Origin of the sequence: Rubricoccus marinus (genome assembly GCF_002257665.1) — a bacterium.
In the GTDB taxonomy this organism is placed as follows: domain Bacteria; phylum Bacteroidota; class Rhodothermia; order Rhodothermales; family Rubricoccaceae; genus Rubricoccus; species Rubricoccus marinus.
Genome location: NZ_MQWB01000001.1, coordinates 1,546,890 through 1,602,948, shown reverse-complemented (window position 1 = coordinate 1,602,948; position 56,059 = coordinate 1,546,890). Strand labels below are relative to the sequence as shown.

The 56,059-nt window shown below is 67.9% G+C and carries 50 protein-coding genes and 2 tRNA genes (2 of these 52 only partly in view); 31 read left to right on the top strand and 21 right to left on the bottom strand.

Annotation, left to right across the window (positions count from 1 at the left end):
* Window positions 1-148, top strand: the 3' portion of a protein-coding gene (purF, locus tag BSZ36_RS06645) for an amidophosphoribosyltransferase (RefSeq protein ID WP_094547178.1). The gene continues 1,385 nt to the left of window position 1, outside the view; 148 of the gene's 1,533 nt are visible here — the last part of the coding sequence; the start codon falls outside the window, past its left edge; the stop codon is at window positions 146-148.
* Window positions 149-217: 69 nt separating this feature from the next.
* On the top strand, window positions 218-751 hold the full coding sequence (locus BSZ36_RS06640) for a hypothetical protein (protein WP_094547176.1): 534 nt from the start codon (window positions 218-220) through the stop codon (window positions 749-751).
* Window positions 752-858: 107 nt separating this feature from the next.
* Here the strand turns inward: BSZ36_RS06640 and BSZ36_RS06635 are convergent, their stop codons facing one another.
* The 5 genes from BSZ36_RS06635 to BSZ36_RS06615 form a co-directional block, all read right to left on the bottom strand.
* Window positions 859-1,644, bottom strand: coding sequence for an HAD family hydrolase (locus BSZ36_RS06635; RefSeq protein WP_094547174.1), 786 nt, complete (start codon window positions 1,642-1,644; stop codon window positions 859-861).
* Between the two features lie 152 nt (window positions 1,645-1,796).
* On the bottom strand, window positions 1,797-2,807 hold the full coding sequence (locus BSZ36_RS06630) for an OmpA family protein (protein ID WP_094547172.1): 1,011 nt from the start codon (window positions 2,805-2,807) through the stop codon (window positions 1,797-1,799).
* Window positions 2,808-2,819: 12 nt separating this feature from the next.
* Window positions 2,820-3,206 (bottom strand): DUF4398 domain-containing protein, encoded by a 387-nt coding sequence (locus tag BSZ36_RS06625; protein WP_094547170.1) that lies wholly within the window; start codon window positions 3,204-3,206, stop codon window positions 2,820-2,822.
* A 675-nt stretch (window positions 3,207-3,881) separates the two neighbouring features.
* Window positions 3,882-4,553: a hypothetical protein gene (locus tag BSZ36_RS06620; protein WP_094547168.1), complete on the bottom strand. Its 672-nt coding sequence runs from the start codon at window positions 4,551-4,553 to the stop codon at window positions 3,882-3,884.
* The gene (locus tag BSZ36_RS06615; RefSeq protein WP_094547166.1) at window positions 4,553-5,104 is read right to left on the bottom strand and encodes a phage holin family protein; all 552 of its coding nucleotides are present in this window, start codon (window positions 5,102-5,104) and stop codon (window positions 4,553-4,555) included. The genes BSZ36_RS06620 and BSZ36_RS06615 overlap by 1 nt, the downstream gene beginning before the upstream one ends.
* A 117-nt stretch (window positions 5,105-5,221) precedes the next feature.
* Here BSZ36_RS06615 and BSZ36_RS06610 point away from each other — a divergent pair, with 117 nt between their 5' ends.
* The gene (locus BSZ36_RS06610) at window positions 5,222-5,488 is read left to right on the top strand and encodes a NifU N-terminal domain-containing protein (RefSeq protein WP_094547164.1); all 267 of its coding nucleotides are present in this window, start codon (window positions 5,222-5,224) and stop codon (window positions 5,486-5,488) included.
* Here BSZ36_RS06610 and BSZ36_RS06605 read toward each other — a convergent pair.
* Window positions 5,485-5,994 (bottom strand): MOSC domain-containing protein, encoded by a 510-nt coding sequence (locus tag BSZ36_RS06605; RefSeq protein WP_218827592.1) that lies wholly within the window; start codon window positions 5,992-5,994, stop codon window positions 5,485-5,487. The two genes, BSZ36_RS06610 and BSZ36_RS06605, sit on opposite strands and share 4 nt — an antisense overlap.
* Between BSZ36_RS06605 and BSZ36_RS06600 the strand changes: the two genes are divergently transcribed.
* Entirely contained in the window at window positions 5,993-6,697 is a 705-nt protein-coding gene (locus BSZ36_RS06600) for an NAD(P)H-binding protein (protein WP_094547159.1), read from the top strand. The two genes, BSZ36_RS06605 and BSZ36_RS06600, sit on opposite strands and share 2 nt — an antisense overlap.
* A gap of 23 nt (window positions 6,698-6,720) precedes the next feature.
* Window positions 6,721-6,873 (top strand): hypothetical protein, encoded by a 153-nt coding sequence (locus BSZ36_RS19315; RefSeq protein WP_179271058.1) that lies wholly within the window; start codon window positions 6,721-6,723, stop codon window positions 6,871-6,873.
* A gap of 63 nt (window positions 6,874-6,936) precedes the next feature.
* Here the strand turns inward: BSZ36_RS19315 and BSZ36_RS06595 are convergent, their stop codons facing one another.
* On the bottom strand, window positions 6,937-9,951 hold the full coding sequence (locus BSZ36_RS06595; RefSeq protein WP_094547157.1) for a M16 family metallopeptidase: 3,015 nt from the start codon (window positions 9,949-9,951) through the stop codon (window positions 6,937-6,939).
* 160 nt (window positions 9,952-10,111) lie between these two features.
* Here BSZ36_RS06595 and BSZ36_RS06590 point away from each other — a divergent pair, with 160 nt between their 5' ends.
* The 7 genes from BSZ36_RS06590 (at window position 10,112) to BSZ36_RS06560 (ending at window position 16,895) form a co-directional block, all read left to right on the top strand.
* On the top strand, window positions 10,112-11,353 hold the full coding sequence (locus tag BSZ36_RS06590) for a bifunctional alpha/beta hydrolase/OsmC family protein (protein WP_094547155.1): 1,242 nt from the start codon (window positions 10,112-10,114) through the stop codon (window positions 11,351-11,353).
* Window positions 11,354-11,415: 62 nt separating this feature from the next.
* Entirely contained in the window at window positions 11,416-12,807 is a 1,392-nt protein-coding gene (gene egtB, locus BSZ36_RS06585) for an ergothioneine biosynthesis protein EgtB (RefSeq protein ID WP_094547153.1), read from the top strand.
* Window positions 12,808-12,810: 3 nt separating this feature from the next.
* A complete protein-coding gene (gene egtD / locus BSZ36_RS06580; RefSeq protein ID WP_094547151.1) occupies window positions 12,811-13,782 on the top strand; it encodes an L-histidine N(alpha)-methyltransferase in 972 nt (323 codons plus the stop codon).
* A gap of 86 nt (window positions 13,783-13,868) precedes the next feature.
* A complete protein-coding gene (locus tag BSZ36_RS06575; protein WP_094547149.1) occupies window positions 13,869-15,107 on the top strand; it encodes a cysteine desulfurase in 1,239 nt (412 codons plus the stop codon).
* Window positions 15,108-15,118: 11 nt separating this feature from the next.
* The gene (locus BSZ36_RS06570) at window positions 15,119-15,547 is read left to right on the top strand and encodes a SufE family protein (protein WP_094547147.1); all 429 of its coding nucleotides are present in this window, start codon (window positions 15,119-15,121) and stop codon (window positions 15,545-15,547) included.
* A gap of 91 nt (window positions 15,548-15,638) precedes the next feature.
* On the top strand, window positions 15,639-15,941 hold the full coding sequence (locus BSZ36_RS06565) for an FtsB family cell division protein (protein WP_094547145.1): 303 nt from the start codon (window positions 15,639-15,641) through the stop codon (window positions 15,939-15,941).
* A gap of 48 nt (window positions 15,942-15,989) precedes the next feature.
* Complete coding sequence (locus BSZ36_RS06560) at window positions 15,990-16,895, top strand: ion transporter (RefSeq protein WP_094547143.1); 906 nt, start codon at window positions 15,990-15,992, stop codon at window positions 16,893-16,895.
* Window positions 16,896-16,913: 18 nt separating this feature from the next.
* On the opposite strand, the gene BSZ36_RS06555 is transcribed toward BSZ36_RS06560, so the two are convergent.
* Complete coding sequence (locus BSZ36_RS06555) at window positions 16,914-19,298, bottom strand: GWxTD domain-containing protein (protein WP_094547141.1); 2,385 nt, start codon at window positions 19,296-19,298, stop codon at window positions 16,914-16,916.
* Window positions 19,299-19,539: 241 nt separating this feature from the next.
* Window positions 19,540-20,331 (bottom strand): RDD family protein, encoded by a 792-nt coding sequence (locus BSZ36_RS06550; RefSeq protein ID WP_094547139.1) that lies wholly within the window; start codon window positions 20,329-20,331, stop codon window positions 19,540-19,542.
* Between the two features lie 50 nt (window positions 20,332-20,381).
* Here BSZ36_RS06550 and BSZ36_RS06545 point away from each other — a divergent pair, with 50 nt between their 5' ends.
* The 8 genes from BSZ36_RS06545 to BSZ36_RS06510 all read left to right on the top strand — a co-directional run bounded on the left by BSZ36_RS06545 (window position 20,382) and on the right by BSZ36_RS06510 (window position 30,800).
* Window positions 20,382-21,365 (top strand): stage II sporulation protein M, encoded by a 984-nt coding sequence (locus BSZ36_RS06545; RefSeq protein ID WP_094547137.1) that lies wholly within the window; start codon window positions 20,382-20,384, stop codon window positions 21,363-21,365.
* Window positions 21,358-22,425 carry a hypothetical protein gene (locus BSZ36_RS06540; protein WP_094547135.1) on the top strand — a complete coding sequence of 356 codons (1,068 nt, stop codon included), beginning with the start codon at window positions 21,358-21,360 and terminating at the stop codon, window positions 22,423-22,425. The genes BSZ36_RS06545 and BSZ36_RS06540 overlap by 8 nt, the downstream gene beginning before the upstream one ends.
* Entirely contained in the window at window positions 22,422-23,351 is a 930-nt protein-coding gene (locus BSZ36_RS06535; protein ID WP_143536789.1) for a DUF4129 domain-containing protein, read from the top strand. The genes BSZ36_RS06540 and BSZ36_RS06535 overlap by 4 nt, the downstream gene beginning before the upstream one ends.
* Window positions 23,348-24,673: a DUF4350 domain-containing protein gene (locus tag BSZ36_RS06530; RefSeq protein ID WP_094547132.1), complete on the top strand. Its 1,326-nt coding sequence runs from the start codon at window positions 23,348-23,350 to the stop codon at window positions 24,671-24,673. The genes BSZ36_RS06535 and BSZ36_RS06530 overlap by 4 nt, the downstream gene beginning before the upstream one ends.
* Window positions 24,674-24,699: 26 nt before the next feature.
* Window positions 24,700-25,764, top strand: a complete 1,065-nt coding sequence (locus BSZ36_RS06525) for an AAA family ATPase (RefSeq protein ID WP_218827591.1) — start codon at window positions 24,700-24,702, stop codon at window positions 25,762-25,764.
* Window positions 25,765-25,937: 173 nt separating this feature from the next.
* Window positions 25,938-27,305 (top strand): DUF58 domain-containing protein, encoded by a 1,368-nt coding sequence (locus BSZ36_RS06520; protein WP_094547131.1) that lies wholly within the window; start codon window positions 25,938-25,940, stop codon window positions 27,303-27,305.
* 394 nt (window positions 27,306-27,699) lie between these two features.
* Complete coding sequence (locus BSZ36_RS06515; RefSeq protein WP_094547130.1) at window positions 27,700-30,108, top strand: M4 family metallopeptidase; 2,409 nt, start codon at window positions 27,700-27,702, stop codon at window positions 30,106-30,108.
* Window positions 30,109-30,326: 218 nt separating this feature from the next.
* Window positions 30,327-30,800: a hypothetical protein gene (locus BSZ36_RS06510; protein WP_094547129.1), complete on the top strand. Its 474-nt coding sequence runs from the start codon at window positions 30,327-30,329 to the stop codon at window positions 30,798-30,800.
* 158 nt (window positions 30,801-30,958) lie between these two features.
* Here the strand turns inward: BSZ36_RS06510 and BSZ36_RS06505 are convergent.
* Window positions 30,959-31,031, bottom strand: a tRNA-Thr gene (locus BSZ36_RS06505).
* 161 nt (window positions 31,032-31,192) lie between these two features.
* On the opposite strand from BSZ36_RS06505, the gene BSZ36_RS06500 reads away from it, so the two are divergent.
* Window positions 31,193-32,746, top strand: coding sequence for a carboxypeptidase M32 (locus BSZ36_RS06500; protein WP_094547128.1), 1,554 nt, complete (start codon window positions 31,193-31,195; stop codon window positions 32,744-32,746).
* A gap of 72 nt (window positions 32,747-32,818) precedes the next feature.
* On the opposite strand, the gene BSZ36_RS06495 is transcribed toward BSZ36_RS06500, so the two are convergent.
* The 3 genes from BSZ36_RS06495 to BSZ36_RS06485 form a co-directional block, all read right to left on the bottom strand.
* A complete protein-coding gene (locus BSZ36_RS06495; RefSeq protein WP_094547127.1) occupies window positions 32,819-33,397 on the bottom strand; it encodes an esterase/lipase family protein in 579 nt (192 codons plus the stop codon).
* A gap of 64 nt (window positions 33,398-33,461) precedes the next feature.
* Window positions 33,462-33,737, bottom strand: a complete 276-nt coding sequence (locus BSZ36_RS06490) for a hypothetical protein (protein WP_094547126.1) — start codon at window positions 33,735-33,737, stop codon at window positions 33,462-33,464.
* A gap of 51 nt (window positions 33,738-33,788) precedes the next feature.
* On the bottom strand, window positions 33,789-34,868 hold the full coding sequence (locus tag BSZ36_RS06485) for a M42 family metallopeptidase (RefSeq protein WP_094547125.1): 1,080 nt from the start codon (window positions 34,866-34,868) through the stop codon (window positions 33,789-33,791).
* Between the two features lie 176 nt (window positions 34,869-35,044).
* Between BSZ36_RS06485 and BSZ36_RS06480 the strand changes: the two genes are divergently transcribed.
* Genes BSZ36_RS06480 through zapE form a run of 3 tightly spaced genes read left to right on the top strand, consistent with a single transcriptional unit; the run spans window position 35,045 to window position 39,493 of the window.
* Window positions 35,045-37,504, top strand: a complete 2,460-nt coding sequence (locus BSZ36_RS06480; protein ID WP_094547124.1) for a PIG-L family deacetylase — start codon at window positions 35,045-35,047, stop codon at window positions 37,502-37,504.
* A complete protein-coding gene (locus BSZ36_RS06475; RefSeq protein WP_094547123.1) occupies window positions 37,494-38,450 on the top strand; it encodes a DMT family transporter in 957 nt (318 codons plus the stop codon). Before BSZ36_RS06480 ends, BSZ36_RS06475 begins: the two co-directional genes overlap by 11 nt.
* Window positions 38,447-39,493, top strand: a complete 1,047-nt coding sequence (gene zapE, locus BSZ36_RS06470) for an AFG1/ZapE family ATPase (protein WP_094547122.1) — start codon at window positions 38,447-38,449, stop codon at window positions 39,491-39,493. Before BSZ36_RS06475 ends, zapE begins: the two co-directional genes overlap by 4 nt.
* Before the next feature lie 18 nt (window positions 39,494-39,511).
* Here the strand turns inward: zapE and BSZ36_RS06465 are convergent, their stop codons facing one another.
* Window positions 39,512-42,418, bottom strand: coding sequence for a T9SS type A sorting domain-containing protein (locus BSZ36_RS06465; protein WP_094547121.1), 2,907 nt, complete (start codon window positions 42,416-42,418; stop codon window positions 39,512-39,514).
* A gap of 238 nt (window positions 42,419-42,656) precedes the next feature.
* On the opposite strand from BSZ36_RS06465, the gene BSZ36_RS06460 reads away from it, so the two are divergent.
* From BSZ36_RS06460 to BSZ36_RS06440, 5 genes are all read left to right on the top strand, one after another.
* On the top strand, window positions 42,657-43,607 hold the full coding sequence (locus BSZ36_RS06460; RefSeq protein WP_094547120.1) for a ring-cleaving dioxygenase: 951 nt from the start codon (window positions 42,657-42,659) through the stop codon (window positions 43,605-43,607).
* The gene (locus tag BSZ36_RS06455; RefSeq protein ID WP_094547119.1) at window positions 43,607-43,999 is read left to right on the top strand and encodes a copper-binding protein; all 393 of its coding nucleotides are present in this window, start codon (window positions 43,607-43,609) and stop codon (window positions 43,997-43,999) included. Before BSZ36_RS06460 ends, BSZ36_RS06455 begins: the two co-directional genes overlap by 1 nt.
* Window positions 43,999-44,655, top strand: a complete 657-nt coding sequence (locus BSZ36_RS06450) for an alpha/beta hydrolase (protein ID WP_094547118.1) — start codon at window positions 43,999-44,001, stop codon at window positions 44,653-44,655. Before BSZ36_RS06455 ends, BSZ36_RS06450 begins: the two co-directional genes overlap by 1 nt.
* Window positions 44,656-44,699: 44 nt before the next feature.
* Window positions 44,700-45,398, top strand: coding sequence for a hypothetical protein (locus tag BSZ36_RS06445; protein WP_094547117.1), 699 nt, complete (start codon window positions 44,700-44,702; stop codon window positions 45,396-45,398).
* Between the two features lie 106 nt (window positions 45,399-45,504).
* Complete coding sequence (locus BSZ36_RS06440; RefSeq protein ID WP_094547116.1) at window positions 45,505-46,215, top strand: nucleotidyltransferase domain-containing protein; 711 nt, start codon at window positions 45,505-45,507, stop codon at window positions 46,213-46,215.
* On the opposite strand, the gene BSZ36_RS06435 is transcribed toward BSZ36_RS06440, so the two are convergent.
* The 7 genes from BSZ36_RS06435 to hutU form a co-directional block, all read right to left on the bottom strand.
* On the bottom strand, window positions 46,212-47,459 hold the full coding sequence (locus BSZ36_RS06435) for a patatin-like phospholipase family protein (protein WP_094547115.1): 1,248 nt from the start codon (window positions 47,457-47,459) through the stop codon (window positions 46,212-46,214). The two genes, BSZ36_RS06440 and BSZ36_RS06435, sit on opposite strands and share 4 nt — an antisense overlap.
* Window positions 47,460-47,591: 132 nt before the next feature.
* On the bottom strand, window positions 47,592-48,641 hold the full coding sequence (locus BSZ36_RS06430) for a TerC family protein (RefSeq protein WP_094547114.1): 1,050 nt from the start codon (window positions 48,639-48,641) through the stop codon (window positions 47,592-47,594).
* Between the two features lie 19 nt (window positions 48,642-48,660).
* Window positions 48,661-49,158, bottom strand: coding sequence for an HhH-GDP family DNA glycosylase (locus tag BSZ36_RS06425; protein ID WP_094547113.1), 498 nt, complete (start codon window positions 49,156-49,158; stop codon window positions 48,661-48,663).
* Window positions 49,159-49,362: 204 nt separating this feature from the next.
* Window positions 49,363-50,931, bottom strand: a complete 1,569-nt coding sequence (cysS, locus tag BSZ36_RS06420) for a cysteine--tRNA ligase (protein WP_094547112.1) — start codon at window positions 50,929-50,931, stop codon at window positions 49,363-49,365.
* A 121-nt stretch (window positions 50,932-51,052) separates the two neighbouring features.
* Window positions 51,053-52,579 carry a histidine ammonia-lyase gene (gene hutH, locus BSZ36_RS06415; RefSeq protein ID WP_094547111.1) on the bottom strand — a complete coding sequence of 509 codons (1,527 nt, stop codon included), beginning with the start codon at window positions 52,577-52,579 and terminating at the stop codon, window positions 51,053-51,055.
* Complete coding sequence (locus BSZ36_RS06410; protein ID WP_094547110.1) at window positions 52,576-53,175, bottom strand: hypothetical protein; 600 nt, start codon at window positions 53,173-53,175, stop codon at window positions 52,576-52,578. The genes hutH and BSZ36_RS06410 overlap by 4 nt, the downstream gene beginning before the upstream one ends.
* A 9-nt stretch (window positions 53,176-53,184) precedes the next feature.
* Window positions 53,185-54,852 carry a urocanate hydratase gene (gene hutU, locus BSZ36_RS06405; RefSeq protein WP_094547109.1) on the bottom strand — a complete coding sequence of 556 codons (1,668 nt, stop codon included), beginning with the start codon at window positions 54,850-54,852 and terminating at the stop codon, window positions 53,185-53,187.
* Window positions 54,853-55,000: 148 nt separating this feature from the next.
* On the opposite strand from hutU, the gene BSZ36_RS06400 reads away from it, so the two are divergent.
* Both BSZ36_RS06400 and BSZ36_RS06395 read left to right on the top strand, forming a co-directional pair.
* Window positions 55,001-55,074, top strand: a tRNA-Met gene (locus tag BSZ36_RS06400).
* An 87-nt stretch (window positions 55,075-55,161) separates the two neighbouring features.
* A protein-coding gene (locus BSZ36_RS06395) for a glycosyltransferase family 4 protein (protein ID WP_143536788.1) crosses the window boundary here: on the top strand, window positions 55,162-56,059 show its 5' portion. The gene runs 296 nt beyond the window's last position; only the first 898 of its 1,194 coding nucleotides appear in the window; the start codon lies at window positions 55,162-55,164; its stop codon lies off the right edge, out of view.

The window sequence follows — 56,059 nt, the reverse complement described above, 5'->3', positions numbered from 1 at the left end:
TTCGCTGGGCTACCTCACCGTGGACGGCATGATGGATGCTGTGGAAACCGCGCACGAGAGCCGAGACCGCTACTGCCACGCCTGCTTCTCTGGCGAATACCCCGTCCCCGTGGAAACGGGCGTTGTCAAAGAAGAGAACGATTGGTAGCGCCAGAGGCCTCTGGCGTGGCGTTCACACCCCCGCTCCCGCTCGGTTTCCTCTCCCCTCGCCCTCTCCATGCGCGCCCTCTTCCTCTGCCTCCCCCTCCTGTTCCTCGCCGCGTGCGACTCAACGACGGAGGCGCCTGAACTCGATCGGACCGCGCTCCAGATTCGCATCAACAACCCCGGCGTGGATCGCCTTGAGCAGCGCTTTACTCGCAGCGAAACAGTTGCAACGGTCGGCGTTTTCCCCGAGGCTTGTGGCGGCGCCACGGTCTTGACCTTCGTGGGGCGGAATGCGGAGGGACAGGCGCTGCGTCTGGAAGCGACGGTGGACACGGACGGCGCGCTCGAAGTGCCGTTCACGACCGACATCGCCAGCGAGGATCTCGAAAGCGAGGTGACCTTTACCGGCCCGCTTCCAGGGACGACCGAGACGGCCAACGGCTTCCGCTTCAACGTGTCCCGCGGCGTGCTCTCGCTGATTGAGTCGACGTCCAGCCGGTCCTTTGGCGCGATCCAAGTGTCCGGCGGGGCCAACGGGTTCGACATGGACGCCACGGCGGCATTCGACGTGGTCCCTACAGCCCTCTCCTGCGACAACGCATAGACGCGCCTGCAAGGGACGCGCTACGGGAGAGGTCTCGGAATCACCGGCGTACGCCTCGCGAACAGGGCGAGGCGCCTAGAGCCTCTGGCGACGGGATCGCGCGCCGTCTAGCTGCCGTCCTTGTGCGGCACGGCGGACTCGCCCTCCAGAGGGTCGTCCGCAGGCAACAGCACGCTTAGCACGTCCGAGGTCGTCTCGCAGATCAGCGATGCGCCAGAGGCCCTGAGTTCGGCTTCCGTGCCGAAGCCGCAGAGAACGCCGATCGCCTGCGCGCCGGCGGCGGTCGCAGCCTCCATGTCGACCGTCGTGTCCCCGATGACGAGTACGTCCTCTGGCGGGACGACCATCGCCTCGGCCGCGTACAGGATCGGGTCTGGGTATGGCTTCATGCGCGGCGTGGTTTGGGCAGTTACGACGGCCCGAAACAGGCGGCGCACCTCGTAGTGCTCCAGAAAGAAGTCCACGCGCTCCTGATGGCCGGTAGAGACCGTGCACATTGGGTAGTGCGTCGCCAGGGTGTGGAGCATCTCCTTCACGCCCGGCACCATGCTGTGCGGGACGTGGTCGGCAGCCTCCGCGTTGCGGCTCGTGCTCGCGCTCTCCCTCTGGCGGCGGATGTCCCGCAGTCGGCTTTTTGCGTCCGCGACGGCGCCCTTGATCCGCGAGAACTCGTCGTCCAAGCCCAGTTTGTCTAGCAGTCCATACGCCGTGTTGACCGGCGTCTCGGCGCTCATGACGACGCGGCGCGCGAGTTGTTCCGCCCGGCGGCCGGAGACGCCCGGGACCGCGTCCAACGCCTGAGCAAGCTGCTGCACGAGGTGATCGTCGGTATCGGCAAGCGTGCCGTCGACGTCGAACACGAGGGCGCGGACGCGCGTGAGATCCAGGGCCATGGAGAGAGGTGCGGTACGAGAAACGGGCCGTGGTGTAGATCCACGGCCCGTTCGGGTTCCGCTACGCCAGAGGCTTGTGAGGCCTCTGGCGCGCGACGTCTAACAGGGCCCGGCCTCTCGCGCGAGAGGCCGGAGAGGGACGGCGCCAGAGGCTACTGCGTGCGCTCGGGGATGCGTCCGTCGTCGCCCGAGATGATCACCTCGACGCGCCGGTTGAGCTGACGCCCAGCCGGGTTGTCGTTGGTGGCCCGGGGGAACGCTTCGCCGTACCCACGCGTGGCGACGCGGTTGGCAGCGATGCCGCGCTCCACGAGCGCCCGCTGGACCGCGTCGGCGCGGCGCTGCGAGAGCGCGAGGTTCGTGTCGTCGCTGCCGGAGCTGTCCGTGAAGCCTTCGATCAGGACGCGGCGCTGCGGGTACTCGTTGAGAAACTGCACGAGCTGTTCGACGGCGCGGTAGCTGCCGGGCTTGAGCTCGGCTTTGCCCACGTCGAAGAGCACGTCACCGAGTGTGAGCACGAGGCCGCGCTCGGTCTGGGCGGCTTCAAGCTCGGAGATCCGCGAGGCGAGCTCCTGAGCCCGCGCGAGAGCCGCGGCAGCCTCCTGGCGTGCGCGCTCGGCATCGCGCTGCGCGGCTTCGGCGGCGGCGCGCTCCTCAGCAGCCCTGCGATTTGCGTCCTCGGCAGCAGAACGCTGCTCGGCCGCTTGGCGCTGCGCCTCCTCGGCACGGCGGCGCTCGGCTTCGGCGGCGGCGCGTTCCGTGGCTGCCTCCCGCTGCGCGGCCTCGGCACGCCGACGTGCCGCGTCGGCCTCAGCGGTGCGGACCTCCAGCTGCACCGTACGGCGCTCAGCCTCGGCGGCAGCGATCTCCGCTTCGGCAGCCACGCGCTCGGTTTGGAGAACGGCCGTTTTTACGAGTTGGCTCGCGAGAAAGGCGTGGTGGTCCACAAGCGCGGGCTCCTCTTTGTCGAGCCGGAGCGCTTCGGCGGTGGAGATCTGCGCTTCGGCCTCGTCGAGGTAATCCGCAGCGGCGGCGGTCACGGCCGGCTGCGCGGCGGCGGCGGCGTACATGTCCCGCGCCTCATCGAGCGCAGGGTTGGCGGGCGGCGGCCCGGAGCAGGCCGCAAGCGCCAGCGCCAGAGCCAGTAGGGAGAGTCGAGTCATGTGTGGGGTGGGCTACTCGGCCTGGAGGCGGCGGATTTCTTCGCGGAGGAGTTGGATCGTGGCTCGGAGCTCAGTCGCAGCGGCCTTTGCCTTGGTGGTCTGAGCCGAGACCTCGGCGAGTTCGGCGGTCACGTCGGCCTCTCGCGCGAGGCGCAGGGACAGCTCGGTGTTGCCGGCTGTCAGGGCGGACTCAGCGCGATCCAACCGGGTCCGTGCCACGTCCAGAGGGTCCTTGGCGAACTGGTCGGCGCCGTTGCGCTCAGCATCTCGGACGGACTCGCGCGCGGTACGCAGCCCGGCTTCGGCGTCTTGGGTGCGGACGGTTGCGCGGTCGGAGCCGCCGCAACCGGAGAGAAGCACGGCGATCCCGAGGACGGCCGCGCGACGGAGGAAGGGCATAGAGGTGGAGAGCGAGTGGGCCGCCAAGCTACGGGCGCGCTCTCGCGATGGGAAACGGCGGCATCTAGCGCCGATCTACGACGGTTCAGCCGAGCCTCTGGCGCCAGAGGGTCCTGATGATTCCTCCTTCCGCTAGGCTACCGCCAGAGGCCTCTGGCGAGGTCGTTGCGGCAACGTGGGAGGACTTCTTACACGGTCCTCAACGCACCAGTCGCGAGCTGCAGGCGTGTCGAGCAATCGCCTGTGCCTCTGGCGTCGAGTCCTCGTGTGGCGCCAGAGGCGCACGGTCTAGCAGAAACCCAGACGGGAGGCATAGCCAACCGGTGCGGCACCAGTGCAAAGGCCCCGACTTGATGAAGACTGACAATATCCGTGTCACAGGGCATGCCGTCTTGCCCTTATAGACCGCTTTAGGTACCTTCTGGGCACGGTTCCCACCACAAGGGATTTTTCACACTCGACCTCGGGCCCACCACCCGCGAGATCATGCATCGTCTCATTCCCGTTATGGCGGCCGCTGCGGCCCTCGTTGGCCTCGGCGTTTTCGCAGTCTTTCAGATCTAAGTCAGAGTGAGGGCCTGCCCTCTTCTCAAGCTTGCTTCGCGCGGCCTGTCGGACTCCCGGCAGGCCGCGCGATGTGTTTGGTACCTTTGGCGAAGAGCCCGGGGCCAGAGGCTAGCCGTCGGACGCCTCATCGGCGAGCGCTTCGAATACCTCCTCGTGGTTCGTAAACCGCTTCGTAAGAAGGTCCAAGCCCGTTTTGACGCCGATGCCGACGGCGGTCTTCATCGCCACGTCGAAGGCTTGCTTTTTCGCGCCCGGCTGGCCGGCCAACGTGGTCTCGTCCTCGCGCGGGACGAACACGACGGGCCTCTTGCGGACCTCGGCCTGGAGCGCCTCGTCCGCGCTCGCGCCTCTGGCGACGCGAAGCGCCGCCGCGTCCAACAGGGCCGCGACGTGATACTGCACCACGTCCGTGCGCTCGTCGCGGCTCGGCAGGCGTTTGGAGCGACGGCGGAGCCCCCATAGGAGACCCAACGTAGCGCCAGAGGCGATCGCGAGGGCGAGCGCCGCCAGGGGCCTCTCGCGGAAGCGGTCGCTGAGCGGGCGCCCATCGATGTTCACGTCGTCCGCCACGTGGGCGACCTCGTGTTTGATGGCCTGGATGCGGAACTTCATGTCCCGCTGCGTGGCGTTCAGCCGCGCTCGGATGTCCTCGGCGCTGAGCGAGGAGAGGTCCACACCGTCGCCGAGTTCGACGTGCGCCGAAGGCAGCGGCAGGAGTTCTTCGGAGGTGGGGATTGCGGGTCCGGGGCTTGGACCGGACGTGTTCTGGAGATCTGCCATTAGACGACGGACTGACGAGCCTTGAGGCGCTCGGTGTCCTGTACCTGTTCGCGAGTGATGTTGCGCTCGTCCTGCTGCTTGCGCTTGGCTTCAACCACCTTTGCCTGCGCCTCTTTCACCTTCCGCATTCCCATCCATGCCAGTACACCCGCAACCGCGAGGAGCACAAGGGTCGTGATGAGGAAGCCGAGCCAAACGCTGTCGAGAAGGGCGCCGATTCCAAACGCAATTGTGAGGAGCACGAACAGAGCCCCGACAAGCGCGAGCACGACCGCGGGCACGAAGAACTTCGCGGCGTCGGCGTAATGCTGAAGCCGCTCGACGATGCCGATCACGCCTTCGACCTTGCGCTGCACGAGGGCGATCCGGAGCTCTACGTACTCGCGCAGGTCTGCCGAAAGCGCCGCAACGTGGTCGCCGATGCGCTCAATCTTGGTCTGGTGCGGTGCGAGTTGGTGCGACTCCGGGACGGGCGTAGCCGCAGGATCCAGGACGGGCGGAATCGTGCGGCGGGCGGGGAGGTTGCGGCCGCGAGGCGGAGCGGTCGGCATTAGCGGTGAGGGGAGCGTGCAGAGAGGGGACGGACACCAACGGCGCACAGGCCGTCGGGTTCGCGGAACTTCGGGAATCGCGGAGTCCTACACCACCTTCCTCTCTCATTGCGCCCCATGACGATCAACGCACGCCCGACGCCGAACCCTAACAGCCTCAAGTTCGAGGTCAGTGGTGCCACCCTTACCGAGGAGCGTCAACTCGCCTTTCACTCGTTGCGTGAGGCCGCGAGCGACGAGTTGGGGCACCTCCTGTTCGCCCTCCGCGGCGTCGAAAGTCTGTTGATCACGCCGCAATGGGTTACGGTGACCAAACAGGCCGCCGCCGATTGGGACCTGCTCTCTGAGGGTGTGGAACAGGTACTCAAGGAGCACCTGGGCTAAGGCAGCGCGAACCGCTCGGCCTCTGGCGCCAGAGGCACCACCGTGTCGCCCTCGCGGATCTCTCCGCTGCTGAGAACGCGCGCGCGCAGACCGCCGCGCCGCACGAGGGCGTCGAAGATGCGGTCCTGCCCCGTCACGCGGATGAGGTACTTGCACGGGGCGCAGATCCTCAGCCCCTCCATCTGCACCGGCCCGACGCTGAACCGTTGTTTGAGCAGAGAACCCAGGTCTATGCCCTCGGTCACGAGGTTGCGCCGATGCTCGCCTTCCCCGACGGCCACGCCGAACGCGCCAGCGGCCTCGTCCAGCGCCTCTTGCGCGATAAGGGTCACCTCGCGGACTGGCCCCGGCCACCGGCTAAACGAACCGACGCCCGCCCAGTAGCGGTCGCCCTCCAGCCCTCGGCCCGCGACGGCGCGCACACGCTCAACGCGGCGCACGGGAGCCCCGGCCTCTGGCGCGATGTAGATGGATCTGACGTGCCCGCTCATTCCCCAGTTTAGCATGCCCGACCGCACCGCCTCCGGCCGCTCTCTCCTGCTCCTCGGCGCCAGCGGCCTCGTCGGCGGCCACGTGCTCCGCCACGCGGCGCACGACCCGGCGTGGGGCCGCGTCGTCACGCTGGGCCGGCGCCCGATGCCTCTGGCGTCCGGGACGCACGAGCACCACGTCGTGGACTTCCGCGATCTGGACGCGCACGCCGACCTCTTCGGCTGCGACGCCGTCGCGTGCTGCCTCGGCACGACGATCAAGACGGCGGGCTCGCAAGAGGCCTTTCGGTTCGTGGACTACGACCTGCCTCTGGCGGCGGCGCGGCTCGCGCACACCAGAGGCGCCCGCGCCTATGGGCTCGTGAGCGCGTACGGCGCCGATGCCGACTCGCGGATCTTCTACAACCGCACCAAGGGCGAGGCCGAGGACGCGGTCCGCGCGGTTGGCTTCGAGCACGTCGTTCTGATGCGGCCGTCCCTGCTCACCGGCGACCGCGACGAAGACCGGACCGGCGAGAAGATCGGCGAGGCGTTGCTGAGGGTCTTCAACCCCGTTCTGATTGGCCCGTTGCGCCCGCTTCGCCCCACGCCCGCCGAGGACGTAGCCGTGGTGCTCACCGCGACTCTTGCGTCGGCTACGGCCTCTGGCGTCGAAATCGTGGAGCCCGTGGAGATCCGCGCACGCGCGACGGAACTGCAAAGCGCCAGCAACGCGTAAGCCCCTCCCCTTTTCCCACTCCGATGCCCGACTACGACCTCCCTTCCCCTCAGGACGCCTCCGCCGACCAACCCGTCACCGAGGTCGATCAGGAAACCCCGCCCACCATCCACGGCCGCGCCGACGACGATACGGACGTGCGCGACGATGACGGCGACACGGACCTGCCGGAGTAGCGCCGGGCAAAGAGGACGCCTCTGGCGCCAGAGGCCAGGGCGTCCATGCGTGGGCGCGTTGCCTTACTCGAAGACCGGCCGCTCGAACACGTTCTCGACCGGGATTACGGTCACGTCGCCCGGCGCGAGGTCGAGATCGTACACCTCGATGATGGCGTCCTCGGCCAGCACCTCGGGCGATTTTTCCGAAGCGTACGTCATCGGGCTCGGCGTGCCGAGAATGAGTTCGTCATGGAGCCGGCCCGCGTTGGGCGCGATCATGACCACATCCATCCGGTCCGGCGTGATGTGCTCGCGGATGGCGCGATTCACGTCGGCCAGCGTGAGCGCCGCGAGTTCGGAACGGTACCACGTCACGTAGTCCATCAACCCGTAGTAGGTCTGGTCCTGCGTGTACCCCAGACGGCGGCCTTGCGTGCTCACGAGGAGCGCGACGTACTTGGACAGGAAGGCTCGGGTGTTCTCGAAGTCCTCTTGGCTCAGGCCGTCCGCCACCAGCTTGTCGAGTTCGTACTTCGCGATGCGGAGCGCGAAGTGCGCCTGCTCCGGCGGGACGGGGCGGATCCAGACCTGGAAGATCTGTGAGCTTCGCGCGAGGCCAGCAGGCGGCATCGTGGAGAACATGCCACCGGGGTAGTACTCGATGTAGGCGTAGTCCCCGTAGTTCATCCCTCGGACCTCGCGGATGCGCTGAAACAGGTGCGCCGAGGAGTTCCGGTGCTCGCCCAGCCACGACCGCACAAGGTCCAGCGCGACAAAGTCAGGATGCTCGCGCGTCACTCCAATGGGGTGGCCCATCGAGATCGCAACGGCGCGCGCGTCGGGCTTCTCGACGAGCGTCACGGCGAGGCCGCCAGAGGCCTCTGGCGCGTCGGGTACGGCCGCCCTCGCGGCGCCAGAGGCGGGAAGCATGGCGAGGTTCGCGCGGATCTGTGAGAGGTCCGCGTCCGAGATGTCGCCCGCCACGCCGAGCGTGAGGCGGTCCAACGTGTAGTGCTCGCGGTAGAAGCGGCGCACGTCATCCAGGGTGAGCGCGTCGACGGCTTCGGCGTGGCCCGCGTTGAGGTGACCGTAGGGGTGCCCGGCGTAGAGACGTTCGTAGAGCACCTCTTTGCCCAGTTCCTCGTCGTTCCCGGCGCGGAGGCCGGTGCGGATCGCGTTGAGTGTCTGCGTCTTGACGCGCGAGAAGTCCTCCTGGCGGAAGCCCGGCTCCAGAATCATACGGCCGACCACGTCCCAGTACGCCTCCAGGTTGTCGCGGTGGACCGTCCCGGCGAGCGTCGTCACCTCCTTATCCACCTGTGCGCCGATCCCAGCTGCGAGCGGAAACAGGGCTTGCTGGATCTCGGAATAGTACCGCGTACGGCTCCCGGCGTCGGTGATCATCTGCGCGGTAATCGCGGCAAGCCCTTCCTTCCCCTCGGGATCGTCCGCGGCGCCAGAGGCGAACTGGAGGCGGAGCGAGACGAGCGGACTGGGGCTCGGCTGGGGCAGCACGCGGACGGCCTCGGGGTCGCCGGGCGCCAGAGGCACCCGCGGGCTGTCCCCACTCATGTCGCTCGCCATCGGCGGCCGGTTGCCGCGCTGCGTGCCCTCGTACGCCCGTCGTGCCTCGGCCACGTGCGTGTCCACGCTGCCCGCCGCCATCGCCTGGGGCGAGAGCGCGCCCTGCGCGAGCGTGACGACGACCATGTTGCGGTCGGTAAACGTGCGGGCGGCCACCTCGCGGACGGCCTCTGGCGTGATAGAGGCGTAGGTGCGGTAGATCTCGTTGAGCGTCTGCGGATCGCGCGTGACCGAGAGGACCGGCACGATGGCGTCTGCGATGGCCTTGGTGTTGTCCAGCCCCGCGGCGAAGCCGTAGGTAAGAGCGCTCTTGAGGTCCGCGAGCTTCGCAGCCTCTGGCGGCTGGACCGTGAGGCGCGCGAGTTCCTTCTGGATCTCGTCGCGCACGTAGGCGGCGTCGGCGGGATCGGTCACGCGGGCGAGAACCGTGAGCAGGCCGGGATCGCGGGAATCCGGGAACGAGGCGGCGAGCACGTCGGCCACTTGTTCCTCCACCACGAGGCGCTGGTAGAGCGGGCTGCTCGGGCCGAAGCCGAGGCTGGAGATCACATCGAGCGCCTGCATGTCGCCAGAGGCCGCGTTGTCGTCCGTCGGGTAGGCGGCCGGGCCGCGGAAGGCGACCGTCACCCACGGCGGCGTCGGGCCGGCCCAGTCCACGTGCTCGTAGAGCGGTCCCGCCAGAGGCCGCTCCGTCGGCACGTTGGGCGGCGTGTAGCCGCGCTCCCAGGCGCCGAAATGCTTCTCGATCAGCGCAAACGTGGCCTCTGGCGCTACGTCACCGGCGATGAGCACGACGGCGTTCTCGGGGCGGTAGAAGCGGTCGAAAAAGGACTGCGCGTAGTCGTAGGCCTCAGGCATCGCCTCGATGTCTTCGAGGAAGCCCATCGTGGTGTGGCGGTACGTGTGGTCCCGGTACGCCGCCTTGCGCTGCACCTCGAACAGCTTCTGGATGGGGTTGGCGACGTTCTTGTTGTACTCCCCCAAGACCGCCAGCGCCTCGGTCCGGAAGTCAGCTTCGGAGTACGAGAGGTTTTGGAAGCGGTCGGCCTCCATCGCGAGCATCTGGTCTAAATCCTCGGCCAGGAGCGTCGTGTGGTAGACCGTGCGGTCGTCGGACGTGTACGCGTTCTGATCACCGCCCATCTGCTTGAGCGCCGTCTGGTACGCGTCGGCGCTCATCGTCTCCGTGCCCCTGAACATCATGTGCTCGAAAAAGTGCGCGAAGCCGGAGCGGCCGGGCTCCACTTCGTCTCGCGAGCCCGTCCCCATCACGATCTGAACGGAGACGATATCGGGCAGCCCGGTCGGGACAACGACGGCGCGCAGGCCGTTGGGGAAGTCCCGAACGGCCGCCTCGAACGGGTAGATGTCGGCGCCAGAGGCCTCGGCAGGGCGTTCCACCGGCGCGTTCGCCTCTGGCGGAGCCCCTTCGGGTCCGCCGGCGGTGTGGGAGCCTCCGCTGCACGCGGCGAGGGTGAGGGCGGTGGCAAAAACGGCGAGGCGGTGGAGCATCGAGAGGGACGGATCGGGAAGGACAGGAACGCCGGGCGCGCGAAACTAGCGCGGCATCGCGCGCGCCTTCGCGAGGGAAACGCGCCTCTGGCGCCAGAGGCCGCGCGAACGCATCGCGGGCTCGCCCGTCTTCTAGAACGACCGCACGCCCCACACGACAATGCCCCGCCAGGAACGCTTCGAGATTGAGAACGCCGACGGCCACGCCCTCGCGGCGCGCCTCCTGCTCCCCGACGGCGAGGTGCGAGCCACGGCGCTGTTCGCGCACTGCTTTACGTGCTCCAAAGACCTCCACGCCGTCCGGCGCGTCTCCCAGGGCCTGACCGCGCACGGCTACGCCGTCCTCTCGTTCGACTTTACCGGACTGGGAGAGAGCGAGGGGGACTTCGCAGACACGTCGTTCTCCTCCACCGTTGCGGACCTCGTGCACGCGGCGCGCCACCTCGGCGCCAGAGGCCTGCCGCCGTCGCTGCTCGTGGGCCACTCGCTGGGCGGGGCCGCCGTCCTGGCCGCCGCTGGCGCGCTTCCCAAGGTCCGGGCCGTCGCGACGATCGGCGCGCCGTGCGACCCCGGGCACATCCGGCACCTGTTCGTAGACCGCGAGGCCGACATCGCCGCCAGAGGCGAGGCGGAGGTCTCCATCGGCGGGCGCCCCTTCTGCATCCGACAGCAGTTCCTGGACGACCTCGCGAGTCACCAGACCATGCGCGAGAGGATCGCCGCGTTAGGCCGCCCCCTCCTCGTGCTCCACAGCCCGATGGATCAAACCGTCGGCATCGAGCAGGCGCGGCACATCTTTGGAGCGGCTCGGCATCCCAAAAGCTTTGTCGCGCTCGACGGCGCCGACCACCTCCTCACCCGGCGCGAGGACGCTGCGTTCGTCGCCGACGTGCTCGCGGCGTGGGCCGCGCGGTACCTCGGGATCGCCTCTGGCGAGCGCCCAACGCTTGATCAGCCGCCTAGAGCGTACGCCGATCCCACCGTGCGCGCGCACCTCGGCGCCAGCGGCTTCCGCACCGTGATGAGAGCCAGAGGCTTCAAATTCGCCGCCGACGAGCCCACAAGCATCGGCGGGACCGAGACCGCGCCGACACCCTACGACTACCTCGGCGCCGCGCTCGCCGCCTGCACCGCGATGACGCTGCGCATGTACGCCGGGCGCAAGGGGCTGCCGATGGACTCGGTGGACGTGACCGTGACGCACGCGAAGGTCCACGCCGAGGACTGCGCCAACTGCGAGGCCTCTGGCGTCAAGCTGGACCGCCTCACGCGAACCATCACCATCCATGGCGATCTCACGGGCGCCCAGCGCCAGAGGCTGCTGGAAATTGCCGACCGCTGCCCGGTGCACCGGACGCTCGAAAGCGAGATCGACGTCGTCACCATTGGGGAAACGCCCTAGGCACAGGGTGGAATCACGCGCGGGAGGCGCGCGTAATCCGCACGCCCCTCCCTTCGTCCCCTATGCCTGCCACCCTTCTCGAGACGCCAGAGGCTGTCGTCTGCTCCTCCCTCTCGGCACGCTTTGCCGCTGTCCGCGCCCAGACCGAGCACCTCTGCGATCCTCTGGCAACGGAGGACTACGTGGTGCAGGCGATGGAGGACGTCTCGCCGACGAAGTGGCACTTGGCGCACACGACGTGGTTCTGGGAGACCTTCGTGCTCGCGGAGTACGCCGAGGGATATGAGTTGCACGACGCGCGCTACCCGTTCCTCTTCAACTCCTACTACGTGCAGGCCGGCGAGCGCCACTGCCGCGCCCAGCGTGGCTACCTCTCGCGCCCGACCGTCCAGGAGGTGTTCGCCTACCGCCACGCGGTGACGGAAGCGATGCAGGACTTCCTCGCGGGCTTCGACGAACGCCAGAGGCCGGACGTCGCCGACGTGATCGAGATCGGTCTGCACCACGAGCAGCAACACCAGGAGCTGATGCTGACCGACCTCAAGTACGTGTTCTCGGTCAACCCACTCCGTCCCGTCTACCGCTCCCGTCCACCGGAGGAGTCAGCAGACCCCGGGCCTCTGGCGTGGGTGGAGCAAGCCCCGGGCGTGACGCCCATCGGCTTCGAGGCGCCAGAGGCGGAGACGACGCGCGAGCGGTTCCACTTCGACAACGAGGCGCCGCGCCACCGTGTCTACTTGGAGCCCTTTGCCCTTGCAGACCGGCTGGTGACCGCAGGCGAGATGATGTACTTCGTCGAGGACGGCGGCTACGCGCGCCCCGAGTTCTGGCTGAGCGAGGGCTGGGCAACGGCGCAGGAAGAAGGCTGGACCTGCCCGTTCTACTGGGAGCCGCCTGGCGTCAACAGCGGGACGTGGGAGCATTTCACGCTCGCCGGGATGCGCCCCATCGACCCGCACGAGCCGGTCACCCACGTCTCCTTTTACGAAGCCGACGCGTTCGCGCGCTGGGCCGATCTCAGCGGGTTCGCCTCTGGCGCGCGCCTCGCGAGCGAGGCCGAGTGGGAAGCGGCGTCGCGGACCGTCTGGAACGGCACCACGGCCGACGGCACGGCGCCCGGCTCGTACGTAGACAGGGGCCGCCTCCACCCCGCTCCCGCGCCAGAAGCCGGGTGGGTGGCTGGCGGCGACGGAGCGCCGGCGGCGCCCGCGCTCCGCCAGATGTTCGGTGAGGTGTGGCAGTGGACCGAGAGCGCCTACCGCCCCTTCCCAGGCTACCGTGCCGCCCCCGGTGCGCTTGGCGAGTACAACGGCAAGTTCATGTCCAACAAGATGGTGCTCCGCGGCGGCAGCGTCGCCACGCCTCAGTCCCACATCCGGCCCACATACCGCAACTTCTTCCCCCTTGACGCCACGTGGCAGTTCACCGGCATCCGGCTGGCGAAGAGCCTGTAACCGATGCCCGATTCCGCCCTCGCCTCTGGCGCCACAACCGCGGCAGACGCCTTCCGTCGCGACGTCCTCTCCGGCCTGCGAAAGAGCCAGAAAACGCTCCCTAGCAAGTACCTCTACGACGCCAGAGGCTCAGAACTCTTCGACCAGATTACCCGGCTGGACGTGTACTACCCGACCGAGACCGAGCGTGCGATCCTGCGCGAGCACATCGGTGAGATCGCGGCCGCCATCGGGGATCGACCGATCGTGGTGGAGTACGGGAGTGGGTCGAGCGACAAAACGCGGATTTTGCTGGAAGAGCTCCAGCACGAGATCGCGGCGTACGTGCCGATCGACATCTCACCTTCTGCGTTAGGCGACGCGGCGGAGCGTTTGCGCCAGAGGTATCCCGCGATGGAGGTGCTGCCGGTCGCGGCGGACTACACGAGGCCTCTGGCGTTGCCGGAGTTGCCCCCGCACGACCACATCGTGGTGTTCTTTCCCGGCTCCACGATCGGTAACTTCGAGGCCGACGAGGCACGAGCGTTTTTCGCGCAAGCGGCGCGCGTCGCGGGCTCTGGCCGAGGCACTGGAGGGCTCCTGATCGGCGCCGATCAGCGCAAGCCGCTCGACGTGCTGATCCCCGCATACGACGACCCTGAGGGCGTCACCGCCGCGTTCAACCTCAACCTCCTCACGCGCATCAACCGCGAGCTAGACGCTGACTTCGACCTTGGCCTCTGGCGCCACGAGGCACGCTGGAACGAGAACGAGAGCCGGATCGAGATGCACCTCGTAAGCCAAGCCGATCAGCGCGCGACGGTTGCGGGCGAGGCCTTCGCATTCGCCTCTGGCGAGACGATCCACACCGAGATCTCCACCAAATACGGTCCTGAGGGCCTTGCCGACCTCGCCGCCGACGCGGGCTGGACGCGGCAGGACCGGTGGACCGACGCCCGCTCTTGGTTCGCGGTCGAGCGCTACACGCTGGGCTGAGCACCCGCCTGGATCTACGCCTGGATTTCGCCGTCGCCCCGGGCCTCTGGCGAGAATCGCCGCGCGCGGAGGTGCGTACTTGGGGCATGACCGCACACACAGCACCCTTCGACGTCGATCGCGTCCGCGCCGACTTCCCGATCCTGACCCGAGAGGTCCACGGCAAGCCCCTCGTCTACCTCGACAACGCCGCGACCACCCAGAAGCCCCGGGCTGTCTTGGACCGCCTCGCGCGCTACTACAGCCACGAAAACGCCAACGTCCACCGCGGCGTCCACTTTCTGAGCGCCGACGGAACCGAGCACTACGAAGAGGCCCGCCGCTCTGTGCAACGCTTTGTCGGCGCCGAGCATGCGCGCGAGGTCGTGTTCACGCGCGGCACGACCGAGAGCATCAACCTCGTGGCCCACGGGTTCGCCAGAGGCGGATTCCTGGCCTCTGGCGACGAGATTCTGGTCTCCGCCCTGGAGCACCATGCGAACGTGGTCCCGTGGCAGATGGCCGCCGAGGTGACCGGCGCGACGCTCCGCGTGATTCCGATGACCGACCGGGGCGATCTGGACCTCACGGACCTCGACAGCCTGATCAACGAGCGGACGCGCATCGTGGCCGTTACGCACACCTCCAACGCGCTCGGGACGGTCACGCCTCTGGCGAAGATCATCGCCGCAGCACGCGCGATGGATGTGCCCGTGCTCGTAGACGGCGCGCAGGCCACGCCCCACGCGGCGGTAGACGTGCAAGCACTCGGCGCCGACTTCTTCGTGTTCTCCAGCCACAAGACCTACGGCCCGACTGGGATCGGCGTGCTTTGGGGCCGCGAGGCGTGGCTGGACAAGCTGCCCCCCTACCAGGGCGGCGGCGACATGATCGAGAACGTCACGTTCGAGAAGACGACCTATACAGGGTTGCCGGGCAAGTTCGAAGCCGGGACGCCGCACGTGGCGGGGGGCATTGGCCTGGGCGCCGCCGTGGAGTACCTGATGGACCTCGGGATGGAGAACGTCGCTGCGCATGAAGCCGACCTCGTCTCTTACGCCGAGGCGCAGCTCGGCGCCGTGGAAGGTCTCACGTTCGTGGGCACGCCAGAGGCGCGTGCCAGCGCCATCTCCTTCCTGCTCGACGGCATCCACCCGTACGATGCTGGGACCGTTCTGGACCGGCTCGGCATCGCCGTTCGCACCGGGCAGCATTGCGCGCAGCCGGTCATGGACCGCCTGGGCGTGCCCGGGACCGTCCGCGCCTCGTTCGGCCTGTACAACACCCGCGCCGAGGTCGACGTGCTGATCGACGGCCTCTCGCGCGTCCGCACTCTGTTCGGCTAGCCTCTGGCGTTATGACTTCCCCCGCAGACACGCTCGACAGCCGCCAACGCGCCATCGCTGAGGAGTTCGCGTTCCTCACCGATTGGATGCTGCGCTACGAGCACCTCATCGAGCACGCCAAGACGATGCCGCCGCTGGCGCCAGAGGCCCGGACGGACGACCGCCTCGTGCGGGGTTGCCAGTCCAAGGTGTGGCTCCACACGTGGCAGGAGGACGCCTCTGGCGAAACGCGTTTCCGCGTCGAGGCCGACTCCGAGGCGCAGATCGTTCGCGGCCTCGCGTCGCTTCTCGTCCGAGCCCTGGACGGGCTCCCGCCGGATGTCGTCTCCGACGCCGATCTGTGGTTCCTGAAAGAGACCGGCTTGGCGGAACACTTGTCTCCCAACCGCGCAAACGGTTTGGACGCGATGGTGCGCCAGATTCGCGAGGCCGCAGCCTAGCCCTGCAGCGGCGCCCCTCGCGGCGCCAGAGGCCAGGGGTTGCCTTTCGCGGTGATTGTGGTGCACCTTGCGGCGTTCCGCCTCCCCGTCCATGTCCATCCGCGAACGCCTGACCGGCACCACGACTCGCCGCCGTGTCCTCCTCGTAGGCGCGATCGCGCTGGGTCTGTGGGTCGCGTTTCTCGACAGCCACAGTCTGGTTCGTCGCGCGCTCTACGCGCGCGACCTCGGACGCATCGAGGCAGAGAACGAGTCGCTGCGGCAGGAGAACGCCGAACTCCAAGCCGCCATCGACGCGGACCTGGACGACGCGACGGTCGAAAAGGTGGCGCGCGAGCAGTACGGCATGCGGCGCCCCGGCGAAACAGTCTACCGCGTCGTCACCACGGAGTAGCCTCTGGCGCCGACGTGAGCCGGCCCGCCAGAGGCGGTAGGTTCGGGCATGGCTGATCCCGCTCCTGCTTCAGGCCGCCTGCGCGCGCGGCTGTATTCCATCGTCTTCCACGCGGACGACCCCTTGGGCAAGGCGTTCGACGTGGCGCTGATTTTCGCCATCGTGGCGAGCGTGGTGGTGGTGATGCTGGAAAGCGTCGCGTCGGTCCAGGCACGGATTGCTGGGGGCCTCCGCATCGCGGAATGGGTGTTCACGATCCTGTTCACGATCGAGTACCTCCTCCGCCTCCGGCTGGTCGAGCGCAAGCGGGACTACGCGCTCAGCTTTTTCGGCATCGTGGACCTCCTATCGGTCCTGCCCACATACATCAGTCTGTTCGTCGCGGGCGCTCAGGCGTTGCTCGTGGTACGGATCCTGCGCGTGCTCCGCATCTTCCGAGTGCTCAAGCTGGCGCACTACGTCAACGAGGCGGAATCGCTGGGGCGCGCCCTCGCCGCGAGCAAGCGGAAGATCCTCGTGTTCATCTTTGTCGTCCTGACCATCGTCACGGTCATGGGATCGATGATGTACGTCATCGAGGGTGGCGAGAACGGGTTTACGTCCATCCCGCAAAGCGTGTACTGGGCCGTCGTCACGCTTTCTACCGTCGGCTTCGGCGACATCTACCCGGTGACGCCGCTCGGGAAGGCGCTGGCGTCGGTCATCATCATGATGGGCTACGGCATCATCGCCGTCCCGACCGGCATCGTCACCGTAGAACTCAACCGGGAGCGCGAGCACGAAGAGGCCGCGAGACGCCACGAGGAGTGCCCCCGGTGTGGCCTGGGCGAGCACGACGCCGACGCCCGCTTCTGCAAGCGGTGCGGCACGAGCATCATGCGCGCGACGCCAGAGGCCTCTGGCGAGACCGCGCCGGAGTCGGGCGCAAGAGTTGCCGCGCCCTCCTCGGCCTAGCCTCTGGCGCCAGAGGCGCTACTCCAGCAGGAGGTCCACCTCGCGCTCGGTGCGCTGCCCGGAGACGCGGTCTTCGATGCGGAGCGTGAGCGTGTAAACGCCCGGATCCTGACCCGTCGCGTCGAGCAAGACGTATTGCCGGGCCTCCTCGCTCGTCCCCTGCGCCGGGAACGAGGTGGAAACGCCTCTGGCGCGACCGCCAAAGATCCGCTTCGCGAGGCGTGCGAGCCCGCGCGACCGGTCCTTCGGGATAAGCTGCGCCTCCACGTCGTAGCCGCTCTGGCCGTTGTCCAACCCCAGGCCGTAGACCTCGAAATACACCGCGATGGGATCGCCAACGGTGTACACGCCCCATGGCGCGGGCTGGATGGCGAAGTCCCCGCGCTGGACGCGGCCAGGCCCCGCCGTCGCCCCCTCCTCCACCTGAATGGCGAGGAGCAGACTGGAGAGCATCAGATCGGTGCCGGTGAAGTCCGGGACCTCCACGGCCTCGCGGTGCACACCGGCGACGGTCCCGTTGGCGGTTTCGAACTCGACCGAGACCTCGTAGTCGCCGGGGGGCGCCGTGACCTGCTCGCTCCCCACCCAGAGGCGGACCTCTTTGTACGGCACCACCTGATCCGTCCGAAGCCCATAGAGCGTTTTGCGGCGCTCGGCCAGAAGCACGTTGTCCGTCCCCACGAGGAAGGCGCCCGTCTTGATCGTCGCCGGAATGGTGCCGTCGCGGCCCGTGGCCTCTGGCGCCAGAGGCACGCCGAAGTGGACGTACACCTCGGCCTCGCGTCCGCTGGAGCGGAAGGCGCTGACGAGGGCGGGGATGTAGACCTCGCGGCCCGGCACCTCGAAGTCGTAGCGCTCGGGGTTCGTGCGGAACGCGCTGCGGGCTCGGAGCACGTAGTCCATCCGGTCAATGCCGCGAACGTTGAGCCCGAACAGGTCGGCGGGCGGCGAGTAGAGCGCGTACTCACCGTTGCGGTTGGGGTCCTCGAAGACGAACTGCTGATCGCCGTAGTCCCAGATGTTGAAGCGGTTGGCGAGGCCGAACATCTCCGGCGCGTTGAAGGACTCGTTGCGATCGGCGTACCGCTCCAGCACGACGCCGATGTCGCCCTCGACGATCAGGTCCTCTTTCGGAACGCCGTAGCGGACGTGGATCTGCCCGCGCTCGGTTTGCCAGCCCGGGAGGTTGAGGTCGTTGGAACGGTACAGCAGGTCCGCGGTGGTCAGGCGCGCGTAGTGCTCCAGCCGGCGCTCGTTAAAGGGGTTCAGGAAGCGCGGATCGCGAGAGCTCCAGAACCGGGCGGCGTAGACCTCTGGCGAGGCGCGGTATTCCTTTTCCTGGTCCGGCGAGAGCACGTACGTGAGATCCTCGAACACGGCGCGCTCCTCGGCGCTCATCTTTTCCAGCGCGTTCTTGAACGACGCCGCAGCGGCCTCCCACTCCCCGACACGGTGGTTCATGAGCCCGAGGTAGAGCCACATGTTGGGGTCGTCCGGGAAGTGGACGAACATCTCCGCCAGAGGCGCCCCGGCAAGCGTCCAGTCGCCGGAGAGCGCCGCGAGGCGCATCACGTCGTCGTAGAGCGAGCGACGGCGGGGGTCGCTTTTGAGCGACGCGCGGATGTGGACGAGGGCGAGTTCACGCGCCTGATCGGCGCGTTCGGTATAGCTGCCGGAGCCGAGGTTGCGGATCAGGCCCAGGTTGAACTGATTGCCGCGTGCGGCGGCGAAGTCGCCGGCTGCCGCCTCGCGGGTGGCGAGGTTGGTGCCGTCCATGACGTCCATTTCGGCAAACGCGGGATCGTCGAACTCGGCATCTCCCAGTCCGCCAGCCCCAGTGTCTCCGTCTAACTCGGGCTTGTCCGCCAACCTCTCGTCCTCGGCGCTCGTAAACGCGCCCACGGGATCGAAGCCGGCCCCGCTTGTCCAGATGGCGTTCCTGTACCGGTAGTACTCCGCGATGTGGAGCGTGGCGAGCTCCTCATGCGCAAAAGCGTTTGTGGAGTCCATTTCCAGCAAGCGCTCCGCGATCTGCCGTCTCTCGCGCGCTCGCAGGAGCTCGATAAAGAAGCCCCCGGACTCATCCCGGAGCGCTTCGAGCTCGGCGGTGAGGTACTCCGGGTTGCCAGGTGCGAGCGAGACCGCGCGGGCGACTGCCCGGCGCGAGCGCTTGATGTCCTGCTCTGGCGACCTGGCGCGGAGCGCGAGGCCCAGCCGGTAGTACGCCTCCGCGTCAGCCTCTGGCGAGTCCGTGGCCTGCTCCAGCAAGCGGATGGCCTCCGCCACGCGGCCGTCCTGGAACGCGGCCATCCCGCGCTGCACGAGGTCAGCGACCGACGAACTCTGAGCGTGCGCCAGAGGCGCGAGCGCGCACATCAGCGCGAGGAGAAACAACCGTCTCATTGTGGCAAGGAGAATCACTCGGAAATGGCCTCTGGCGACAGAAGCGGACAGCGTCAGAGTAGGGCACGACCGAGCGCCCTGTCGGGGCCAAACGGATGGACCGAACCCTCGGGCGCCTCAATGGGCGGAGAGCGCCGCGAACGGACCGCGAGCCCGTGCACGCCAGAGGCTCCAGGCGATAGAACGAGACCCTCGGCTCCGCAAGAAAAAACAGGGCCGTACCGCGGTCGTCGCCAGAGGCTCAGGCGTGTTGCCCGAAGCGGTCCAGGCGCGCCACGTGGTCGCGGACAATCGTGCGCAAAAACGCCTCAGGCGCGAGCCGTGTCGGCTCCAGGTCCAGGCGCCGCTCTACGGCGCGCTGCGCGCGCTCTGCTAGGGCCTGCGCGCGGCGGTCCCCTTTGGAGATCTGCAGCCGCGCGATCACCGCGCGAACGGTTCGGATCTCGGCGTCGCTCAGGTTTTCAGCCTCGGGGAAGACCGGCTCGTAGTCGTCCGGCACCATCGGGTAGAGCACGTTGATCCACTCCAGACGGCGCCTCTGGCGCACGACGGTCGTGCCCGCGGCGAGGTCCCCAAGACGCTGCGAGCGCTTGGTCAGGGCCACGCTGACAACAGCGACCACGCCGCTCGTCACGGTGACATCTACCAAGCGAAGAAGCCACCGCAAGAGGTATTGCGCGAGCGTCGGCTGTGCGCCGTCCAGTCGCGCGACGCGCGTGCTCATCACCATTTTGCCGACCGTGCGGCCCTCGAAGAGGACCTCCATGACGAGGTGGTACAGGAACGGCGGCAGCCACACCACGAGTAGCAGGAGCGCGAACGAGTCGGCGCCCATGTTGCCCAGCATCCACAGCGTCATCAGCATCCACGCGATCCCGATCACGATGTCGATAACCGTCGCCATGATGCGCTGCCCCACGCTGGCGGGCTCCAGCGCCAGAGGCACGTTCTGGGCAGTGCGGATCTCGAACGACAGGTCCACGGCAGGATCGGGAGTGGCGAAGACCGATGATACCGGTTCTGCACGCGGCATGTCCCCGTGCGATCTTGCGCGCAATCCGCCCCCGATGTCACCTACGAATCGTGAGAGAAGCCGTCTTCGTCCGACGACACGCCGACGACTGGAAACGGTTCGAGGACGGCCTGGCCTCTGGCGCCGCGCCCGACCCCGACGCGCTGACCGACGCCTACATCCGCGTCGGCGACGACCTCGCGTTTGCCAAGACGTTCTACCCGGGCTCTCCGACCGCGGCGTACCTCAACGACCTCTCGGCCGACATCCACGCGCGGGTGTACCGCAACCGCCGCGAGGAACGTGGCCGGTTCAAGCACTTCTGGGCGCGCGAGGTGCCGCTGGCGATGTACCAGGCTCGCCGCGCGATGACCGTGGCGCTCCTGCTGTTCCTGGGCGCGTGCGCCGTCGGGTTCATCTCCGCCTCTGGCGACGGCGAGTTCGCGCGGCTCATCATGGGCGACGGCTACGTCAACATGACGGAGGCCAACATCGAGAGCGGCGATCCTTTCGCGGTCTACAAAGACATGCGGCAGGACAACATGTCGGCATACATCGTGCAGAACAACATCCTCGTGTCGTTCCTCGCCTTCGTCGGCTTTATGCCGATGTTCGGAATCCCCGCGGGGTCGCTGGGGTCGGCGTGGGCGATGATTGGCAACGGGATCATGGTGGGCGCCTTCTACCACCTGTTCGCGAGCAACGGGCTCTCGCTGGAGTTCTTCCGCGTCGTGTTCATCCACGGCCTGCCGGAGCTCTCGGCCATCGCGATCGCGGGCGGCGCGGGGCTCACGATGTGGAACGCACTCCTCTTCCCCGGTACGTATCCGCGCCTGGAAGCCTTCGCCAGAGGCGCGCGGCGAGGCCTCAAAATCATCCTCGCGCTCGTCCCCGTGTTTCTCTACGCGGGCCTGCTCGAAGGCTTCGTGACGCGTTTGACCGACATGCCGGCCGTGCTGAGCTGGCTCATCATCGGGGCCTCTGGCGCCGCGATGCTGTGGTACTTCGTCCTCCTCCCTTGGCGCGTGGGCCGCGCCGTTTCTGATCATGCTTGAGATGTTTCCTGACCGCGGTCCCATCCGCTTCAACAAGCTTCGGGACGCGGGCAGCGTCATCAACGCGACCGTCGTGTTTCTCCGCCAGAACGCGCGCGAGTTGTTCGTCGGCTACATCGCGCTGGTGGCACCGTTCGCCATCATCGCCGGAATCGCGACGGCGCTGTACTTCCGCCGGTTCGGGGCGCTCATATCGGACCCCACGGCCCTGGAGAACGACCCGCTCCTGGTTCTTGACCTGTTCGGGCCGTCGTACTTCGTGCTCCTCCTGGGAAGTGTCCTCGCGTTCGGGGTCGGGCAGGCGGCGGTCTCCGCCTACGTCCGGCTGTACCGTGAGGGTGAAGTCGGCAACATCTCCGTCTCGTACCTCTGGGACGAGTCCAAAGGGCTGATCCTGCCCGTGATTGGGATGTACGTGCTGTACATGCTCATCGCGCTCTTAAGCGGAATCGTCGCGATCATCCCGTGCCTGGGCGCGCTGGTTTGGTTCGGGTTCCTGGTCTGGTCCATGCCGTACGCCCACGTGGTGTTCGCGTCCCGCATGACGGAGTCGTCCAGCATCGTAGAGGCGTATCAGCGCGCCCGCTATCTCGTCAAAGGCTCGTGGGGATTCGCGTTCGGCTCGCTGTTCCTCTCCTGGGTTCTCACCGCTGTCGCCATCATGGCGATCGCCATCCCGGTCTCGGTGATCCTCTCGTTGGTCTTCACCAACAGCGTCAGCGCGTCCGCGGACCCAACCGCGGCGCTATACGCTGCGGCCTACACCAACGTGCCGATCCAGATCGTCAGCATGGTGGCCTACATCATCCCCGCATTGGCGGCGTTTTTCGTGCACGGCCGGTTGGTCGAGGAGGTCGACGGCGCTGGCCTTGAGGACGAACTGGACATTTTTGATGCGGGCATCGAAGCCGCACCGAACTCCTCGTGGAACCGCCCCGAGCCCGGCAGGGGCGCACCTGACGCCCCTTCCGGCGACGAGACGATTGTCGATCCGGACGAGACGCTCCCTCCCGACGACGGCAACACCGGCGGCTTCCGCGGCGGGCGGTTCGGCTCGTGACCCCAGCGCGCGTCCCTCGGCTCCCGGCCGCTCGCCTCTGGCGCGGTCCGGGCGGGATCTCCGCCAGAGGCCTCTGGCGGGCGAGCGTGGTGGTGTGCGCACTTCTGGCGTCACCCGGGGCTCTCGCGCAGGAGGACGCACCGCCGCCTCCACCCGCACCGCCTCCCCCTCCTCCTGGGGCCGTCTACGAAGACCTCCCGATCTACGACGCCCCCGACTACCAGAGCGGGGACGAACCGGAGATCCTGGTCCCGACGGACTCGTTGGCCCCGAGAGAGGCGCCGTCCGATGTGCTCGCGCGCTACCGAAACGACCCGGCGTTTCAGTACGACTCGCCAGAGGCCGAGGGCCCATCGCTGTGGGACCGCCTGAAACGCTGGTTCGGCGAAAACGTCTTGGCTCCCATTCTCCAAGGGGCGACGAGCAGAGGCGGCTCGACCCTGCTGCTCTTGGCCGCCATTCTCGGGCTCGCGTGGGTGGTGACGCGCCTCTTGCGGGCCGACGTGGGGCCGCTGTTCGGACGCAAGGACCTCGACGCCTCTGGCGCCGAAGCCGGGCCGCTCATGGACGTGGACGACATCCTCGAGGTGAACGTCTCCTCGCTACTCGCCGATGCCCTCGCCAGAGGCGATCTGCGTGAGGCCGTCCGCTTCCGCTACGTCCTCGCGCTGCAGTCGCTCGCCGAGACGGGCGCCATCTCGTGGCGGCGCGACACCACCAACCGCGAGTACGTGCAGCAAGCGCGAGAGGCGGGCGGCGCCGCGCTCGCCGGTCCGTTCGCAGACGCCACACGCGCCTTCGATTACGTCTGGTACGGCGAACGCCCGGTCAACCGCGCGCGCTACAACACCCTGGAGCCGCTCTTCGAGCGCGTGGATCGCGCGGCGCGCGCGCCCCGCCAGAGGCCAGCCCCCGAAGCGGTATGAAGGGACGCGCACTTCTCTGGCTGGTCCTCTGCGGCGGCGGGCTCCTCGCCCTCGTCATCCTCACGGCGCCGACCCAACTAGACACGCGCATCCGCCTGGAGCGCGAGGGCAGCGCCCCGTTCGACGCCGAGGTGTTTTACGCCTCGCTGCCGGAATGGCTGGGCACGACCGTCACGCCCGTAGACGAGCCTCCTTTCGAGTTCCTCGCCGACACCACGCGGGCGGGCACGACATACATGTTCGTCTCGCGTGCCTTCGCGCCCGACCCGGACGAGGCCTCGCGGCTTCTGGCGTACGTCGCCAGAGGCAACACCGTCTTCGTCTCGGCGCACGTGCTCGGCGGCGCGATGTTCGACTCGCTCGGCACCGCGGACTCTTCGCGCGGCGAGCTGCGCGGGGTCCGCACCGAGTGGGAGGACGACCTCCCCTGGTTGCAGCGCAACGACCTCTCGGTCGACGACAGCCTGGACCTCTGGGCCTCTGGCGTGGACGGCACCTATGGCTTCCCGTTCACCGTCAACCGCGCGACGCTCTACGGCCTGGACTCCTCGCGCACGGAACTCCTGGGGACGCAGCACGACAGCGACAACATCGAGGAAGACCCCAACTACGTCCGCATCCGGCACGGCCGTGGAACCGTGCTCGTACACTCGGCGCCGCTGGCGCTGACCAACGCCGCCCTTACCGGCGAGGGCGATGGCGAGGCGTACATCGCGGGGCTTCTGGCGGCGCTCCCGTCGCAGCCGGTGTTCTGGGACGACTACACCAAGCCGTACCGCGCGCAGGCGCAGACGCCGCTGCGGTTCGTGCTGCAAACACCCGCGCTCGCGTGGGCCTACTGGCTGGGCCTACTGCTCATCATTCTGCTCATCCTCTTCAGAGGCCGGCGCTGGCAGCGCGCCATCCCGACCGTGAAGCCGCCGCCCAACGCGCAGCGCGAGTTTGCCCGGACCGTCGGGCGGCTGCACTTCACGCACGGCGATTCTCGCGCGCTGTTCAAGCGCAAGAGGCGCGTCTTTCTCGACCGGCTCCGCACCCGCTTGCGAATGTCCGCCCCGGACCTCTCCGCCGACGCGGCTCGCCGAGCGTCCCGCCGCGCTGGTGTGCCCGAAGAGGAAGGCCTGGCGCTGTTTGCCGTGCTCCGCCGCCTTGGCAAGCAGAGCGCGCCCCACGGCGCCGACCTCGTCGACCTCGACGCACGGCTCGACCGCTTTTTCCGCCACCTCGACGCGCCCGCGCGAACGTCCGCCTCTGGCGAAGACACGCGCGAGCCTTCGGGTGACGGGGCCGCCGCGCCCGCTCTCGCGCCAGAGGCCCGCTAGCTTCCCACCCCTTCCCCTCCGACTTCGTGGACACCCCCGATCCCGACGCGCCGCTGGCGCCCACCGACCCGACCACCGCCGAAACCAGCGGCACCGCCAAGGCGCCAGAGGCCTCTGGCGACGACTTGTTCGCGGCGACAACCGAACTGGAGCCCGTCGCCGAGGCCGTGGAGGCGCTGCGGCATGAGATCGGGCAGCTCGTCGTCGGGCAGGTCGGGATGGTGGACGAGCTGATCGCGTGCATGCTCGCGGGAGGGCACGCGCTGATCGAGGGCGTGCCGGGCGTCGCCAAAACGCTCACGGCCAAGTTGCTCGCCAAGGCCACAGGCCTCGACTACTCCCGCGTGCAGTTCACGCCCGACCTGATGCCGGCCGATGTGCTGGGCACGAGCGTGTTTCGCCCGCGCGAGGGTGACTTCGAGTTCCACCCCGGCCCCATCTTCGCCCAAGTCGTCCTCATCGACGAGATCAACCGCGCGCCTGCCAAGACGCAAGCGGCGCTGTTCGAGGTCATGGAAGAGCGGCAGGCCACGATCGACGGGACGACGTACGCGATGCACGCCCCGTTCATGGTCCTCGCGACGCAGAACCCCGTCGAGCACGAGGGCACCTACAACCTGCCCGAGGCCCAACTCGACCGCTTCCTCTTCAAGGTCGTGGTTGGCTACCCGAGCCTGGAAGAGGAGGTGCGGATGCTGACTCAGTTCCAGGCCCACGGCGGGCGCGTCGACCTCGACCGTGTGCATTCCGTCTTGGACGCCGACGCGATCCAGCGCGCGCAAGAGGCCGTCCGCCTCGTCCGCGCCGAGCCGCCGGTGCTCCGCTACGCCGCCGAGATTGTGGGCGCCACGCGCTCTCACCCGGCACTCATGCTCGGCGGCAGCCCACGCGCGACTCTCGCCTTGATCCAAGGCGCCAAAGCCGTCGCCGCGATGTCCGGCCGCGACTTCGCCACGCCGGACGACATCAAGTCCATCGTGGCTCCGGCCATGCGCCACCGCATCATCCTCACACCCGAGCGCGAGATCGAAGGGGTCCGTGCCGAGGACGTGCTTCGCCGCATCGTCGAGGACGTGGAGGTGCCCCGGTGAGCGGCTACGACCGGCGCCGACGCGCGCGCAACCAGCCGAATCCTCGCCAGAGGCCCTCGCGCCAACGGGAACCGCGCCCGAGGCCGGACGGCGGCCCACGCCCCGCCTCTGGCGCGAGAGCGAGATCCGCCAGGCCTACACCTACGCCGCGCGCCCCTCGCAAGCCGTTCCCCTTGGGGCCGTTCCGCGACCTGTTTCTACCCGCTCGATTTTTCCAGGTCGGGACGGCGCTCGTCGTCGTGTTCGTGGTCGCGTTTTTCTGGCCGCCTCTGCTGTGGGCTGCGAAAGCGATGGCGTTCGCGCTGGCCGTGTTGCTCCTCGCGGACGCGCTTTTGCTTTGGGGTACGCGCAAAGGCGGACTCGTCGCCACGCGTGCGGTCGAAGACAAGCTTTCGATGGGCGACGAGAACGAGGTCGCCCTCAATGTGGAAAACCGCTACGGCACACCCATTTCAGCCCGCATCATTGACGAGGCGCCCGTTCAGTTTCAGAAGCGGGACACCGGAGACCTCCTGCCTCTGGCGGCGCGCGGCGCTGAAGGCGCTCGCCAGAGGCGCACGTACTCCCTCCGCCCGACCGAGCGCGGCGTCTACGGGTTCGGCCACCTCAACCTGTTCGCGGCCACGCCCATCGGGCTCATCAACCGCCGCTTCCGGGCCGTTCCGCCCCAGGAAGTCAAGGTGTACCCGTCCATCATCCAGATGCGGAAGTATGCCTTCCTGGCCGAGAGCAACCGGCTGGAAGAGGCGGGCTTGAAGCGCGTCCGGCGCCTGGGCCAGACGATGGAGTTCGACCAAGTGCGCACCTACGTTCCGGGCGATGACCGCCGCACGATCAACTGGAAAGCCACCGCCCGGCGCGGGATGGCCTCTGGCGGAGGCCCATCGCTTCTCGTTAACCAGTACGAGGAGGAGCGGGCGCAGCCCGTCGTCGCCGCGCTCGACATGGGCCGCGCTATGCGCTCGCCCTTTGAAGGCATCACGCTTCTGGATCACGCTGTCAACACGAGCCTCGTGCTGCTCAATACGGCCCTTATCAAAGCTGACAAGGCCGGGCTCGTCACGTTCGATCACGAGGTCCGCACCGTTGTCGCGCCCGACCGCGGGCGTGGGCAGCTCTCGCGCGTGCTGGAGTCGCTCTACCGCCAGAGGCCGTCCTACCGGGACCCTTCCTACGAGGCGTTCTACGCCGCCGTCCGCAGCCGGCTGAAGCGGCGGTCGCTCATCTTGCTGTTCACCAACTTCGATACGCGGGCCGGACTGGAGCGGCAGTTGCCGTACTTGGCCCGCATCGCGAGAAAGCACCGGCTCGTCGTCGTGCTCTTCGAGAACAGCGGCATCCGCGAACTACTGGAGACGCCCGCCGAGCGACTGGAGGACGTGTACGTCAAGACCACGGCGGAAACGCTCGCGATGGAGAAGCGAGAAATCGCCCGGACCCTGGAGCGCCGCGGCATCGGCTCCATCCTGACCTCGCCCGAGCACCTGACCGTGGACGCCGTGAACCGGTACATCGCGCTCAAGGCCCGCGGGTCGTTCTGACTCCGACTCGCCAGAGGCCTCTTGCGCACGTCCGGCGCGGTGGAATCACGGGCCGTCTTGCTTCTGAATCCTGCCGTTTAGAAGCCGGATATGTCCGGTTTACTCCTACACGGACCGACGGCTCGGGATTTATTTTCACGCTTCACCATCTCTGCACAATAGCATGTGCAAGCGTTTCCATCGGCCATTAGGGACGCCAGAGGTCACATGATGGAAACATGAGGGAGGGCAACGGGCGGTGCCCCGGTCTGTGAATCCATCATGCAGGTTGCAGGGAGGAACATCGAAGGGTAAATCAGGACAGCCACTCGCCGAGCGTGGGAGCTTGGACGGCGCCGTCCCACAGGCGCCATCCGCGAGCGGCCCCTGACCACCACCATCAGCTCCCCCCTCCATGCCCATTGAGCATGTCGGACGCTGGACCCGCCGCGCCTTTTATGGCGCCGCCCTCGGTCTGCTCGCGTCTCCCTCCTTCGCCCAGGACAAAGCCCCCCTCGAAGGCGCCGCCTTCAGCCGCTCGGACGTCGAGCGGATCGAATGGAGCGACGCCTCTGGCGTCCCCACCTACCTCGCCGGCCGCCTCGGCACGGTGACAGCCAAAACCAACGCCCCCGCTTCTTTTTTCGCCGCTAATGAAGGCCTGTTCCGCGTCGAGCCCGACGACATCGTGACCACCTCGGTCGAGACCGACGACCTCGGCCTGACGCACGTCCGCGTGCAGCAGACCGTGGACGGCGTGCCCGTCTTCGGCGGCGACGCGGCCCTGCACCTCTCGCGAGGCGGCGAGGTCTACGCTTACGGCGGCACGCTCCACCCCGACGCGGACCTCGTCGCGACGCGGCCTGCCCTCGGCGCCAGCGGCGCGCTTGCGAGCGCCCGTGCCGTGCTCGGCCCAGTGACCGAGCGGAAATCGGCCTCTGGCGCCGACGAGTTCGGCCACGAGCCGATGGACTGGACGCCCAAGGCCGACCTCGTCGTGTACCCCCACGATGGCACTTACCTGCTCGCCTACCGCGTGCAGCTCTTCGTGGACGCCCCGACGCCTGCCAACTGGAACGTCTTCGTGGACGCCCAGACCGGCCAGGTGATCGACCGCTACAACACCATCCACACCTTCGACGCGCCCGCAGCACCGATGGTGTTCGCATCTGTCGCGCCAGAGGTCGGATCGGGGACCAGCACCTTCGGCGGAAGCCGGACGATCCCGACGTACTCGTCTGGAGGCACCTACTACCTCTACGACACCACGCGCGGCCCGTCTTACATCCGCACGATGACGGGCAACAACGGGACCAGCCTCCCGGGCTCGTACATCACGGACACGGACAACAACTTCACCGACACGGCTGCCCGTGCGGGCGTTGATGCCCACTACGGTGCCGTTACCGTCTACGACTACTACCAGAACACGCACGGCCGCAACTCCTACAACGGAGCCGGGGCCAACATCACGAGCACGGTCCACCACCGCGTGAACTACAACAACGCGTTCTGGAACGGTCAGCAGATGGTGTACGGTGACGGGGACGGCTCGCAGTTCCAGGCGCTCGTCGACCTGGACATCGTGGCTCACGAACTCACGCACGCCGTCACGGGCGCGACCGCCGGCCTCATCTACCAGAACGAGAGCGGTGCCCTCAACGAGGCCGTTTCCGACATCATGGCCGTCATGGTGGACCGCGACGATTGGCGCTTGGGTGAGCTGAGCTACACGCCGGGCGTCTCCGGAGACGCACTCCGCAACCTCGCCAACCCGCCAGAGGGCAACCAGCCCGACAACTACGCGGACCGCTACACCGGCAGCCAGGACAACGGAGGTGTGCACATCAACTCCGGGATCCCGAACAAGGCCGCTTACCTCATGGCCGCTGGCGGCACGTTCCGCGGCGTCACCGTTGCGAGCATCGGCCGCGCCAAGACGGAGAAGATCTGGTACCGCGCCCTCACGCAGTACTTCACGTCCTCCACCAACCTCGCGGGCGCCCGTCAGGGCACGCTTTCCGCTACGGCCGACCTCTACGGGTCCGGCGGCGCGGAGTACGCGGCTGTGCAGAACGCGTGGGCGGCTGTCGGTATCGGTTCCGGCGCCTCTGGCGGCGGCGGCACGCCTCCCAGCGGGGGCACGCCGGAGTGGCGCTACGAGACGATCACCGTCGAGAGCGCGCACAACTACGCCAACAACACCAACACGACCAACGTGTACTCCAAGCCTGGCGCGAGCCGCGTGGCGGCGTACTTCGAGCGCTTCGAGCTGGAGAACAACTACGACTTCGTGTACATGAAGAACGGCTCCAACCAGACCACGGCGACCTACACGGGCACCAAGTCTGCGTTCTGGGCCATCGTGGACGACTCCGAGTTGAAGATCAACTTCGTCTCGGACTACTCCGTGACGGGTTACGGCTGGCGGGTGACGCGCTTCGCGTACTTCGCGGATCGGCCGCTTCTCGTGGCGGACGGTGAGGAAGGCATCCCGATGGCGGAAGCGCCTCAGGGTCTGGCCTCGGACGTGATCACCGGCGTCAGCGCGAAGGCCGCGCTGGTAACCGGCCTGGAAGTCCCTCGTCCGAACCCCGCCTCTGGCGCGAGCAGCGTCGTCTTCTCTCTAGAGGAGGCCGGCGAGGCGCGCGTGGCGCTGTACGACGTGCTCGGCCGCGAGGTCGCCGTCCTGCACGACGGCCAGACCGAGGCCGGCGAGCATGACGTCGCGTTCGACGCCCGGAGCGTGCCAGCGGGCTCGTACATCATTGTGATGCAGACAGGTGCGCAGCGCCTGACCCAACGCCTGACCGTGGTGAGGTAGAACCTCGGTTCCAAACGGGCGTTGACGAAACGCCCCCAGAGGCACGCGGCCGCCGCCGGGATTCGTCCCGGGGCGGCCGCAATCGTTAGGGACCCACGCGGGGGACGGCCTCTGGCGCAAGAGTCTCTTGGAAAGGGATCGCGCCAGAGGCGTGTGACTCGGAGCGGCTCTCGCGCGTCTCAGGACCGTGCCTTCCCCGGCCCGCACATTCTACTCCTATGACCCGCTCTGCCCTCCTCCCATTCGGCCTCGCTGCCCTCGTCGCGCTTAGCGGCTGCAGCGACATCCTTTCTCAGCGCCTCCCGGACACCCGCCGCGCCCAGAACCGCAAGGTGGAGCGCCGCTCCGACAACCGCGCCTGGAACCGGCTCGACCGCGACGCCCGCGCCTACGCTCAACTCCTCGACCGGCAACTCCGCCTCAGCGACAACGACGAGCGCCAGATCCGGCGCATCCTCGAAGAGCGCGGCGATCGCCTCCGCCGCGACCGTCGCAACACGTACCCGTTCCCCCGCCGCATGCGCACCGACCGGTACGCGGACCGCACCGTGGAGCGCTTCTGGCGCGACGCTGACAAGCGGATTGAGCGCGTCCTGAGTCGCAGTCAGGTCCGCGAGTACCGCGTGCTCACCGGCCGGGCCTCTGGCAACAACGGGCGCCGCGAGCAACGCCGAGGCCGCAAGCGGAACTAGCTCCGTAAACGGCGCGCGTTCGCTCTAATCGCCCGAAGCGCCTCCCTGAATCAGTCGCCGTGGCGAACGAATATCGAAGAGCCCCGGCGCAAGAGGCCCGGGGTTCAACCTCGCGACCGCACAAAAAACGCCCCTCGCGAAAACACGAGGGGCGTGGGAGCCATTGACCGGACTTGAACCGGTGACCTGCTCATTACGAATGAGCTGCTCTACCAACTGAGCTACAATGGCGCGTCCTCCGGGGAGGGTCCGCCAAACTACGGCGCACGGCGAGCCTCCATCAAGACGTGCGCGGCCCTCCACACCGTCTTCGCCTCTGGCGAGGCCGGAGTGCCGCCAGAGGCTTGGACACTGGCGGTACGTTCCGCTCTCTTGACCACAGCCCACCGCGCATGGACGCCCTCCGCTCCCACCTCGCCACCATCCAGGACCTCCGCCACACCGCCGCCGTGCTGGAGTGGGATCAGGAAACGCACATGCCCGAAGGCAGCGCCGAGGGCCGCACGCACCAGATCTCGACCGTCCGGCGCCTCGCGCACGAGCTGTTCGCCTCTGGCGAGACTGCGCAGCTATTGGATTCCGCCAACGCCCGCGGTGAGTTGGACGAAGCACTCATCCTCGTGACGCGCCGCGACTTGGCACGCGCCACGCGCCTGCCCGCGGACCTCGTGGCCGAGATGGCCGAGGCCACGAGCCGAGCCAAAGGCGTTTGGGCCGAGGCGCGCGTCCAGAGCGACTGGAGCCACTTCGCGCCCCACCTCCAGCGCATCCTGGACCTCAGCATCCAGAAGGCGGACCTCTTGCGCCCCGTCCTCCAAGAGGAACGCGGCCCGGACTACACGCCTGAACCTGCCGACGCCCGCTACGACGCCCTCTTAGACGAGTACGAGCACGGCGCCTCGACCGCCGACGTCGCCGAGGTCTTCCGAGCGCTGCGCGCCGAACTCGTGCCCCTTGTGGAGCACGCCGCCTCGCGGCCGCCCGTCCATGACGAGCCACTGTACCGCTACGTCCCCGAAGGCGTGCAGTGGGAGCTCGGCCTCGAAGTCGCGCAGCAGTTCGGCTACGATTTCGCCAGAGGCCGCCAGGACCTCTCCGCGCACCCTTTCACGACCTCGTTCGGCATCGACGACGTGCGCATCACGACGCGCGTCGATCCCAACTTCTTTCCCACGGCGCTCTACGGTACGCTCCACGAGGCCGGACACGCGCTCTACGAGCAGGGCATCGACCCCGCGCTCGCGCGGACGCCTCTGGCGGACGGCACCTCGTTGGGCATCCACGAGAGCCAAAGCCGGCTGTGGGAAAACCAGGTGGGCCGCAGCCGTCCGTTCTGGCGCCGCCACTTCGCGGACTTCCAGGACCGCATCGGCACGTGGATGGACCTCACGGCGGACGACCTTTGGCGCGCCACCAACCGCGTGCAACCCAGCCTGATCCGCGTCGAGGCCGACGAGATCACCTACCACCTGCACGTCCTCTTGAGGTTCACGTTGGAGCGCGAGATGATCGCGGGGCGCCTCGACGTGGCCGACGTGCCGGAAGCGTGGAACACGGGCATGCAGTCGCTGCTCGGCGTGACGCCGGAAACCGCGGGCGACGGCTGCCTTCAGGACATCCACTGGTCGCTCGGCGCGATCGGCTACTTCCCGACCTACACCCTCGGCACGCTGATCAGCGCCCAGCTCTGGGACGCGATGGCGCAGGACCTCGGCGATATGGAGGCCATCATCGCCTCTGGCGAGTACGGCGCCATCCTCGGCTGGCTGCGCGAGCACGTGCACCGCTTTGGGCGCGCCCGCTCCGGCGCACAGATCCTCCGCGACGCCACGGGCTCCGACCTCGACCCCGGCCCGTGGCTGGACTACGCCCGGAAAAAGGTCCACGCCGTCTACGGCGTCGATGGGGACAGCTGGGCCTCCTCGCTAGACGCGATGGACGGCTAGACGTTCGGCTTTCTCACAGTGAGGCGTGTGCATGCCCCCCATCATGGGCCCCGCCTCTGGCGCCAGAGGCCGCTACTCGCGGAGTAGTTCTGTGACGCGGTCCAGCACGCGCTGATCGTAAAGCATCAGGCGGTGCGCCTTGACCGGAATCGACTCGCTCGTCCCGACGGGCAGCGCGCCCGAGGCGCCCGGCACGACCGTCAGGTCGAACGGCGTCCAGAGCGAGACGGGGTCCACGTGCTCAAGGACCTCGACGTCCTCTTCTAAGTCCGTCAGCAGCTCGCTTCCGGGGCGCATCTGGCGCGTGGCCTCTTGCGGCATCATGCGCGCGAGGTGGCTGCCCGCGTGCGGAGACGCGAGCGTGATCAGCCGCCGCACGTGGTCTGCGCCACCGTGACGCTGCACGTACAGGCGCGAGACCAGTCCCCCCATCGAGAAACCGACGAGGTCCACCTCGCCAGAGGCCCCGGCGTGCCGGTCGACCTCTCGCGCGAGGTGCTGCGCGAAATCGTGCAGCGAGCACGTTGCCAGGCGCGGCGTGAGACGGATCGAGTGCGTCTCGAAGCCTGCGTCGCGGAGGTGCCGCGCCATGCGGTGAAAGCTGGCCGGGCCGTCGAGAAAGCCGGGAACGAGGAGAACGGGACGGTGCATGGGCGGCCTACGATGCGCCCAGGCGGAGGTTCGCCTAGGAGGCCTCTGGCGCCTAGCCGTGCGACTACTCCCAGCCGCGCGAGAGGCTCTCGGCGTACGCCTCCCAGAGCTTGTGCGGCTCGGTGGCGCTCATCTGCACCGCGCCGCACTCACCGCAAACCGACACCTCGGCGTCCACGGTCACGGGGCGCTTCATCAGCTTCGCCTCCGGGTTCCGGTTCACGCCGACCTGCACGCCGATGCCGCCGTAGCCCTTCGCGATGAGAAACGCGTTGGGGATCATCGCATCGGCGCCGCACGCGCGGCAGACGGGCGTGATGGAAGGGTCTGTTTCAGGCATCGATGTGGGGACGGGGCCTCTAGCGCCAGAGGCGGACGGGGCCGCGGGTGGTCAGAGGATCTCGGTGCGGAACGTGTCCGAGGTACGGATGCTCTGCGCGAAAGCGGTGAGCAGGCGAACGGTGTGCTCCACGTCCGAAACCGCGACGGTCTCGACGGTGGAGTGCATGTAGCGCATCGGGATGGAGACGAGCGCGCTGGGCACGCCGCGACGCGAAGTAAAAATCACGTCTGTGTCCGTCCCGGAGTAGCGTGAGGACGACTCGTGCTGCAGCGGGATGCCTTCTTGCTCCGCGACCTCCATCAGCCGCGCGACGACTTCCGGGTGGTTCACCGTCCCGTGCGTCACGGTCGGCCCACCGCCCAGCTTGACCTCGCCGTGCTTTGCCTTCTCGATGCCGGGCGAGTCTGTCGCGTGCGTCACATCTAGCACGACGGCCATATCGGGGTCGATGCGGTAGGCTGCCATCTTGGCCCCGTTGCCGCCGATCTCCTCTTGCACCGCGTTCAGCGCCACAACCGTCGCGCTGTGCTTCGCGCCAGAGGCGAGCGCGTCCAGCACTTGTGTGAGTACGTAGCCGCCCAGCCGGTTGTCCAGCGCGCGACCCATGATGAGGTCGTCGCCGAGCATGGACGGGCCATCGGGGTAGACGGCCGGGTGTCCCACGCGGATGCCTAGTGCGGCCACGCCCTCGCGGTCCTTTGCGCCCACGTCCACGAACAGTTCCTCCAGCTTGGGCGCCTTCTCGTCGTCCTTCCGGTCGCGGAGGTGGATCGCCGTGTTGCCGATAATGGCTGGGACAGGACCGTTCTCGCCCAGAACCATCAGCCGGCGGCCTCTGGCGATGGCCTGATCGCTACCGCCGATTCGGTCGACGCGGAGAAAGCCGTCCTCGGTGATGTACTTCACCGCGAAGCCGATCTCGTCGGCGTGTGCTTCGAGGAGGAGCGTTGGAGCCTTTTTGCTTTTGCCGTCGCGCACGGCCCACGCGCTCCCGTAGGCGTCGCTTTCCACGCGGTCGGCGTCGCCAGAGGCGCGGGCGGCCCAGAGGCGCTGGCCGGGGGCCTCCCACCCCGTCGGGCTGGGCGTGCTGAGGAGATCGAAGAGAAACTGGCGGTCGGCGTCGGTCATGCTGACGTGCGGAGTGCGGAGTGCGGAGTGCGGAGTGCGGAAAGGTGCCCCGAGCCTCTGGCGGGGGCAAGCGAAGACGGCGCCAGAGGCCGCGCGGTTCGCCCCCACCCGGACCGCTCGCCAGCGGGACCGCCGCGCGCCGGTCCGGGTACCTTTCAGAAACACCTCCTCCCCACGTGATCCGACTCGTCCTGCCTCTGGCGCTCGCCAGCGGCCTCATCCTCGCCGCCTGCTCCGCTTCCCCCAGCGTGACGGCGCCGCGCCCCACGCTCCAGACCGGCCCTCCTGAGCCCGAGGCCCCAGCCGGGCGACCGCTCGTGGTGATGAACCTCGCGGCACACCCCGACGACGAGGACGGCCTCACGATGGCGTACTACCGTGGTCACCGCGACGCCATGGTGTACTCGGTGATCTACACGCGGGGTGAGGGCGGGCAGAACGAAGCGGGGCCTGAGCTTTACGAACGCTTGGGCGCGATCCGCACGCGGGAGACCGAGGCCGCAGCGCGCGTGCTGGGCACGCAGGTGTACTTCCTCAACCACTACGACTTCGGCTACTCCAAGCACGCTCGCGAGTCGTTCGCAGAGTGGAGTGTGCCTCGGACGAGCTTCTGGGACAAGCGCCCGGACGATCTCAGCTCCGACGCCGGACGAGACAGTGTGACGGCAGGCCTCGTCCGCCTATACCGCCTACTCAAGCCCGACGTCGTCTTTACCAACCACGACACGGTTACCGTTGGCGACGACCGCCAGCACGGGCAGCACCAGGCCGTCGGCATCTCGGGGTACGACGCCTTCGCGCTTGCCGCCGACCCGAGCTATCACCCGGAGCAACTCGACGAACCCGGCGTGGACCTCTGGCAACCCAAGCGCCTCTTCCTCCGTCGCGGTGGGTTCGCCTCTGGCGCGCCAGAGGCCTACGACGTGGCCGTGCCGGTCTCCAGCACGTGCGAGCCGACGGCCTACCGGCCGGAGGAGTCCTGCGCCGAGCGCGCCGTGGCGGGCGCCTCGCTGCACGTCTCGCAGGGCTTCGACGTGTTCGCGCCCCGCTTCTACCGCGACACGACGTATTTCCAACTCCTGCGCTCGGCGCCAGAGGCCCCGGCGCTCGCCTCTGGCGCGACGGACCTCGCCGCGGAGCTCGTCCGCCCGCAGCTGACGGAGGCGAACGCACCCGAGGGCTCCGTTCTCCGCTACCTCGCGGAGGCCGCGCCCGTGCTCGACGAACCGGGAGAACTCTCCGGCCCCATTGCACCGATGCCGGAGATCTTCCCGCCCAGCGGCGAAGCCATCCGGCACCTCGCAGAAAGCGGTCGGGTGGAGCGCATCCCGTACGCGCTTTCCGACGACACCGTCGTCCCCGGGCAGGAGGTCACGATCACGTGGGACTCGCGGGCGGACAACCCGATGGCGTTTTTCCTCGACGACGTTCCCATCGCGACGGCCAACATGAGGGACGGACGCGTGACGTTCACCGTCCCGGATGCCGCCCCGCTCACCATCCCGGTGCATCGCGGGATGTACCGCGAGAGCTTCCACGTGTACCCCCTCGTGGCGGCCATCCTGGACAGCAACAAAGTGGTGACGGCGAACCTCCTGCCTCTGGCGGTCGCGCCGCCCGTCGTCGCGGAGCTACCGGCCGAGCCGGTGGCCCTCCGCGACGGCGAGAACCGCGTCCCGCTCTCCCTCACCGTCTACGACCCGACTGCGACGAGCGTGACGCTGGACGCCCGCGTATGGTGGGACGGCCGCATCCGCCTGCCCATGGCGACGGCCGCCGCTGGCGACGACCAGACCGTCCCGGCGTCCACGCCAGTGGCCGCGCTGAGCTTCGAGATGGAGGACCAGCCCCCGGGCCCCTACGAGATCGAGCTTCTGGCGCAGACCGACCCCGGCAGCCTCAGCCCGCTCCCGTTCGTGGACGGCATGCCGGCCGCCATCCTGCCCGACGTGTCGGTCGCCCCCGGCCTCCGCGTCGGCTTCGTGCGCTCCTACGACGGCACGATGGGCACAGCAATGACCACGATGGGCGCCAGCGTCACCGACCTGGACTCGCTCGCCCTCGCCAGAGGTGACTTCGAAGGCCTCGACACGATCGTGATCGACATCCGGGCGTACTTGGAGCGCGAGGACCTGCGCCAGCACAACGACAAGCTCCTGGCGTGGGTCGCCAGAGGCGGGCACCTCGTCGTCGGCTACCAGAAGCTGTTCGAGTGGAATAGCGGCCGCACGCACCCGCTTCAGGCCGACGAGACCAACCCGGACTTCGCGCCCTTCCCGCTGGAACTCGGCCGCGAGCGCATCACGATGGAGAACGTGCCCGTGACCGTCACGATGCCCGAGCACCCGCTGTTCACCGCGCCACACGCGATCACGGCCACGGACTGGGAGGGCTGGGTGCAGGAGCGCGGCCTCTACTTCCCCACCGACGATGCGGACGAACGCTACGTGCGGCCTCTGGCGATGGCGGACGCGGGCGAGGCCCCGCTCACGACGGGCATCTTGCTCGCGAACGTGGGCGAGGGCACGTACCTCTACTCCCCGCTCGTGTGGTACCGCCAGCTCGCGGCGCTGAACCCAGGCGCGTGGCGGCTTTTCGCCAACCTCGTCTCGCTCCCGCTCACGGATGGGCGCTAGGTCGCCAGAGGCCCCGGGTGAGTCGAGACGGGCGCTGTTCGCCGTCGCCCTGGCCGCTGTGCTGTGGGGCGGCACGTTCGTACTGGGCAAGGTCGCGCTGGAGGAGATCACGCCGACCTGGCTGATCGCCTGGCGGTTCGCGCTCGGCGCGGGCGCGCTGCTACCGTTTGTGCGGTGGCGCCGGGTGCGGCTCGGACGCGAGGAAATCCTCATGACGCTCGCCGGCGGCGCCATCGCGGCGCTCGTGGTGTTCCTGCTCCAGTTCGAGGGCCTCGCGCGGACGACGGCGAGCAGCGCGGCTCTTCTGGTGGCCGTGCTCCCGCCGCTGCTCGCGATCGCGGCGCTGGTCGTGGACCGGGAGATCCCGAGCCGGACAACGTGGGTCGCGATCGGCCTCTCAGTCGTGGGCGTGTTGCTTCTCGTGGGCCGCTCCGGTCCTGGCCGGACGCTCCTGGGCGACGCGCTGTGCCTGTCCTCGATGGTCGGAGCGGTCGCGTGGACGCTGCTCTCGCGCCGGCTCGCGCGGCGCATCGGCGCATTAGCCGCCACGGCGCTCCAGTTCACCGTCGGCGTGCCCCTGCTCGTCGGGCTCGGCCTCTGGCGCGGGGGCGCGGCGGTCCCGGTCTCGCCAGAGGCCTGGGGCGCCGTCCTCGTGCTCGGGACGGCCTGCACGGCGCTGACCTTCTGGTTGTTCAACTGGGGCGTGCTCCGGGTCCAAGCGGCCCGCGCGGGCGTGCTGTCCAACATCGAGCCCGCCGTGGGCGCACTGCTCGGGGTGACATTACTCGGCGAAACGCTCGGGCCTCTGGCCTCTCTCGGCGGCGCGCTACTGATCGCCGCCGCCGTCCTGGCCTCCCGCGCCGACACCTCTGGCGCGGTCGCGACTCCCGACATCGCGTCCGCCGTGCCTCTAACCGCTCTTGACGTGCGTCCGCTCCGCAAATGAACCTGCCACCCGATACCCAGAGCGCGGACCTCGCGCCACCGGCCCGCTTTGACGAGGCGCGCTTTCGGCTGTACCGGCCGCAGACCGAGAAGCAGGCCGACGCGCTTGAGAAAGCGCGCACGTTCGTGCGACTCGCACGTATCCGCTACGCCCGACCCGGCTGGTTTGGGCTCGCCCCCAAGCGGAAGACCGGCCTCCGCGGCGGGCTCTACCTCGTCGGTCCGGTGGGGACGGGCAAGACGCATCTCTTGGCGTCGATCTACCACGCGCTCACCACGCCCGAAACGCCCGGCGCCGAGCCCATCGCGTGCGCGTTTACGCACTCCTCCGACCTCTTCCGCTCCACGCTCACGCCAGAGGCCTACGCCGAGCGCGTCGCGTCTGGCGCGAAAGTGCTCTGCGTGGACGAGATCGAGTTGGACGATCCCGCGCAGGAGGTCCGCCTGATCGGCGTGCTCCGAGCGCTCCGCGAACGGCGCGTGACCCTCGCCGCGACTTCCAACGCCGACCCAGACGCACTGATTGAGGGCGCGCAGTTCGGCAACGAGCGCCTCGCGCGGTTCATCCGCGAGGAGTTCGAGCGCCAGTACCACGTCGTCCTCGTCCCCGGCGAGGACTTCCGCCAGCGGCTCGCCAAGCCCGGCCGCGCCTGGGTGGGGCCTCTGGCGGCGGCGCAGCGTGCCATGCGCGAGGCGTTTGAGGCGGCGTCGGAGCCCAAGCGCTGGCTCGCTTTCCCAGACCTCCTCGCGCTCACGGCGAGCACCGAGCGCCAGAGGCTCGCCGACGATCTCGCCTCTGGCGACGCGCTCTTTTTGGACGGCGTGGCGATCTCCAGCACGGACGACGCGCTCCGCCTCCTGCGCGTCATGGACGACCTCTACGGACGCCCGGACCCGCCGACGCTGTACTTCACGAGTCAGACCGAGCCGGCCTCGTGGTTCGACCCGCGCGAGCATGCGGGCCTCGCCAGAGGCATCGCGGAGAAATTCCACCGCACGGTCTCGCGAATGACGGGACTCGCAGAGGTAGAGAGAGTCAGTTGAGCCTCTGGCGGCAGAGGCTCAACGCACAACCGTAATGCGTTGCGACGCTCTCTCTTCACCTGCCTGAACGCGCACCACATGGACGCCAGAAGCGAGCGTGCGGGCATCAAGCGGCAAGCGGTGCGTTCCCGCTGCGAGTTCTTGAGTTGACGCGAGGAGGCGTCGGCCTAGCGCGTCGAAAACCTCCACCGTCACGGCCTCTGGCGCGGTGAGCACGATCTGAACCGATGCCTCAGAGCCGACCGGGTTTGGTCCAACGCGCAGATCCAAACCGTTCCCAAGAGCAGCCGATTCGTTGGACACGACGACGTCTTCTAGGCTGTAGAAGTACAGACGGTCAGACTCCGGGGCGTCGTTGTCATCGTCGCCCTGCACCAGAATCGCGTCCATGATGCCGTCGCCGTTGAAGTCGCCAACCGCCGAGTGCTGCGCGGAGGTCGTGTTGTTGTTGTTGACGCCTAGCGAGCGTGAAGGGTTGGGACCCACAAGCCGCGCGGAAGGCTCGAACGTTCCACCCAGCACGACGAAAGCATCACGCTGTTCGCTGTAGGCGCGCCCATCGCCTCCTCCTATCAGAATCTCAGCGTCGCCGTCGTTGTCCAAGTCAGGCAGAGCGGTAATCTCACCGTAGAAAAGGAAGGAGCTTCCATTTGCGCCAACGATTCCGACCTCGCCCAACACATCGGACCTCACGTCTAACTCTGCATCAAAACTTGGGCCCCCATAGTACACGTCTAGGGTTGGAGATGAGCCAGACCCAAGCGCATTGGCTGTTATGATGTCGGAGGCGCCGTCTCCATTCACATCCGCATGACTCAGGCTAATTCCTGGATTGAAGCCGGGAGCAGGGGTAAGCCGAAGAACTGACCGCTCGTCTGCGAATCCGCCTACGGCCCCAAAGACGACGTTGCATCTCTCATTTTGAAGCTGACACACGACAGCGTCGGCGAAGCCATCTTGGTCTACGTCGCCGGGAACGTCAAGTCGGAACGGGATCGCTGAGGGAGAAAGCTCGAACACATCCGTCCGATCTTCCGGCAAGGGGGTGTCCGAGCTCGGCAGCGCCTCTCCCCCCAGGAGCACCATCAGCTTGCCACTGCCTCCGAAGAACAGATCATCGACACCGTCTCCGTTCGCGTCACCGACTGCCGCTGTGACGATCCCTGCCCCCCTCCCCTGGCCTTCGCACGTGGGTTGCTCGAGAGACGTACAGAGATAGCTCCAATCCGGCTCGCTGCCGAGCGATGCACCGCCAAGCCAGATGGCAATCCCCCCCAAGTATTGCTGATCCCGAAAGGCGTGAGGGTAAGCCACGGCGATGTCACGCTCGCCGTCCCCATCGACGTCTCCGGCAACGACTCGCTCGGGTTCCAGTGGCACAGCAGCGGGTCCATCCGTCGAAAACCGTGAGTCCAGGCGCAACGTCGTCGTAGCAGTGCTTGGGAACGGATTCCCGCCCATGAACACCTCCACGCGGGGATCTGTCCTGTACGATGTCGCACGGTGCACGACGGCGAAATCGTCAACTCCGTCGCCGTTGACGTCTCCTAAGCCTGCAGCGTACCGGACGTCGGAGGCTGGTATACCGTCACCCTCGAGATACGCGATCGATGAGGAGAGAGACGATCCGTCCGAGCTTATGGTCACGCGTCCAAAGCCCGCCAGACTCTCCTCCCTACGTAGTTCAGCATCGAGTACGATATCGTCTCTCCCATCACCGTCTACGTCCCCCACGGGTGTAGAGAACGACTGGAGGTACGACCGAACCACGTACGGCTCAGGGACACCGGGAGGAAACACAGGATCTACCGACGCAAAGCGAGCCGACCTGTTTTCGACGTCGAAACGAAGCGGACCGAAGCCGATCGCGGAAATGTCAGCACCGCCTCCATTTTCAATTGCACCGTCTTCCACTCCATCACCGTCAACGTCTCCCGCCGGGTAATAGCCCGGAGCTTCGTAAGGCAGGGGATCGAAGCTGCCGCTCTCCTGGAGATACAAGGCCGGCTGATAGAGACCGGGGCTGAAATCTCTAACGACTAGCAAATCGATATCGCCGTCAGCGTCAGCGTCCGTAGGGAAGACGAGGTAATTGGTGAAGATCGGGCGCGGCACCTCTAGAAGAGTACGTACCGTTGCAACACCATCTGGGCCGAGCGAGGCGGCTCGCACCACAAGAGGGTCTTGTGCTGTTACAGGTGAGAGGCGCCGCTCATAGAAGATGACATCATCACGGTCATCGCCGTCGATGTCTGCCAGCGATACACTTCTGCGATCGTACCTGCCCTCACCACCGAGTGGCACCTTTTTTACGTTGCCGACACCTAGAACGACAGTCAGTGTGTCTCTAGAACCGAACTGGACGGTCGCGAGGTCAGCAAGTCCGTCGCCGTCCATGTCTCCGAACCCTGCCGTCCGCACGGAACTCGTAAGCGCGTCAAGGACAACCGGCTTTCCGTTGTCCGTGAGCAATCGGCCCTCAACGTATCCATCCGGCGACCCTCGGTATATCCTTGACGGCTCCCCTCTTTGAGGCACTGAGAACGCGTCGGAGAAACCATCTCCCGTCACGTCGCCGACGGGCTGGAGGCGTACTGAGACAACCTGACCTGGTGTGTAATCCGCAGCAGGCCCGAAGTAGACCACCGTTTGATCAATGCGGTCGCTTAGATCAGCCGTGCTTGCGTCGGGTACGTCTGTGGCAGTGTAGACCACGTCCGCCCGACCATCACCGTTAATGTCCCCGGCCGCCAGACGCGTTCCGGTCGGATAAAAGCGGATGAGATCAAATCCTGGAGGCAGGTCGCCGCTGGCGAGGCGGAGCGTCTCTGATGGCAACACCTCAGGCAGTGCGGGCTGAGCATTGGCTGCACCCGTAGCGAGTGCGAGCAGGAGAGTGGCGGCCAGACGGATCCGGGAGGTCATGTGTAGTGCGTATACGTGCCTTGCAAGATATCGCGGCAAATCGAGCGACCTCACACGCGGATCAACTGCGTAAGGAACAACTGCCTAGTACGAGATGGCAGCTGCATGAAGCCTCTGGCGCCAGAGGCTTCACGAACGTCGCCCACGATCCAGTTTCGAAGTCCGCCAGGAGGCCTTTGCGCTCGCATTTGGAACGTGGCCAGTGCGTCTCGGTCCAAGCGCGAAACGCACGCCACCTATGTCCTCTCCTGTTACCGGCCTCCACCACGTCACGGCCATCTCCGGCCCCGCGCAGCAGAACGTGGACGTGTACGCCGGCCTTCTCGGCCTGCGCCTCGTCAAGCGGACCGTCAACTTCGACGACCCCGGCACCTACCACCTGTATTACGCCGACGGCGAAGCGCGGCCGGGCTCGTTCCTGACGTTTTTTCCCTGGGGCGAGGGCGCGATGCCCGGCCGCATCGGCGCGCCTCAGGCCGTCGCGACCGCCTACGCCGCGCCCATCGGCGCGTCGGAGATGTGGCTGGACCGCCTCGCGAGCCACGGGCCTCTGGCGGGCGTGGACTTCGACGCGCCCGAGGAGCGCTTTGGAGAGACGGTCCTCACGCTCCGCGCCCCAGACGGCCTCGCCGTCGAGATCATCGAGGCAGCCGACGCCTCTGGCGGCTGGGAGGCCGGGCGCATCCCGCCAGAGGCCGCGCTCGGCGCCTTCCACTCGGTCACGCTCCGCACCGCGCGCCCCGAGGCCACCATGCGCGTGCTGACCGACGCGCTGGGCTACGAGGCCCACGGCGAGGAGGAAGGCCGCGTGCGGCTCGTCAACCCGCAGGCTGACCGCGCGCGGTGTATCGACGTGATGCGCCAGCCCGGCGAGGCCGGCCGCATGGGCGCCGGGACCGTCCACCACATCGCGTTCCGCGTTCCGGACGACGACGCCGAGCTCGAAGCACGGGAGCTCCTGCTCCAACTCGGCCTGCAGCCCACGCCGCCCATCGACCGGCAGTACTTCCATTCGGTGTACTGCCGCGAACCCGGCGGCGTCCTCTTCGAGATCGCGACCGACCCGCCCGGCTTCGCAACTGACGAGCCCGCCGACGCGCTGGGCCAGCGCCTTATGCTGCCGCCGCAGTACGAGCCGCAACGCGAGGCCATCGAGGCCCGCCTCCCCCCTCTCCACGTCCCCTCCTGATGCGCCTCCACCTCTTCCTGCTCCTCGCCTCTGGCGTCTTTGTCGCGGCCTGTGCGGACGATGCCGCCTCTGGCTCCACCGCGCCAGAGGCGACCGTAGCCGATGCCTCTGGCGAGTCGTGGACCGCCCGCGGCGTGTTCCTCGGCTCGCGCTTCGAAGGCCAGGCCGCGACGATCGAGCACGAAGCCATCCCGGACTTTATGGACGCGATGCGCATGGACTTCCTCCTCGCCTCGCCAGAGGCCGTCGAGGCCTTGGAAGTGGGAGACAAGGTCTCATTCCGGCTGGACTACGACGGCAACCGCGTCATCGCCAGCGGTTTCGAGACCCTGCCCGACTCCACTACGCTCGTGCTTGCCGCTGGCGCCACGCCCCCAGACTCCACCGACTGATGCCGCACGAACACGCCCCCATCCGTACCGCCGGCGCCGATCTCGCGGACGCCAGAGGCGCCGTGATCCTCCTCCACGGACGCGGGGCCGGTGCCGCAGACATCCTCGCCCTCGGCCGAGAGGTCGCGCCCGACGCGCTGGCGCTCCTCGCGCCCGACGCCGACGGCGCGACGTGGTACCCCCACTCGTTCCTGGCGCCTCTGGCGTCGAACCAGCCATACTTGGACGGCGCGCTGGCGACGGTCGAACGCGCGGTGGCGCTGGCCGAGGCCTCTGGCGTGCCGCGCGAGCGGATCGCGCTGGCGGGGTTTAGCCAGGGCGCCTGCCTCTCGCTAGAGGCCGCGGCCCGACTTGGAGGCCGGTGGGGCGCCATCGCCGCCCTATCGGGCGGCCTGATCGGCACCGGCGAGGACTCGGACGGGAAGCCGCCGGCGGACAAGCGCTTCGACTACGACGCGGACCTCGCGGGAACGCCCGTGTTTCTCGGCTGCTCCGACGTGGACCCGCACATCCCGCTCTCGCGCGTCCGGCGCAGCGCCCTCGTGTTCGAAGACCTCGGCGCGAGCGTGGACGAGCGGATCTACAAGAACATGGGCCACGTCGTCAACCGCGACGAGTTGGACGCGGTCCGCGCGCTGCTGCAGCCCCTGGCTTAGCGCCAGACGTGGGCGTATATCGTGGGCCCCATCTCAGTCCTACGATGGCGAAAACGCACTCCCGTCGCGAGAGGCGCCGCGCCGACCGCTTCACGCCCGTCCGCCTCTGCCCGCGATGCGGCGTCGAGTACCTCGCTCACGTCGACACGTGCTCGGACTGCCACATCGCGCTTTTCGACCCGGCCGCGGACGCGGGGCCTCTGGCGCCAGAGGCAGAGATGTGTATGGTCTTCGAAACCACCGACCCGCCCCACGCGCAGTTCGTGGCCGCCTGCCTTCAGAGGGCCGGGATTCCGTTCGAGCGCAAAGAGTCTGTTCTGATCTCTGAGCGGCTGATCTCCTTTCTCGTCGAGGAAGCGCGAGCGCCAGAGGCCTTCCGAATCGGTGGCGTTGTAGGGGACGATGGGGATCGCACGCCAGAGGCCGTGGTGAGCATGGCGCAAGCCCTCCCGCTTCGCCCTCTAACTGAGGACCTTCTGGAGGACCTCGACGGGCTTGAAGTCTTCGACGAGGACCACGAGGCGCCGCCTCTTGCGCCAGCCGAAAGCGCCCACGCTTTGTTGACGCACCTCGGCGCCGGAGTGCTCTGGTTTCTCGCGCTGTTGTCCTTCACGTTTACCCAGGACCGACACGTCCTGTGGTGGGCTGCCGTTGTGGCGTGCGTTGTCGCCGCACTGGCACTACACGCCCGGGGGCGTGTGATGACCCATCGGTGGCAGGCGGAGAACCGCACAGGCCTGTAGCCTGCGGCGCAAGAGGCGAGCGCGATCACCCTAAGCCCCAGGCGGTTCGCTGCGAATCAGGCCTCGCGCGTCGCTATCCTCGCGCAAACACGCACACGTCTACCCTATGTGGGGCCGCTCCATCATTTCTCGTGTCGGCAAGCTCTTGTCGCCAGAGGCCCGCACCGCGCTTATCAATGCTGGGATCGCGCTTCACATGCCGTCGCGGAGGCGGTTCTTCAGGCGCATTGAGCGGTTGATCCGCACCGACGCGATCCCGTGCGTGATCGCCGGAGGCTACGCGTACGACGCGAAACGCGGGCGCATCACGCGGCCTCACAAAGACGTGGACATGCTGGCGCTCGAAGAGGACCGGGACGCGATCATCGCCGCGTTCGAAGCCGCGGGGCTCCGCGTTAAAGCCAAGCGCTCGACCCGGCTCGTCGTCACCGACCGCGTGTGGTGCTGGGGAGACGTGTTCCTGTTCCGAGACGTGGGTGGAGGCCTCGCCGAGATCGAGGGCTCCGACTACAACAAGATCATCATGCGCGTCCCGCGAGACGTGCTCGTCCGGCGCCAGCAGGGACGGATTGGCGATCGCGAGTTGCCCATCCCCTGCGACGACTACTTCTACTGCATGGCCCCGTTTATCGCGAACGAAGACGACCAAGCCTTTTGCCGCGGCCTGCCGCACTCCCCCTCTCTCCGGCTCCACACGCGGCCTGCGCCCGAGCACCCGGGCTACACGCTCTACGAATGGGGCTACGATCCGGTCGACCAGACTACCGGCGCCCTTATATCCGAGCCGAAGCCCGAGGCCTCTGGCGCCAGAGGCTAGCTCAGCAAGCTTTCGAGATCACCGAGGGTGTCGCGCAGGTCGCGCGTGGCGACGGTAGACGGCATCAGGGCACGGCCACCGTTCCGGCGCCGCTTGCGCGTGCCGAGCGCAACGCTTTCCCAGAGGTCGTGCACCGGGCGATCCAGCACGTCCTCGCGGAGCGTGATGCCGTGACGGGCGAAGATGGGTCCGATTTCCTCGCGGCGCGTGGCGAGCTGGCGCAGCGTGCTGGAATACGCGTGCTCCATGACCATCTTGCGCTCTGCGAACGAGAACACGTTGACGAAGAACATGGTGTAGTCGTCACGAGTCGGCTCGATCAGCACCACATCGGCCGCGTCGTAGCGCTCGCGGTAGGCCGCGAGGCCGGTCCCGAGGCGGCTGTGGATGAGCGTACGGAGCGTCTGGCTCATAACCGTCGGCAGGCCGCGGTCGACAAGCTTGCCGCGTTCCATGACGCCCTTCTCGACGCTGTTCACCGTGTCCACCGGCACGATGGGGTTGATACAAAGCACGAGCTCGGCGCCCCGGTCCAGTGCGACGGACGCATGGACCGTCTTATGCAGTACGCCGTCCACGTAGTGCCGCCCATCGATCTCGACCGGCGGGTACAGGCCCGGAAGCGCTGTTGACGCCTGGATGGCGAGGGAAATGGGCACGCCCGCCAGAGGCCCGTCGCCGAACCGCACGGTTTCCCCAGCGTCGAGGTCGGCGGCGACGACGATCAATTCGTTCTTGAGCGTCCGGAAGTCGTCCGTGCGGCCCTCTGGCGCGAACAGCCGCTCCAGGTACGTCCGCAGCGGCTTGTTGTCGAACACGCCGACCGGCACGGCGCGGCTGAGCCGCTCGATCATCGTCGCGACGAGGCCGTACGTCCGGGGCTTCCGAACCGTGTCCGCGAGCGCGCCGGCCACGAGCCCGGGGATGGACGCGAGACGGCGCGCGATCTCGCCTGCGGCCGGGCGGAGAAACAGCTCGGGGCGGAACGGCTGCTCGCCGGGCTCCTCGTGCATCACGGAGCGGGCCATCTGCGCGGTCGTGATCCCGTTGGCGAGGCACGCGCCGACCAGCGCGCCCGCCGAAACGCCGACCGTGATAGGCACATCGTTGAAATCCACTCCTTCCAGCGCATCATCCAGCGCGCGGAGAACGCCGATTTCGTAGATGGCGCCCTCGGGACCGCCGCCCGCGAGTGCGAGGCCGAAACGACCGGTAGGATGGGACGGCGAGGAGACGACCTGCATGGTGGTAGCGCTTTCAGTGCTGCAGGATACGAACGCCGCAGCGCGGCGATCCCGTATCACAGCCGCGCGGCCTCTGGCGCCAGAGGCCGTTGTGACGGCCGTCTGGGCGGCGGGGAGTCGGCGACGGAGGCGCTACGCCTTTACGTTGCCGGAGATCGACGCTGGCGCCTCGCGACCGGCCGTCGGCGCGTGGTCGCCTCCCGGCTCCGGCGCTCCAGGTGGGGGCAGAAGAGCGCGCTCGCGACGGTCCGCAAGCCACGAGAACAGCGACGCACTGCCGATACAGACGACGATGACGCTCAGCGACAACCACTCGGGGACCTCCAACCCGTAGCCGTGGAGCCACTCCGCAGAGAGCATCTTAAGCCCGATAAACACGAGCACGGCGCCCAGCCCGTAGTGCAGGTACCGCACCCGCTCAATAACACCGGCCAGCAGGAAATACAGCGCTCGGAGCCCCGTGACGGCCAGAATGTTGGAGCCATAGGCCAGGAAGGGGTCCGTCGTCACGCCCAGAATCGCCGGGATAGAGTCGACTGCGAACACCACGTCGGTGAGTTCGATCATCACCAACACGAGGAAGAGCGGCGTGACGAACAGCTTGCCCGCGTGGCGGACGAAGAAGTGCTCCTCGTGGTAGGACTTCGTGACTGGGAGCACGCGCCGCAGCACCTTCAGGATGGGGTTGCCCGACACGTCATCTCCCCCCTCGCTCTCGAAGAACATCCGAGCGCCGGTCAGGATGAGGAACGCGCCGAAGACGTACAGCACCCACTCGAACCGCTCGATGAGCGCCACGCCGAGAAGGATCATCGCCGCGCGCATGAGAATGGCGCCGAAGATGCCCCAGAACAGCACGCGGTGCTGGTACTGCGCCGGGACCCCGAAGTAGCCGAACAAGACGGCGATGACAAACAGGTTGTCGACAGAGAGCGAGAGCTCTACCAGATACCCCGTCAGGAACGTCAGGCCCGGCGTCGGGCCGAACTGCCACCAGATGACAGCATTGACCGCCAGCGCCGCCGCGACAAAAAAGGCCGACAGCCGGGCCGCCTCGCGCCACTCAATTTTGTGGGCCTTCTTGTTGAAGACCAGCAGGTCCAGGAGCAGGAGAGCGACGACGTACCCGTTGAGCGCGATCCAGGCCCAAGTAGGAACGTCGAGGTGGAGCGGGTCCGTCATAGCGCCCTCCTACCGACTCTCAGTCTGAGAGGTCCCGGTGGCCGAAGTAATACAGGCAATACTTCAGCTTTGCCGCCTTCTGCGGCCCAAAGCCGGGCAGCTTCTTGACGCGCTTCTCCACCTCGGCGTTGGTGCCCTCGCGCCAGAGGCCGCTGGCGTCCCCGTCGTACTCGTCCGCGATGGCCCGCGCGACGGTTTGCGTCGTGTCGACCATCTTGTTCGTGAACCGGTGGACGGCCGGTGTCTCCACGAAGACGGCTTCGAAGGCATCGCGGTCCATGTCCGCGATCTGACGCATGTCCAGGTGCCCGAGCCTCTGGCGGAGCTTGAGCGGCCCGCAGAACGCGGTCTCGGCGAGCACGCGCTGGTCGTAGAGCAGCCCGAGAAGTACTGCGTTGGCGTTGTCGCGCAAGAACTGGTCGGCCTCAGGGTCCTTGGTCGCGGTGCCCTCGTTTTTGAGCCGGTCCAGCATGCGGACGAGGCCGCCTTCGAGTTCGGAGTAGTCGGATGCGTCCATGCGTCTGGGGGTACGGTGTACGGTAAGATCGACGGCGATGCGGGCCTCTGGCGATCGCTAGGATTGAGGCGTACTGCGTGGTGCGTGCGGCGCCTCGCGAGCCTCCGTCGGTCGGTCTTGCGACGTAGGAGGCATCCGCTCACCTCTGGCGGCAGAGGTTGGTGCGGGATGCCGCAAACGGCGACCGGTCCGCTTCGCCAGAGGCTAGGCGCGCTTCCAGGTCGGGCCGGAGGGCGTGTCCATCACGATGACGCCCAGCGCGTCGATCTCGTCGCGGAGCGCGTCGGCGCGGGCCCAGTCCTTGTTGGCGCGGGCGGCCTCGCGCTCGCGAAGCAACGCGTCGACCTCGGCGCCCAGCGCTGCGTCGGCGGCGCTCGAGCCTGCACCGCCAGAGGCTCCATCGGCCGGGACGTCTGGCGCGTCGATGCCGACGATGCCGAGCAGGGAGTCGATGCTCTGGAGGTAGCCCATCGCCGAGCCCGCCATTCCGGCGTCCAAGCCCGGGCCTCTGGCGAGAGCGAGGATCGCGTTGGCGCCGCGGAGCGCGGCGGCGAGAGCAACCGGCGTGTTGAGGTCGTCCGTCATGCCGTCGAGCGCGTCGGCGTAGGCCTCGTCGAGTTCCTCGCCCAGCCCTGCGGCGAGATCGCGGTCAACGTCAGCGCCAGAGGCGTTTTGTGCTGCATCGAGCGCGTCGACGTAGCGCTGGCGGTTCTTAGCCGCGTCCTCCAGCGCTTTGCGCGTGAGGTTGAACGGCTTGCCGTACTGGCCGGAGATGAGCAGCAGGCGCAGCGCCAGAGGATCAACGGGCGCGCCCCAGTCCTCGCGACCGCCGAACTCGGGTGCAACGGTGAGATCACGCACGGTGAGGAAGTTGCCCTTGCTCTTGGACATCTTCTCGCCCTCCACCTGCAGAAAGCGGGTGTGGATCCACATGCGCGAGAACGGCTCGCCCGTCAATGCCTCGGCCTGCGCGATCTCGCACTCGTGGTGCGGGAATCGGAGGTCCTCGCCGCCGCCGTGGAGGTCGATCGTCGTGCCGAGGTACTTCTGGGCCATCACGGAGCACTCCAGGTGCCAGCCGGGGAAGCCTTTGCCGAACGGCGCGTGCCACTGCATGAGGTGGCCGGGGTCCTTTTTCCAGAGCGCGAAGTCGCGCGGGTCGCGCTTGCCGCTGTCCTGGACCAGCTCGCGCAAGCCATCGCGGAGCGCGTCGGCAGCCTCGTTGCCGCTCAGCTTGCCGTAGCCCTCAAAGCTGGGGACGTGGAAGTACACGCCGTCCTCGGTCTCGTACGCGTGGCCGCCCTCCATCAGCGCACAGACGGCATCAATCTGCTCCGTCACGTGCTCGGTCGCGCGGGGGCGCACGTCGGGCTCCACGAGGTTCAGGCGGTTCCAGTCCGCGACGAGCCCGCCGGTGTAGTGCCGCGCTAGGTCCCACACGTTCGCGAACCGCTCGCCTTCCTTGCTCGCGAGCGCCTTGGCCAGCTTGTCCTCGCCTCCCGCGTCGGCCACGTCGTCATCGGTGAGGTGGCCCACATCGGTGACGTTGCTGACGTAACGTACCTCCCAGCCGAGCGCCTTCGCGGTCCGCACCACGAGGTCGGCGGTGAGGAACGTCCGGAAGTTGCCCACGTGCGCGAAGCTGTAGACCGTCGGCCCGCAGCTGTAGAACCGGAGCAGCGGCGCGCCAGAGGCGGCCGTCTCGGTCGGCATCAGCGCTTCGGTCTGGCGCGTGAGCGTGTTGTGGAGGCGGAATTCGGGGGTCTCAGGCATGGGCGTGGCGTTGTGCCGCAAGCTACCGACGCCTCTGGCGCCTAGATCCGGGTTCGGGATGAAAGCGGTCAGGCCACAGGCGTCAGAGGCCAGTTGGGACCTCGCTACCGAGCGACGCGCGCTATGCCAGAGGCCCCGTCTCCGCCTCGGCGGCGCGGACGAGTGCACCAGAGCGGACGAGGTCGACCGCAGCCTCCAAGTCGTCCGAGAACGCGCGGTCGGCGTCGCGCGGCGCGATCCTCTGGCGAAGCGCCGCGTGCGCGGCCTCCACGCCGGCGCCCGAGCGTAGCGGGCGGCGGTGCTCCAGCGCCTGGGCGGCACACAGCGCCTCAACCCCGAGCACGCGCTCGGCGTTTTCCAGCACGAGGAGCGCCTTTCGCGCGCCCCACGCCCCCATCGAGACGTGATCCTCCTGGTTGCGGCTGGACGGAATGGAATCCACCGACGCCGGGTGGCACAGCGTCTTGTTCTCCGAGACGAGCGCCGCGGCGAGGTACTGCGGCATCATGAACCCCGAGTTCAGGCCGCTGGCGGCGACGAGAAACGGCGGGAGGCCGTCGTGTTCGTCTAGCAAGAGGTACGTGCGGCGCTCGGAGACGGACGCCCATTCGGCAAGTGCAATAGCGGCTGTATCCGCCGCAAGCGCCAGAGGCTGTCCGTGGAAGGCCCCCGCAGAGACGATCTCCGGCGCGCGGTCGGTCCCCAGCACCAGCGGGTTGTCGGTCACGCTGTTGACCTCGATTTCCAGCACGCCAGAGGCGTAGGCCAGCGCGTCGCGGCTCGCGCCGTGGACCGGCGGAACGCATCGGATGGAATACGGGTCTTGAACCTTGGCGCAGCCCTCATGGCTGGGCAGGATCTCCGACCCCACCAAGAGGGCGCGCACGTTCGCGGCGGCGGCGATCGCGCCGGGATGCGGGCGCACGCCCTGGACCGCCTCTCCAAACGGCCGAAGCGAGCCTCTGGCGGCGTCGAGCGTGATCGCGGCGACGATGTCCGCCGCTGTGGCGAGACGTTGCGCGCGGACCACGACCTCGGCGAGGTGCGCGGCCATGAACTGCGTCCCGTTGATCAGCGCGAGGCCGTCTTTCGCGCCCAGCGCCAGAGGCGCCAGGCCGTGCCGGGCCAGAACGTCCGCCGCTGGCGTCGGGCTGCCCCCCTCCCACACCAGGCCCTCGCCGATGAGTGGCAGCGCGAGGTGCGCCAGAGGCGCGAGGTCACCTGAGGCGCCCAGGCTCCCCTGGCTCGGCACGACGGGGATCACGTCGTTCTCCGCCATCCACAGCAGGCGCTCTACAACGGCCACGCTCACGCCCGAGGCGCCGAGCCCCAACGCGTGAACCTTGAGCCGCAGCATCCGGCGCGAGAGGCTGCGGGCGACCGGCGCGCCCATCCCAACCGCGTGCGAGCGGAGCAGGTTGACCTGCAACGCCTCCAGGTCCTCGGCGCCGATTCGAACCGACTTCAGCGCGCCGAATCCGGTGTTGACGCCGTAGAGCGCGTCGCCAGAGGCGAGGGCCGTTTCTAGCCTCTGGCGCGAGGCGCGGACGCGGCATTCGTCGCCGCCCAGTTCGGTTCGGAGCGCGGCGAGACTCGCGTCGAGGTCCGCGTCTACGCGTCCGATCCGAAGAGCGACGGCGGCGCTCATGGCGCGTCGGGGTTGTCCTTGACGCGCCTCATCGCATCGAGCAGCGGGGTCGTGACCTCTTCCAGGCCGACGAGAAACGTGTTGCCGTCGATCACGTCGAGCTCTAGTAGGTCATCTGCGGCCACGCTCAAAAACGAGAGGTACAGCCGCATCTCGCCTTCTGCCTCCATCGGGATGCCGCCCAGCAGCGCGAACCGAACGCGCATGAGCGTTTCGGCGCGCTCGGCAGCAAGGGCCGCTTCCAGCGCCTTCCGCCTCGCGCGGCTTTGCGCGTCCGCGCTCTCCTCCAGCGCAATCACGACGACGTTGTTGTACTGCTTGATGGACTCCCGGGCCTCGACCATCGCGACGTCGAGCAGCCGGTTCGCCAGAGAATCAGCGGGAACCGGAGGATCCGGCGGCGGGGGCGGCTCGAAGGCGTCTTCGGCGTTCGGCAGGCGGTTGGCGGAGGGCGCGGCGTCCGGTTCAGGTTGCCCCTCTAGGGAGGGTGGGCGCGGCGACGGCACGCTGACCACAGGCGGGGCCGACGAGCACCCGGCAACAAGGAACGCGAGCGCCAGAGGCGCGAGACGGGAAAGGAGGACGCCAGAGGCCATCGAGCGGGGTCAGGGTGTGTTGTACATGGGGAGATCGACGCCGCGCTCGCGCGCGGTGTCGGTCGCAAGATCGTACCCGGCGTCGGCGTGGCGCATCACGCCGGTGCCCGGGTCGGCCGTGAGAACGCGTGAAAGGCGCCGGTAGCCTGCCGGGGTCCCGTCCGCCACGCTCACCATGCCACTGTGGATGGAGTACCCGATGCCGACGCCGCCGCCGTGGTGCAGGCTCACCCAACTCGCGCCGCACGCCGTGTTGAGCAACGCGTTGAGCAGAGGCCAGTCCGCGATGGCGTCCGACCCGTCCTTCATGCCCTCGGTCTCGCGGTTCGGGCTCGCCACGCTGCCGGTGTCCAGGTGGTCGCGCCCGATCACGAGCGGCGCCTGCACGCGGCCGGTCTCCACCAGCCAGTTGAACTTCTCCCCCGCCTCGGCGCGCTCGCCGTATTCCAGCCAGCAGATCCGCGCCGGGAGTCCCTGGAACTGCACTTTATCCTGCGCCATGCGGATCCACCTCGCGAGGTGCTCCTTTTCCGGAAACAGCTCCAGGATAGCCGCATCGGTGACCGCGATGTCCTCTGGCGCCCCGGACAGGGCCGCCCACCGGAACGGGCCCGACCCCTTGCAGAACAGCGGGCGGATGTACTCGGGGACGAACCCCGGGATCTCGAACGCGCGCGTCATCCCGCGGCGGTCGGCGACCTGACCACGGAGGTTGTTGCCGTAATCGAACACGACGGCGCCAGATGCCTTGAGGTCCAGCATGGCCTGGACGTGCGTTTGCATCGAGTCCAGGACAGCCTCATCGTACGCCAGCGGCTCGCGCGTGCGGAACGCCTCGGCGTCGGCCAGGGAGTAGCCGGCCGGGATGTAGCCCACGCGGAGGTCGTGCGCGCTGGTCTGGTCGGTCACCACGTCCACGTCTACGCCTCGGCGGACGAGTTCGGGCAAGACCTCAGCGGCGTTGCCCACGAGCCCGACCGAGAGCGGGACGCGCCTCTGGCGCGCGTCCAATACGGCGTTTAGCGCGGCGTCCAAGTCGGTTTCGAGGCGGTCGCAGTAGCCGGACTCCACGCGGCGACAGATGCGGGTCTCGTCCACGTCGATGCCCAGAAACGCGGCGCCGTTCATCGTTGCCGCCAGAGGCTGCGCGCCGCCCATGCCGCCGAGCCCGGCCGTGACCACGAGCCGGCCGTCCAGCGTCCCGCCAAAGTGCGTGCGGGCGCACGCCGCGAACGTCTCGAACGTGCCCTGGAGGATGCCCTGCGTGCCGATGTAGATCCAGCTTCCGGCCGTCATCTGGCCGTACATCGTGAGCCCCTCGGCTTCGAGCTGGCGGAAGTTGTCCCAGGTCGCCCAGCGCGGGACGAGGTGGCTGTTGGCGATGAGCACGCGCGGGGCCTCGTCGTGCGTGCGGAACACGCCGACGGGCTTCCCGCTCTGCACGAGCAGCGTCTCGTCGTTTTCCAACCTCCGCAGCGTGGCGACGATCGCCTCGAAGCTGTCCCAGTTGCGCGCGGCCTTGCCGCTGCCGCCGTACACCACCAGGTCCTGGGGCCGCTCGGCGACCTCCGGGTCAAGGTTGTTCATGAGCATCCGCAGGGCGGCTTCCTGGTGCCACCCCTTGCAGGTGAGCGCGGAGCCTCTGGCGGCACGGACGGTACGGGGGGACGCGGTCATCGGACTCGGGGGAGAGGACCCACCAAGCTAGCCGCCCGCTCTCGCACGGCGCCTCTGGCGCCAGAGGCCTCGAAACGGCAGAACCCACGCGCTCCACTCAACCTTGGCTTTCCACTTCGCCAGAGGCTTCGGTATCTTCGCATCACTCGGCGTGGTAGCTCAGCTGGTTAGAGCGCACGACTCATAATCGTGAGGTCGAGAGTTCAAGTCTCTCCCACGCTACAGGTCCACTCAGGACCGGCCCTTCCGGGGCCACTGTCGCCCGGCTTCGGCTGGGCGTCGTTGTTTCTGGCCTCTGGCGCCGACACCATGCGGATCTACGTCCACGACTACGCGGGACACCCCTTCCAAGTGCAGCTCTCGCGAGCGCTGGCGGGGCGTGGGCACACCGTCGCGCACGGCTACTCGTCGACCAACCTGACGCCGCAAGGGGCGCTTGCGCGGCGCGACGACGACCCGGAGACGTTCGCGCCCGACCCCATCGCGCTCGACAACCCCGTCGACAAGGCGGCCCGCTCGTTTTCAGGGCTCGTCAAGCGGCGGCAGACCGAGCGCCTGTACGGGACCTCGCTGGTGCAGAGCGTCGCGGCGTTCAAACCCGACGTGATCCTGGCCGCGAACACGCCCGTGGACGCGCTTGCGCCCGTGCAGCGGTGGGCCTCGCGCCGCGGCGTACGGTTCGTGAACTGGCTGCAAGACATCCTTTCTGTGGGGACGGACCGGTTCCTGCGCCAGAAGCTCCCGGTTATCGGCGGGATGGTGGGCCGGGCGTACATGGCGCGCGAGAGGCGGCTTCTGCTAGGCGCCGACGCCATCGTCGCGATCACCGAGGGGTTCCGGCCTCTCTTGACGGAATGGGGCATTCCCGCGCGCCAGGTCCACGTGGTGGAGAACTGGGCGCCGCTGGAGGAGATGCCGCCGCGGCCCAAGAACAACCCCTGGGCGCAGTCGCTCGGGCTGGAGGACAAACGCGTGGTGCTCTATGCGGGGACGCTCGGGATGAAGCACAACCCGGAGCTGCTGCTCTCGCTGGCGCGGCAGATGGAAAACGACCCGGACGCCCGCGTGGTCGTCGTGAGCGAGGGTGCGGGTGCCGAATGGCTTCGCTCGAGTTCGCCGCCCGCGAACCTCCTGCTTCTCCCCTTCCAGGCGTTCGAGGACCTGCCCGACGTGCACGGCACCGCCGACGTGCTGGCGGCTATTCTGG

What these genes read in the sequence shown, in the direction of transcription:
- BSZ36_RS06640 (WP_094547176.1), top strand. Translation starts at nt 218, where the DNA reads ATGCGCGCCCTCTTCCTCTGCCTCCCCCTCCTGTTCCTCGCCGCGTGC.
- BSZ36_RS06635 (WP_094547174.1), bottom strand. Translation starts at nt 1,644, where the DNA reads ATGGCCCTGGATCTCACGCGCGTCCGCGCCCTCGTGTTCGACGTCGAC.
- BSZ36_RS06630 (WP_094547172.1), bottom strand. Translation starts at nt 2,807, where the DNA reads ATGACTCGACTCTCCCTACTGGCTCTGGCGCTGGCGCTTGCGGCCTGC.
- BSZ36_RS06625 (WP_094547170.1), bottom strand. Translation starts at nt 3,206, where the DNA reads ATGCCCTTCCTCCGTCGCGCGGCCGTCCTCGGGATCGCCGTGCTTCTC.
- BSZ36_RS06620 (WP_094547168.1), bottom strand. Translation starts at nt 4,553, where the DNA reads ATGGCAGATCTCCAGAACACGTCCGGTCCAAGCCCCGGACCCGCAATC.
- BSZ36_RS06615 (WP_094547166.1), bottom strand. Translation starts at nt 5,104, where the DNA reads ATGCCGACCGCTCCGCCTCGCGGCCGCAACCTCCCCGCCCGCCGCACG.
- BSZ36_RS06610 (WP_094547164.1), top strand. Translation starts at nt 5,222, where the DNA reads ATGACGATCAACGCACGCCCGACGCCGAACCCTAACAGCCTCAAGTTC.
- BSZ36_RS06600 (WP_094547159.1), top strand. Translation starts at nt 5,993, where the DNA reads ATGCCCGACCGCACCGCCTCCGGCCGCTCTCTCCTGCTCCTCGGCGCC.
- BSZ36_RS06605 (WP_218827592.1), bottom strand. Translation starts at nt 5,994, where the DNA reads ATGCTAAACTGGGGAATGAGCGGGCACGTCAGATCCATCTACATCGCG.
- BSZ36_RS19315 (WP_179271058.1), top strand. Translation starts at nt 6,721, where the DNA reads ATGCCCGACTACGACCTCCCTTCCCCTCAGGACGCCTCCGCCGACCAA.
- BSZ36_RS06595 (WP_094547157.1), bottom strand. Translation starts at nt 9,951, where the DNA reads ATGCTCCACCGCCTCGCCGTTTTTGCCACCGCCCTCACCCTCGCCGCG.
- BSZ36_RS06590 (WP_094547155.1), top strand. Translation starts at nt 10,112, where the DNA reads ATGCCCCGCCAGGAACGCTTCGAGATTGAGAACGCCGACGGCCACGCC.
- egtB (WP_094547153.1), top strand. Translation starts at nt 11,416, where the DNA reads ATGCCTGCCACCCTTCTCGAGACGCCAGAGGCTGTCGTCTGCTCCTCC.
- egtD (WP_094547151.1), top strand. Translation starts at nt 12,811, where the DNA reads ATGCCCGATTCCGCCCTCGCCTCTGGCGCCACAACCGCGGCAGACGCC.
- BSZ36_RS06575 (WP_094547149.1), top strand. Translation starts at nt 13,869, where the DNA reads ATGACCGCACACACAGCACCCTTCGACGTCGATCGCGTCCGCGCCGAC.
- BSZ36_RS06570 (WP_094547147.1), top strand. Translation starts at nt 15,119, where the DNA reads ATGACTTCCCCCGCAGACACGCTCGACAGCCGCCAACGCGCCATCGCT.
- BSZ36_RS06565 (WP_094547145.1), top strand. Translation starts at nt 15,639, where the DNA reads ATGTCCATCCGCGAACGCCTGACCGGCACCACGACTCGCCGCCGTGTC.
- BSZ36_RS06560 (WP_094547143.1), top strand. Translation starts at nt 15,990, where the DNA reads ATGGCTGATCCCGCTCCTGCTTCAGGCCGCCTGCGCGCGCGGCTGTAT.
- BSZ36_RS06555 (WP_094547141.1), bottom strand. Translation starts at nt 19,298, where the DNA reads ATGAGACGGTTGTTTCTCCTCGCGCTGATGTGCGCGCTCGCGCCTCTG.
- BSZ36_RS06550 (WP_094547139.1), bottom strand. Translation starts at nt 20,331, where the DNA reads ATGCCGCGTGCAGAACCGGTATCATCGGTCTTCGCCACTCCCGATCCT.
- BSZ36_RS06540 (WP_094547135.1), top strand. Translation starts at nt 21,358, where the DNA reads ATGCTTGAGATGTTTCCTGACCGCGGTCCCATCCGCTTCAACAAGCTT.
- BSZ36_RS06530 (WP_094547132.1), top strand. Translation starts at nt 23,348, where the DNA reads ATGAAGGGACGCGCACTTCTCTGGCTGGTCCTCTGCGGCGGCGGGCTC.
- BSZ36_RS06515 (WP_094547130.1), top strand. Translation starts at nt 27,700, where the DNA reads ATGCCCATTGAGCATGTCGGACGCTGGACCCGCCGCGCCTTTTATGGC.
- BSZ36_RS06510 (WP_094547129.1), top strand. Translation starts at nt 30,327, where the DNA reads ATGACCCGCTCTGCCCTCCTCCCATTCGGCCTCGCTGCCCTCGTCGCG.
- BSZ36_RS06500 (WP_094547128.1), top strand. Translation starts at nt 31,193, where the DNA reads ATGGACGCCCTCCGCTCCCACCTCGCCACCATCCAGGACCTCCGCCAC.
- BSZ36_RS06495 (WP_094547127.1), bottom strand. Translation starts at nt 33,397, where the DNA reads ATGCACCGTCCCGTTCTCCTCGTTCCCGGCTTTCTCGACGGCCCGGCC.
- BSZ36_RS06490 (WP_094547126.1), bottom strand. Translation starts at nt 33,737, where the DNA reads ATGCCTGAAACAGACCCTTCCATCACGCCCGTCTGCCGCGCGTGCGGC.
- BSZ36_RS06485 (WP_094547125.1), bottom strand. Translation starts at nt 34,868, where the DNA reads ATGACCGACGCCGACCGCCAGTTTCTCTTCGATCTCCTCAGCACGCCC.
- BSZ36_RS06475 (WP_094547123.1), top strand. Translation starts at nt 37,494, where the DNA reads ATGGGCGCTAGGTCGCCAGAGGCCCCGGGTGAGTCGAGACGGGCGCTG.
- zapE (WP_094547122.1), top strand. Translation starts at nt 38,447, where the DNA reads ATGAACCTGCCACCCGATACCCAGAGCGCGGACCTCGCGCCACCGGCC.
- BSZ36_RS06465 (WP_094547121.1), bottom strand. Translation starts at nt 42,418, where the DNA reads ATGACCTCCCGGATCCGTCTGGCCGCCACTCTCCTGCTCGCACTCGCT.
- BSZ36_RS06460 (WP_094547120.1), top strand. Translation starts at nt 42,657, where the DNA reads ATGTCCTCTCCTGTTACCGGCCTCCACCACGTCACGGCCATCTCCGGC.
- BSZ36_RS06455 (WP_094547119.1), top strand. Translation starts at nt 43,607, where the DNA reads ATGCGCCTCCACCTCTTCCTGCTCCTCGCCTCTGGCGTCTTTGTCGCG.
- BSZ36_RS06450 (WP_094547118.1), top strand. Translation starts at nt 43,999, where the DNA reads ATGCCGCACGAACACGCCCCCATCCGTACCGCCGGCGCCGATCTCGCG.
- BSZ36_RS06445 (WP_094547117.1), top strand. Translation starts at nt 44,700, where the DNA reads ATGGCGAAAACGCACTCCCGTCGCGAGAGGCGCCGCGCCGACCGCTTC.
- BSZ36_RS06440 (WP_094547116.1), top strand. Translation starts at nt 45,505, where the DNA reads ATGTGGGGCCGCTCCATCATTTCTCGTGTCGGCAAGCTCTTGTCGCCA.
- BSZ36_RS06435 (WP_094547115.1), bottom strand. Translation starts at nt 47,459, where the DNA reads ATGCAGGTCGTCTCCTCGCCGTCCCATCCTACCGGTCGTTTCGGCCTC.
- BSZ36_RS06430 (WP_094547114.1), bottom strand. Translation starts at nt 48,641, where the DNA reads ATGACGGACCCGCTCCACCTCGACGTTCCTACTTGGGCCTGGATCGCG.
- BSZ36_RS06425 (WP_094547113.1), bottom strand. Translation starts at nt 49,158, where the DNA reads ATGGACGCATCCGACTACTCCGAACTCGAAGGCGGCCTCGTCCGCATG.
- cysS (WP_094547112.1), bottom strand. Translation starts at nt 50,931, where the DNA reads ATGCCTGAGACCCCCGAATTCCGCCTCCACAACACGCTCACGCGCCAG.
- hutH (WP_094547111.1), bottom strand. Translation starts at nt 52,579, where the DNA reads ATGAGCGCCGCCGTCGCTCTTCGGATCGGACGCGTAGACGCGGACCTC.
- BSZ36_RS06410 (WP_094547110.1), bottom strand. Translation starts at nt 53,175, where the DNA reads ATGGCCTCTGGCGTCCTCCTTTCCCGTCTCGCGCCTCTGGCGCTCGCG.
- hutU (WP_094547109.1), bottom strand. Translation starts at nt 54,852, where the DNA reads ATGACCGCGTCCCCCCGTACCGTCCGTGCCGCCAGAGGCTCCGCGCTC.